The 57,671-nt window shown below is 51.3% G+C and carries 56 protein-coding genes and 1 pseudogene (2 of these 57 only partly in view); all 57 read right to left on the bottom strand.

Translation table 11 applies throughout. The features are described from left to right. On the bottom strand, positions 1-617 hold the 5' end (the start) of the coding sequence (locus tag IRJ17_RS16420) for an ABC transporter ATP-binding protein (RefSeq protein ID WP_242775286.1). Its footprint begins 898 nt before the window's first position; 617 of the gene's 1,515 nt are visible here — the first part of the coding sequence; it begins with the start codon at positions 615-617; its stop codon lies beyond the left edge, outside the window. Between the two features lie 118 nt (positions 618-735). Continuing rightward, complete coding sequence (locus IRJ17_RS16415; protein ID WP_122965243.1) at positions 736-1,782, bottom strand: BMP family lipoprotein; 1,047 nt, start codon at positions 1,780-1,782, stop codon at positions 736-738. 58 nt (positions 1,783-1,840) lie between these two features. Continuing rightward, entirely contained in the window at positions 1,841-2,566 is a 726-nt protein-coding gene (locus IRJ17_RS16410; RefSeq protein ID WP_173596501.1) for a GntR family transcriptional regulator, read from the bottom strand. 234 nt (positions 2,567-2,800) lie between these two features. After that, positions 2,801-5,173: an FtsK/SpoIIIE family DNA translocase gene (locus tag IRJ17_RS16405; protein WP_173596500.1), complete on the bottom strand. Its 2,373-nt coding sequence runs from the start codon at positions 5,171-5,173 to the stop codon at positions 2,801-2,803. 121 nt (positions 5,174-5,294) lie between these two features. Continuing rightward, positions 5,295-5,525 carry a YlzJ-like family protein gene (locus IRJ17_RS16400; RefSeq protein ID WP_063227577.1) on the bottom strand — a complete coding sequence of 77 codons (231 nt, stop codon included), beginning with the start codon at positions 5,523-5,525 and terminating at the stop codon, positions 5,295-5,297. Further along, complete coding sequence (locus IRJ17_RS16395; RefSeq protein ID WP_122965240.1) at positions 5,522-6,352, bottom strand: ClpP family protease; 831 nt, start codon at positions 6,350-6,352, stop codon at positions 5,522-5,524. Before IRJ17_RS16395 ends, IRJ17_RS16400 begins: the two co-directional genes overlap by 4 nt. Positions 6,353-6,474: 122 nt before the next feature. Further along, on the bottom strand, positions 6,475-8,151 hold the full coding sequence (locus tag IRJ17_RS16390) for a ribonuclease J (protein ID WP_122965239.1): 1,677 nt from the start codon (positions 8,149-8,151) through the stop codon (positions 6,475-6,477). A gap of 153 nt (positions 8,152-8,304) precedes the next feature. Further along, positions 8,305-9,171, bottom strand: a complete 867-nt coding sequence (gene dapA / locus IRJ17_RS16385; protein WP_122965238.1) for a 4-hydroxy-tetrahydrodipicolinate synthase — start codon at positions 9,169-9,171, stop codon at positions 8,305-8,307. A 58-nt stretch (positions 9,172-9,229) separates the two neighbouring features. After that, positions 9,230-10,456, bottom strand: a complete 1,227-nt coding sequence (gene dapG / locus IRJ17_RS16380; RefSeq protein WP_122965237.1) for an aspartate kinase — start codon at positions 10,454-10,456, stop codon at positions 9,230-9,232. Between the two features lie 11 nt (positions 10,457-10,467). Beyond that, entirely contained in the window at positions 10,468-11,508 is a 1,041-nt protein-coding gene (locus IRJ17_RS16375) for an aspartate-semialdehyde dehydrogenase (RefSeq protein ID WP_063227582.1), read from the bottom strand. A gap of 58 nt (positions 11,509-11,566) precedes the next feature. Beyond that, positions 11,567-12,163 carry a dipicolinate synthase subunit B gene (locus IRJ17_RS16370; protein ID WP_063227583.1) on the bottom strand — a complete coding sequence of 199 codons (597 nt, stop codon included), beginning with the start codon at positions 12,161-12,163 and terminating at the stop codon, positions 11,567-11,569. Continuing rightward, the gene (dpsA, locus tag IRJ17_RS16365; protein WP_122965236.1) at positions 12,160-13,062 is read right to left on the bottom strand and encodes a dipicolinate synthase subunit DpsA; all 903 of its coding nucleotides are present in this window, start codon (positions 13,060-13,062) and stop codon (positions 12,160-12,162) included. The genes IRJ17_RS16370 and dpsA overlap by 4 nt, the downstream gene beginning before the upstream one ends. A 137-nt stretch (positions 13,063-13,199) precedes the next feature. After that, on the bottom strand, positions 13,200-13,460 hold the full coding sequence (locus IRJ17_RS16360; RefSeq protein WP_122965235.1) for a YlmC/YmxH family sporulation protein: 261 nt from the start codon (positions 13,458-13,460) through the stop codon (positions 13,200-13,202). Between the two features lie 89 nt (positions 13,461-13,549). Next, the gene (locus tag IRJ17_RS16355) at positions 13,550-14,803 is read right to left on the bottom strand and encodes a M16 family metallopeptidase (protein ID WP_242771113.1); all 1,254 of its coding nucleotides are present in this window, start codon (positions 14,801-14,803) and stop codon (positions 13,550-13,552) included. A gap of 115 nt (positions 14,804-14,918) precedes the next feature. Continuing rightward, the gene (locus IRJ17_RS16350; RefSeq protein WP_242771111.1) at positions 14,919-15,890 is read right to left on the bottom strand and encodes a polysaccharide deacetylase family protein; all 972 of its coding nucleotides are present in this window, start codon (positions 15,888-15,890) and stop codon (positions 14,919-14,921) included. Positions 15,891-16,033: 143 nt separating this feature from the next. Then, positions 16,034-18,178, bottom strand: coding sequence for a polyribonucleotide nucleotidyltransferase (gene pnp, locus IRJ17_RS16345; RefSeq protein ID WP_122965232.1), 2,145 nt, complete (start codon positions 18,176-18,178; stop codon positions 16,034-16,036). A gap of 261 nt (positions 18,179-18,439) precedes the next feature. Beyond that, the gene (gene rpsO / locus IRJ17_RS16340; RefSeq protein WP_063227708.1) at positions 18,440-18,709 is read right to left on the bottom strand and encodes a 30S ribosomal protein S15; all 270 of its coding nucleotides are present in this window, start codon (positions 18,707-18,709) and stop codon (positions 18,440-18,442) included. Positions 18,710-18,843: 134 nt separating this feature from the next. Next, on the bottom strand, positions 18,844-19,785 hold the full coding sequence (locus IRJ17_RS16335; protein WP_063227589.1) for a bifunctional riboflavin kinase/FAD synthetase: 942 nt from the start codon (positions 19,783-19,785) through the stop codon (positions 18,844-18,846). Between the two features lie 3 nt (positions 19,786-19,788). Beyond that, complete coding sequence (gene truB, locus IRJ17_RS16330) at positions 19,789-20,715, bottom strand: tRNA pseudouridine(55) synthase TruB (RefSeq protein WP_122965231.1); 927 nt, start codon at positions 20,713-20,715, stop codon at positions 19,789-19,791. Then, entirely contained in the window at positions 20,708-20,953 is a 246-nt protein-coding gene (locus IRJ17_RS28305) for a DHH family phosphoesterase (protein WP_423751917.1), read from the bottom strand. Before IRJ17_RS28305 ends, truB begins: the two co-directional genes overlap by 8 nt. 269 nt (positions 20,954-21,222) lie before the next feature. Further along, positions 21,223-21,648: pseudogene (locus tag IRJ17_RS28300) on the bottom strand (DHH family phosphoesterase); the annotation flags it as partial. After that, positions 21,638-22,003, bottom strand: coding sequence for a 30S ribosome-binding factor RbfA (gene rbfA / locus IRJ17_RS16320; RefSeq protein WP_063227592.1), 366 nt, complete (start codon positions 22,001-22,003; stop codon positions 21,638-21,640). The pseudogene IRJ17_RS28300 and the gene rbfA, both read right to left, overlap by 11 nt. Positions 22,004-22,027: 24 nt before the next feature. After that, on the bottom strand, positions 22,028-22,309 hold the full coding sequence (locus IRJ17_RS16315) for a DUF503 domain-containing protein (protein WP_173596495.1): 282 nt from the start codon (positions 22,307-22,309) through the stop codon (positions 22,028-22,030). After that, entirely contained in the window at positions 22,309-24,888 is a 2,580-nt protein-coding gene (gene infB, locus IRJ17_RS16310; protein WP_173598871.1) for a translation initiation factor IF-2, read from the bottom strand. Before infB ends, IRJ17_RS16315 begins: the two co-directional genes overlap by 1 nt. A 21-nt stretch (positions 24,889-24,909) precedes the next feature. Further along, complete coding sequence (locus IRJ17_RS16305; protein WP_122965227.1) at positions 24,910-25,209, bottom strand: YlxQ family RNA-binding protein; 300 nt, start codon at positions 25,207-25,209, stop codon at positions 24,910-24,912. Next, positions 25,206-25,496: an RNase P modulator RnpM gene (gene rnpM, locus IRJ17_RS16300; protein WP_005834172.1), complete on the bottom strand. Its 291-nt coding sequence runs from the start codon at positions 25,494-25,496 to the stop codon at positions 25,206-25,208. The genes IRJ17_RS16305 and rnpM overlap by 4 nt, the downstream gene beginning before the upstream one ends. A 2-nt stretch (positions 25,497-25,498) precedes the next feature. After that, positions 25,499-26,590 (bottom strand): transcription termination factor NusA, encoded by a 1,092-nt coding sequence (gene nusA, locus IRJ17_RS16295; protein ID WP_063227596.1) that lies wholly within the window; start codon positions 26,588-26,590, stop codon positions 25,499-25,501. A 46-nt stretch (positions 26,591-26,636) separates the two neighbouring features. Beyond that, the gene (rimP, locus tag IRJ17_RS16290; RefSeq protein WP_063227597.1) at positions 26,637-27,095 is read right to left on the bottom strand and encodes a ribosome maturation factor RimP; all 459 of its coding nucleotides are present in this window, start codon (positions 27,093-27,095) and stop codon (positions 26,637-26,639) included. Positions 27,096-27,259: 164 nt separating this feature from the next. Then, positions 27,260-31,564, bottom strand: coding sequence for a PolC-type DNA polymerase III (locus tag IRJ17_RS16285; protein WP_122965225.1), 4,305 nt, complete (start codon positions 31,562-31,564; stop codon positions 27,260-27,262). Positions 31,565-31,663: 99 nt separating this feature from the next. Then, the gene (locus tag IRJ17_RS16280) at positions 31,664-33,412 is read right to left on the bottom strand and encodes a proline--tRNA ligase (protein ID WP_242775283.1); all 1,749 of its coding nucleotides are present in this window, start codon (positions 33,410-33,412) and stop codon (positions 31,664-31,666) included. 43 nt (positions 33,413-33,455) lie between these two features. Then, positions 33,456-34,538, bottom strand: a complete 1,083-nt coding sequence (gene ispG, locus IRJ17_RS16275; protein WP_122965223.1) for a flavodoxin-dependent (E)-4-hydroxy-3-methylbut-2-enyl-diphosphate synthase — start codon at positions 34,536-34,538, stop codon at positions 33,456-33,458. Positions 34,539-34,588: 50 nt separating this feature from the next. Continuing rightward, entirely contained in the window at positions 34,589-35,860 is a 1,272-nt protein-coding gene (gene rseP, locus IRJ17_RS16270) for an RIP metalloprotease RseP (protein WP_242771109.1), read from the bottom strand. 41 nt (positions 35,861-35,901) lie between these two features. After that, complete coding sequence (locus IRJ17_RS16265) at positions 35,902-37,050, bottom strand: 1-deoxy-D-xylulose-5-phosphate reductoisomerase (RefSeq protein ID WP_242775280.1); 1,149 nt, start codon at positions 37,048-37,050, stop codon at positions 35,902-35,904. A gap of 39 nt (positions 37,051-37,089) precedes the next feature. After that, the gene (locus IRJ17_RS16260; RefSeq protein ID WP_122965222.1) at positions 37,090-37,875 is read right to left on the bottom strand and encodes a phosphatidate cytidylyltransferase; all 786 of its coding nucleotides are present in this window, start codon (positions 37,873-37,875) and stop codon (positions 37,090-37,092) included. A gap of 17 nt (positions 37,876-37,892) precedes the next feature. Next, entirely contained in the window at positions 37,893-38,663 is a 771-nt protein-coding gene (locus IRJ17_RS16255) for an undecaprenyl pyrophosphate synthase (RefSeq protein ID WP_122965221.1), read from the bottom strand. Between the two features lie 68 nt (positions 38,664-38,731). After that, on the bottom strand, positions 38,732-39,289 hold the full coding sequence (gene frr, locus IRJ17_RS16250; RefSeq protein ID WP_122965220.1) for a ribosome recycling factor: 558 nt from the start codon (positions 39,287-39,289) through the stop codon (positions 38,732-38,734). Between the two features lie 3 nt (positions 39,290-39,292). Beyond that, on the bottom strand, positions 39,293-40,015 hold the full coding sequence (gene pyrH, locus IRJ17_RS16245; RefSeq protein WP_063227712.1) for a UMP kinase: 723 nt from the start codon (positions 40,013-40,015) through the stop codon (positions 39,293-39,295). Positions 40,016-40,172: 157 nt separating this feature from the next. Continuing rightward, on the bottom strand, positions 40,173-41,060 hold the full coding sequence (gene tsf, locus IRJ17_RS16240; protein WP_122965219.1) for a translation elongation factor Ts: 888 nt from the start codon (positions 41,058-41,060) through the stop codon (positions 40,173-40,175). 132 nt (positions 41,061-41,192) lie between these two features. Continuing rightward, positions 41,193-41,903 (bottom strand): 30S ribosomal protein S2, encoded by a 711-nt coding sequence (gene rpsB / locus IRJ17_RS16235; protein ID WP_063227604.1) that lies wholly within the window; start codon positions 41,901-41,903, stop codon positions 41,193-41,195. A gap of 195 nt (positions 41,904-42,098) precedes the next feature. Continuing rightward, entirely contained in the window at positions 42,099-42,746 is a 648-nt protein-coding gene (locus IRJ17_RS16230; protein WP_173598874.1) for a DNA polymerase III subunit gamma/tau, read from the bottom strand. Continuing rightward, complete coding sequence (locus IRJ17_RS16225) at positions 42,739-43,260, bottom strand: DUF6115 domain-containing protein (protein WP_173598875.1); 522 nt, start codon at positions 43,258-43,260, stop codon at positions 42,739-42,741. The genes IRJ17_RS16230 and IRJ17_RS16225 overlap by 8 nt, the downstream gene beginning before the upstream one ends. Before the next feature lie 41 nt (positions 43,261-43,301). Next, positions 43,302-43,643, bottom strand: coding sequence for a hypothetical protein (locus tag IRJ17_RS16220; RefSeq protein WP_122965216.1), 342 nt, complete (start codon positions 43,641-43,643; stop codon positions 43,302-43,304). Between the two features lie 43 nt (positions 43,644-43,686). After that, on the bottom strand, positions 43,687-45,102 hold the full coding sequence (locus IRJ17_RS16215; protein WP_122965215.1) for a FapA family protein: 1,416 nt from the start codon (positions 45,100-45,102) through the stop codon (positions 43,687-43,689). A gap of 36 nt (positions 45,103-45,138) precedes the next feature. Continuing rightward, positions 45,139-45,927: a FliA/WhiG family RNA polymerase sigma factor gene (locus tag IRJ17_RS16210; RefSeq protein ID WP_063227608.1), complete on the bottom strand. Its 789-nt coding sequence runs from the start codon at positions 45,925-45,927 to the stop codon at positions 45,139-45,141. Between the two features lie 16 nt (positions 45,928-45,943). Continuing rightward, positions 45,944-46,333 (bottom strand): hypothetical protein, encoded by a 390-nt coding sequence (locus IRJ17_RS16205; RefSeq protein WP_122965214.1) that lies wholly within the window; start codon positions 46,331-46,333, stop codon positions 45,944-45,946. Positions 46,334-46,335: 2 nt separating this feature from the next. After that, positions 46,336-46,821, bottom strand: a complete 486-nt coding sequence (locus tag IRJ17_RS16200) for a chemotaxis protein CheD (RefSeq protein ID WP_063227610.1) — start codon at positions 46,819-46,821, stop codon at positions 46,336-46,338. After that, a complete protein-coding gene (locus tag IRJ17_RS16195) occupies positions 46,808-47,434 on the bottom strand; it encodes a chemotaxis protein CheC (protein WP_122965213.1) in 627 nt (208 codons plus the stop codon). The genes IRJ17_RS16200 and IRJ17_RS16195 overlap by 14 nt, the downstream gene beginning before the upstream one ends. Positions 47,435-47,439: 5 nt before the next feature. After that, positions 47,440-47,916: a chemotaxis protein CheW gene (locus IRJ17_RS16190; protein WP_063227612.1), complete on the bottom strand. Its 477-nt coding sequence runs from the start codon at positions 47,914-47,916 to the stop codon at positions 47,440-47,442. A gap of 16 nt (positions 47,917-47,932) precedes the next feature. After that, positions 47,933-49,975 carry a chemotaxis protein CheA gene (locus IRJ17_RS16185; protein ID WP_122965212.1) on the bottom strand — a complete coding sequence of 681 codons (2,043 nt, stop codon included), beginning with the start codon at positions 49,973-49,975 and terminating at the stop codon, positions 47,933-47,935. A gap of 20 nt (positions 49,976-49,995) precedes the next feature. After that, on the bottom strand, positions 49,996-51,108 hold the full coding sequence (locus IRJ17_RS16180; protein WP_122965211.1) for a protein-glutamate methylesterase/protein-glutamine glutaminase: 1,113 nt from the start codon (positions 51,106-51,108) through the stop codon (positions 49,996-49,998). A 31-nt stretch (positions 51,109-51,139) separates the two neighbouring features. After that, a complete protein-coding gene (locus IRJ17_RS16175; RefSeq protein ID WP_122965210.1) occupies positions 51,140-52,006 on the bottom strand; it encodes a MinD/ParA family protein in 867 nt (288 codons plus the stop codon). Between the two features lie 4 nt (positions 52,007-52,010). Beyond that, positions 52,011-53,360, bottom strand: a complete 1,350-nt coding sequence (flhF, locus tag IRJ17_RS16170; RefSeq protein ID WP_242771106.1) for a flagellar biosynthesis GTPase FlhF — start codon at positions 53,358-53,360, stop codon at positions 52,011-52,013. Beyond that, a complete protein-coding gene (gene flhA / locus IRJ17_RS16165; RefSeq protein WP_122965208.1) occupies positions 53,357-55,399 on the bottom strand; it encodes a flagellar biosynthesis protein FlhA in 2,043 nt (680 codons plus the stop codon). Before flhA ends, flhF begins: the two co-directional genes overlap by 4 nt. Before the next feature lie 19 nt (positions 55,400-55,418). Further along, positions 55,419-56,516 carry a flagellar biosynthesis protein FlhB gene (gene flhB / locus IRJ17_RS16160; protein WP_173596490.1) on the bottom strand — a complete coding sequence of 366 codons (1,098 nt, stop codon included), beginning with the start codon at positions 56,514-56,516 and terminating at the stop codon, positions 55,419-55,421. Continuing rightward, the gene (gene fliR / locus IRJ17_RS16155; protein WP_122965206.1) at positions 56,513-57,295 is read right to left on the bottom strand and encodes a flagellar biosynthetic protein FliR; all 783 of its coding nucleotides are present in this window, start codon (positions 57,293-57,295) and stop codon (positions 56,513-56,515) included. The genes flhB and fliR overlap by 4 nt, the downstream gene beginning before the upstream one ends. A 3-nt stretch (positions 57,296-57,298) precedes the next feature. Then, positions 57,299-57,568, bottom strand: a complete 270-nt coding sequence (gene fliQ, locus IRJ17_RS16150; protein WP_063227620.1) for a flagellar biosynthesis protein FliQ — start codon at positions 57,566-57,568, stop codon at positions 57,299-57,301. 30 nt (positions 57,569-57,598) lie between these two features. Continuing rightward, a protein-coding gene (gene fliP / locus IRJ17_RS16145; protein WP_122965205.1) for a flagellar type III secretion system pore protein FliP crosses the window boundary here: on the bottom strand, positions 57,599-57,671 show its 3' portion. Its footprint extends 689 nt past the window's final position; only the last 73 of its 762 coding nucleotides appear in the window; its start codon lies beyond the right edge, outside the window — the gene reads right to left on this strand; the stop codon is at positions 57,599-57,601.

The raw sequence follows: 57,671 nt of genomic DNA, 5'->3' as shown, positions 1-57,671 counted from the left end.
ATGGTGCAGGCATTACATACCGCCATAATCTCTTTCAGCTTGTGGGTAATCAAAATAATGGTCTTGCCCTCTTTGACCAAGTTATGCATGATTTCAATGAGTTCATGAATTTCTTGAGGGGTCAGAACAGCAGTCGGCTCGTCGAAAATCAGGATGTCGGCCCCGCGATAAAGCGTTTTCAAGATCTCTACGCGTTGTTGCATACCTACGGAGATATCCTGAATCTTTGCTCTAGGATCAACCTTTAGTCCGTATTGATTCGAAAGCTTTTCCACCGCTTTTTCCGCGCTCTGGATATCTATTTGCAACCCGTTTTTCGGTTCGTTTCCCAATACAATGTTTTCTGTTACCGTAAACGTCTCCACAAGCATAAAGTGCTGGTGTACCATCCCGATGCCAAGTTCGTTGGCAACGTTCGGACTTGTAATTTTCACTGCTTTTTCGTTGATGAGGATTTCGCCCTCATCCGGTTGATACAGGCCAAACAAAATGTTCATTAACGTCGACTTGCCTGCGCCATTCTCGCCGAGAAGCGCATGAATTTCGCCTTGCTTGACAGAAAGCGTGATGTTATCGTTTGCCACAATCCCTGGGAACCGCTTGGTAATCCCTCGCATCTCAACTACTTTTTTTACCGAACTCAACCATGCTCACCCCATTTTTTTGGGTTAATGTGAAGGTAAAGAACAAGGCCAGTTCCTCGAACCAGCCTTGTCCCTTTGCCGCTTCATCGTTTTACTTGTCTGGCACTTGGATTTCGCCTTTAACGATTTTTTGCTTGTACTCATCAACCAGCTTCAGTACGTCTTCTGGAACGTTCTTCGTGGATGTGGAAGCCAAGCCTACACCGTCTTCAGCAAGACCGAGCCATTTGATTTTACCGCCCTCGAATTTACCTTCGGACAGGTCTTTGGATACACGATATACAGCTTCGTCAACGCGTTTTACCATGGAAGTGAGAGTGATCTCATCGCCGAAAGTCAGGGATTGGTCTTTGTCTACACCGATTACCCAAACGTTTTCGCCTTTAGCTTTGCGGTCTTTTGCTTCGTTAAATACGCCATCACCTGTACCGCCGGAAGCGTGGAAGATGATGTCAGCGCCTTGACCGTACATTTGGGAAGCAGTGGATTTGCCAAGGTCAGGCTTGTCAAATGCACCTGTGTATACTTTGATTACTTTTACGCTAGGATCAGCAGCTTTCACACCTGCTTCGAAACCAACTTCGAAGCGTTTGATAACTGGAATTTCAACGCCGCCCACGAAACCAACTGTTTTCGTTTTGGACATTTTCGCTGCAACTACCCCAGCGAGGAAAGAACCTTCGTGCTCTTTGAAGAGTACGGATTCTACGTTTGGCGCGTCTACTTCAGCATCGATGATCGCCAGTTTTGCATCTTTGTTTTCGTCAGCAACTTTTTTCAGGTGGTCGCCCATCAGGAAACCGATACCCCAAGTCAGATCCCATTTGTCTTTTACAAATTGAGTCAGGTTAGGTACATACTCAGCATCACTTGTAGATTGCAGGTAGTTAACGCTGTCTTTCGGCAGATTCATGTCGGCTTGGAATTTTTGCAGACCTTCCCAAGCACTTTGGTTGAAGGAGTTGTCGTTTACGCCGCCAACGTCAGTAACCATACCAATTTTGACAGCTGTTTTGGCACCGCCTTCAGCGCCTCCAGTTTGACCTTGAGGTTGTGCTTCTGGTTTGCTTCCGCATCCGGCAAGAACCAGCGACAGGCTGAGTGTTGCCACAGAAAGCACGGATAGAACTTTCTTCATCTGAGATTACCCCCTGTTTTTAGTTGATGAAAATTGTTGAGTGAGGTTTCCCTCACGGTTACAACCGTCTCCGCACGACGTGAAAGTGAATTTTGTCAGCTCTGAAGTAGTTATGGGAGTATAAAACAGGCTTTTCACTTTCGTCGTAATGAATCTGCTTGAGCAAGAGCAGCGGTGTGGATTTGTCGCAATGCAGCAGATTGGAAACCTTTTCATTGTAGCCCATGGGTACAATGTGAGCCACCGCATAAGCGATCCGCACCCCAGTAGCGCTCTCCAGCCATTTGAAAATGGACTCTCCGCCAGCCGTATAGCCTTCTGGCACCAAGCGCGCGGGAATACGGTCTATGCAATAGACCACAGGTTCGCCGTCAGCTGTCCGAATGCGTTCTACCATCAGCACGCCTTCGCCTGGATTCAAGGCCAAGCTCTTACGCTCGTCTTCCCCAGATTCGCCAAAGGATGTCTTCAGGATCATTGTTCCTGCCGTGTACCCTTGACGCTCAATTGCATCCGTCACACTAAAGAGTTCCCCAATTCCCCCTGAAAAAACAGGTTTTGAATTGATAAAAGTACCGACTCCGTGCCTACGAATGACAATTTTCTCTTCTTCCAGAAGACGAAGCGCCTCGCGAAGTGTTGCCCTGCTTACACCTAACTGTTTGGATAGTTCGGCTTCGGACGGGAGGCGTTCACCAGCACGCAGCTGTCCGCTTTCAATATCGCTCTTGATTTTATCCATAACCAAGAGGAAAAGTGATCGAACGTTTCCTTTAATGCTCATCGTCAATTCACTCCTGTTGTCCTTCGAGCCATCCCAACAGGTAGGACGTCAGACCTCTGATTCTCATGAGACGTGATAGCAACAATTTCCCTCAATCTGTTAAAAATTTTACATGAGGGGCGTGTATCATGCAAGTCAAATCTTTTTGAACAACGGGTGGAAACGAAAAAAAATATCCCTCTCGCCAGCGGAAAAAAGACTTTGCTGGCTATGTTTTTCCAGCAAAGTCCATCCCTAGGATATATTGGATTCGATAGAAGGACGCGGAACGCGAACCTCTCGCGGTTTGGAGCCTTCATACGGCCCTACGATCCCTTGCGCTTCCATCATGTCGATCAACCGTGCGGCTCTCGTATAACCGACCCGCAAACGGCGCTGCAACAGCGATGCGGAAGCAGTCTGTGCTTCGGACACGATTTGTACAGCCTGATCGTACAGCTCGTCATCCACGACAGCCTGCTGTTCCTCTTGCACTTCGCCAGGAATCATTTCTTCGTTGTAGCGAACTTCCTGCTGCTCTTTGACAAAGCGGACGACTTCCTCCACCTCTTTGTCCGATACAAAAGCGCCCTGAACGCGAATCGGCTTAGATGCTCCCATCGGCAACGACAGCATATCTCCTCGGCCGAGCAGCTTCTCGGCTCCTCCCATATCCAAAATCGTGCGGGAGTCCGCCATGGAAGACACGCCGAAGGCAATGCGGGAAGGGATGTTCGCCTTGATGACACCCGTGATGACATCGACAGACGGGCGCTGTGTGGCAATGATCAAGTGAATCCCCGATGCACGCGCCATCTGTGCCAAGCGGCAGATGGCGTCCTCCACTTCACCAGGAGCTACCATCATCAGGTCGGCAAGCTCGTCGACGATGACGACGATGTACGGCAAAGGTGTGCCTTGCACCTGGGCGTTGTACATTTCGATGTTGCGGCTGCCCGTTTTCGCAAACAAGTTGTAGCGCCGCTCCATTTCGGCCACCACTTTTTTCAGGGCGACAGACGCCCGTTTCGGGTCGGTCACTACCGGAGCCAGCAAATGCGGGATTCCGTTGTAAATGTTCAGCTCGACCATTTTCGGGTCGACCATCATCAGCTTGACTTCGTCCGGTCTTGCCTTGAACAAAATGCTCATGATCAAGCCGTTGATGCAGACAGACTTCCCGCTTCCCGTGGCTCCGGCCACAAGCAAGTGCGGCATTTTCGTCAGGTCAGCGACAATCGGCTCGCCAGAAATATCACGGCCCAAAGCTACGGTGAGCTTGCCAGGCGCATCCTGGTATTGCGGCGCTTCCAGCACTTCTCTCAGCGATACGACCGCTACCTCGGAGTTCGGTACCTCAATCCCGATTGCCGACTTCCCTGGAATTGGAGCCTCGATACGAATGTCTTTGGCAGCCAGAGCCAAGGCCAAATCGTCTGTCAAACTGACAATTCTGCTCACTTTTACCCCGGTAGCAGGCTGAACCTCGTACCGGGTGACTGCTGGCCCGCGGTGCACTTCGGAAACCGTCGCGCTGACGCCGAAGCTTTTTAGCGTCTGCACAAGCTTGGCCGCATTCGAGGTGTGATCGACGTCTTTGGCTGTACCTGCTTGGCGCGGTCTGGCGAGCATCTGCAAGCTCGGCAGCTCATAAGGTGCGGCTGGCTGTTCTTCTGCTGTCTCCAGCGTCCCGAAAATCTCTTCGTCTCCCTCCAGGGCAAACGTAATTTCCTGTGTCGCTTGCGCTGTGGCAGTCTTCGCCGGACGTGCTGCTGCGGCTGGCTCTACAGTCTCTTCATCCTCCAGAGCAATCCGGTCGGCAAAGTCGCGAATCACCGGGATGACGAGCTGTTCATTTGCCTGCTCATCGTGCGCCGTCCTGATCTCTCTAACAGGTAGCGGAGTCGCATCCTGATCGGCGGTCTCTGCCAGCTTTTGCTTGCGTTGTTCGTCGGCTTCCTTCGTCGCTTGTTTTCTGCGCTCGCTCTCTTCCTGCAAAAGCTGCACGGAGTCTTTGACGGTCTCCTTTGCTTTTCCGTAAAAAAGCGCCATTTTGTCGCGGAGAAACATCACAATGTTCACATAAGACAGATTGAACAGAAACATGAGGCCGACGAGGAACAAGAAGACGATAATCAAGCCCGTCCCGATCGTCCCGACCAGACCGTTCGTGACGGCAAAGAACAGAGCGCCTACCATGCCTCCGCCTACTCCGGTTGTGGATACTTTTTGACTGTGATCCAGCCAGACCCGGTCCCAGGTCACACGGATGATGCTCTGCTCCGCGAACTTGCCGTCTGCCGTGATCTGCTTGTACAAAATCATGTGGTCCCACGTCAAAATCGCCACCATGATCAGCACGATGCCAAGCACGCGATACGTCAAGCGCGGTGCCTGGCGGGTAAACATCATGAACACAGCCATGACAATCATCAGCACCGGGAGCAAGAAATCCCAGGAGCCCGCAATAAAGCGGAACAGAAAAGCCAGAACGTTTTTGCCCAGCCACCCGCTTTCGAGCAGTCCGATCAAGGACAGCACAATAATGAGCAGTCCCAGCAGCTCTATTTTGACAACCGAGGCCAATGCCGCTTGCGACCGCTCTTTTTTTCTTCTACTCAATGGCACGCCTCCTTCTTGTGCTTTTTCCAGATATGTACAAAATGGTAAAAAGGCAGCCGTATTTTGTTCGGCTGCTGTTCGTACACAATTAGTATAACACAGGAAATTCATAGAAATACAGGACTTCTTAGACGAGCCATTCGGGGCGAAATTGAACTTTTTGTCCAGGGGCATAGTGCGGTTTCAAATAATCTTGCGGGTCTGGACTGATCAAACGGACAATTCTTCCTTCATACGGTCCGGTGCGCTCTACCAGCATCGTCGCGTGACCGTTCGTAATTTCTTCCAGCTCCTGCTTTTCGACCTGCTCCATATTGGCAAATACCGTTTCCGTCGGGATAATCGAGTACAAAATCATTGGAGAACGCGCTCCTCCCCGCTGCGTGCTTTCTCGATCAGCTCATTCAGCTTTTTCAACGCCTTGCCCAAGCCTCCGACCTCATCGATCAAGCCGTACTTGACGGCATCGACACCGATGACGTTTGTTCCGATGTCGCGGGTCAACTCGCCTGTGCGCGTCATCAACTCGCGAAACTTTTCTTCGGAGATGTTGGAGTGGCGAGCGATAAAGCTGACGACGCGATCCTGCATTTTGTCCAGGTATTCAAACGTTTGCGGCACGCCGATCACAAGGCCAGTCAAGCGGATCGGATGAATCGTCATCGTGGCTGTCTCCGCGATAAAAGAATACGAGCCGGCAACTGCAATCGGCACGCCAATGCTGTGTCCGCCGCCAAGAACGAGCGTCACGACCGGCTTGGACATCGACGACACCATCTCGGCGATCGCCAGCCCTGCTTCAACGTCTCCCCCGACCGTGTTCAAAATGACGAGTACGCCTTCGATTTTGTTGTTCTGCTCGGCTGCCACGAGCTGCGGAATGAGGTGTTCGTACTTGGTCGTCTTGTTTTGCGGAGGCAGCTGAATATGCCCTTCTACTTGCCCGATAATGGTCATACAATAAATATTGCTTTCCAGTTGCGGAACATTCGTTTGCCCCAGCTGGGTGATGGAGTCCAAGAGCTTTTTCTTCGGATCTTCCTGCGCAGGCGCTTCAGGCGGAGCAACGGCAGGCTCCTGCTCTTCCGGAGGTGAGCTTTGTGGCGCTGGGCCTTTGTTATTGTTCAGTGCTGTGCTTGCAAATGGGGGCTTATTTAAAAATTGGTTGTATGGTTGCTTCGACATGGATGATACTCCCTCCCTTTCCTCTGTAGTATGGATAGCAGGTGGGAAAATCATGCGCCCGGGCAAGCCAAAAAAAGCCAGGAACCCCTGTGGTTACAGAGGATTCCTGACTCTTTGCTTGCTTACACTTCCATGATAATCGGCAAGATCATCGGACGGCGACGAGTTTGTTCGTACAGGTAACGTCCCAACGATTCTTTTACATTGTTTTTGAGGGATGACCATTCATTTACGTTTTCTTCCATGCACTTGACAAGTGTTTGGGTCACTATGCGATTCGCTTCATCCAGCAATTCCTCGGATTCACGCACATAGACGAAACCGCGAGAGATGATGTCTGGACCAGAAAGAATCGTGCCATTTTGTTTGCTGAGTGTAACGACAACTACCAGTATGCCATCTTGTGACAGTAATTTGCGATCTCTAAGTACGATGTTTCCTACATCGCCGACACCGAGGCCGTCGATCAGGACATTGCCCGCGTGGACTTTCGGGCCGTAACGCGCCCGTCCACCGGAGATTTCCACCGTGTCGCCGTTATCCAGCAAAAAGATGTTCTCCTCCGGGATGCCAACCTGTTCAGCGAGGAGCGAGTGCGTTTTGAGCATCCGGTATTCGCCGTGAACAGGAATAAAGTACTTAGGCTTCATTAAATTCAACATCAGGCGCAACTCTTCCTGGCTGCCATGACCGGAGACGTGGACGGTTCCGTTTGGTCCATGGCCGCCATAAATGACGTCAGCGCCAATTCTCGAAAGCTGGTCAATCGTGCGTGCAACATACTTTTCATTCCCCGGAATCGGGGTCGCTGCGATGATGACCGTATCTCCTGGAAGGATGTCAATTTTCCGATGGGCGGATCGGGCCATGCGTGTGAGCGCAGACATTGGCTCTCCTTGGCTTCCAGTAGATAAAATAACGACTTGCTCAGCAGGCAGCTTGTTGATTTCGTCGCTCTCGACAATCAAGCCGTCCGGAACGAACAAATAACCCAGCTCTCTGCTGATATTCATGACATTTTGCATGCTTCGGCCAACAACCGTCAGCTTGCGGTTGAACTGCACCGCTGCATCCACGACCTGCTGAATGCGGTGAACGTTGGATGCGAAGGTAGAAACGACGATGCGTCCCGTCGCCTTGCTGAAAACATCCTTGATCGCGATGCCAACAGAGCGCTCCGATCCGGTAAATCCTGGACGTTCTGCATTGGTACTGTCCGACAACAGGCACAGCACTCCACGATCGCCAATCATCGCCATTTTGGCCAAGTCGGCTGCCTGGTTATTGATTGGTGTTTGATCGAACTTGAAGTCCCCGGTGTGGACGACGTAGCCTTCCGGTGTGTCCAGGCATACTCCCACGCAATCCGGGATACTGTGATTCACCCGGAAAAAGGTCGCTTTCATTTTCCCGAGGACAACCTCTGAATCACTGTTGATCAATACTCGTTTCGTTTCGTTTAGAATACCCGCTTCTTTCAATTTTGCATCAATCAGACCGAGGGTAAGTTTTGTCGCATAAACCGGGACTTTCAAATGCTTCAGCACGTAGCTGAGGCCGCCGATGTGGTCTTCGTGTCCATGCGTAATAATAATACCCCGAACTTTATCACGGTTCTCTTCCAAGTAGGTGATATCCGGAATCACCATGTCAATTCCCAGCATTTCCTCTTCCGGGAATTTCAATCCGGCATCAATCACTACGATGTCGTCCCCGCTTTGTACCACGTACATATTCTTCCCAATTTCGCCGACTCCGCCCAGGGCGAAAATGAGAACAGAGTGATTCGACTTTGCCAAACGTGTAACCTCCTATATTTAGTTGTCATGTCCACTCAAAAAAACCGCCCCAAATCACTTGTTTTCATTATACCCGAAGTGAAAACCTGAACACAAGGAAAAAGAGCCATCCCGTTTATGGAATGGCTCTTGGTCTTCTTGTTATTGGGCTTCTTAGGCGAACAAGGAGTGGACAAACGCTTTTTCCTGTTCGTTCAGCTCGACCAATGGCAGACGAACTCCACCAGTGGCTACCCCGAGCTTTTCCAGAGCGACTTTTGTCGGCCCAGGACTTGGATAAGCGAACAGTCCGTCGAACACAGGCACGAGCTTGCGATGAATGCTCGCCGCTTCCGCATGGTTGCCCTGGAAAAAAGCGTCCATCATCTCCGTCATTTGCCGGCCGACAACGTGACTGGCTACACTGACAATCCCCACTCCGCCAATGGACAAAATCGGCAAAGTCAGTCCGTCATCACCGCTGTACAGCTCAAAGCCTTCCGGAGCATGCTCGATAATTTGCGCCATTTGGCTCAAATTGCCGGATGCTTCTTTGATGCAGACCACATTGGGCAGCTGGGCCAAGCGCAAGGTCGTCTCCGCAGTCATATTCACGACAGAACGGCCCGGCACGTTGTACAGCATGACCGGAAGCTCTGTGGACTCTGCCAGCGCTTTGAAATGAGCGTACAGGCCCTCCTGAGACGGCTTGCTGTAGTAAGGAGCAACGACCATCACGGCATCTACGCCAATCGATTGAACAGCCTCGGTGAACTCGATGCTCGCTGCGGTGTCATTGCTGCCTGTTCCAGCGATAATATGGCACTTCCCTTTTGCATAAGCGACTGCGTGGCGAAACAGCTCCAGCTTCTCCGCACGGGAGAGCGTCGGCGATTCGCCAGTTGTGCCGCTCAGCACGATCCCTGTCGTTCCATTTGCGATCAGGTGATCGATCAGGCGTTCCGTTTTATCGAAATCGATCTGTAATTGTTCATTAAAAGGCGTTACCATCGCGGTAACAAGCCGACCAAAACGTGCCACTAGCTTTCCAACTCCTCTTGTTGTGATCAGTAGGCATCAAAAATGAAGATAAGATCGCTCACATATGGTGGGCATGGAGATTGAACTGCTGATGCAAGGCGCGTACGGCCCGCACCATATCCATCTCATGCACCAAAACCCAGATGGTCGTATGGGAGTCAGCTGACTGAAGAATCTGGATGTCTTCCTGCGTCAATGCCTCTACGATTTGTGCCATGACGCCCGGCACTCCCGTCATTCCTGCCCCGATTACCGACACTTTCGCGCAATGCGGCAAGAGCTGCGGCTCATATCCCATGTCCGTCAGCAGCTCGGCTGCTTTGGCTCCCATCTCATCGTGAACCGTGTAAGCAACCCCTAACGGATTCACGTTGATGAAATCGACACTGATATTATTGGTTGCCATGGTTTTGAAAACTTGCAGCTGTGTATCGTAGTACCCTTCCTTGTTGGCTACCTTGATCTGCGTAATATTCGGCACGTGGGCGATCCCCATGACGACTCTGTCCTGAACCGAGTAGCCTTTTTTGCCGATCTCCAGCATGGTCGTCACAAGTGTACCAGGGTCGTCCGAAAACGTAGAGCGGACACGAATCGGCACGTTGGCCTGCATCGCGATTTCTACCGCTCGTGGATGGATGACTTTTGCTCCGAGGTGAGCCATGTTGCAAATTTCCGTGTAAGTCACCATTTCCAGCGGCTGCGCTTCTTCGACGATCCGCGGGTCCGCTGTCATGATGCCTTCCACATCGGTAAAAATGTCCACCATTTCCGCTTGCAGGGCAACGCCGAGCGCTGTTGCTGTCGTGTCGCTGCCGCCGCGGCCGAGCGTCGTAATTTCCCAATCGACCGTCCTTCCCTGAAACCCGGGAACGATCACCACTTGACCCGCTTGCAAGTCTTGCAAAATGCGGCTCGGGTCAATGGTCGTAATTTGCGCGTTGGTAAAATCGTCGCTGGTCACGATGTTGGCCTGACCGCCTGTCAAAATCGTCGCTTTGATTCCACGCGCGTTCAACATGCTGCACATGACTGTAGCGGAGATGATTTCCCCCGTATGCATCAGCATATCCATTTCACGACGAGGCAGTTGGTTCCCATTGGAGCGAACCAACTGCAAAAGAGTATCGGTTGCATATGGGTCACCCTTGCGCCCCATGGCCGATACGACAACGACGAGGGCATAGCCTTCGTCGATCGCCTTTTCTATATGGTAGATTGCCCGCATCCGGCAATCTTCCGTCGTCAAGGAAGAACCACCGAACTTCTGGACGAGAATCTTCACAAACCTCTCCCCTATGCTCTTGCTTTGATGAGTTCTTCAGCGATTTGTACTGTATTCCATGCTGCACCTTTGAGAAGGTTGTCAGATACGATCCACATATGCAGTCCTCGAGGGTGATGGAGATCACGACGCAAGCGGCCGACAAAAATATCCAGCTTGCCAGTAGCATCCGTAGCCAGAGGATACTGCTGTTCTTGCGGCGCGTCTACCACCACTACGCCAGGGGCGTTTTCCAAGAGTGCTTTTACTTCGTTCAGGTCGTAATCCTGTTTCAATTCGACGTATACCGACTCACTGTGTCCGTAAACGACCGGAATGCGTACGCATGTGGCAGAAACCAGCACCGTGTCATCACCGAAGATTTTTTTGGTTTCATTCACCATTTTCATCTCTTCGTAAGTAAAACCGTTGTCGGTAAACACATCAATTTGCGGAATCGCGTTAAAGGCAATTTGATGGTGAACAGGCAGCTTGCCAACAGGCAGAACCTGACATTGTGCCTCTTTGCCGTCAAGCACGTCGCGGCTCTGTTCGTGCAACTCATTGATTGCCGATTGGCCTGCGCCAGAAACTGCCTGGTAAGTAGAAACGATAATGCGGTCTATTCCAAAACGATCATACAAGGGTTTCAGAGCGGCTACCATCTGAATGGTGGAGCAGTTCGGATTCGCAATGATTCCATTATGGGCGAGAGCGGCATCCATGTTTACTTCAGGCACCACCAGAGGAACATCCGGGTCCATCCGGAACGCGCTGGTATTGTCAATGACGACAGCACCGTGGCGCACTGCATGATGAGCCAGTTCCTTGCTCACGGAGCCACCCGCGCTAAACAAGGCAAAATCGATTCCCGCAAAGCTATCAGGAGTTGCTTCTTCCAGGACAACTTCTTGTCCCTTGAACGTGACCGTCTTGCCGGCAGAACGTCCAGAAGCAAGCAGCTTGAGCTGTTTAATGGGGAAGTTGCGCTCTTCCAGCAAGCGAATCATTTGTTGTCCGACTGCGCCAGTCGCACCGACTACTGCTACATTGTAAGTCAGTTGGTTAGCCATCTCTTACTCTCCTCCTAATCGCAAAAAAGCAGGTAAATTGTTTTTTCTGTCGTTTTGTTTAGTAGTTGAACCTTTCGATGAGCAAGGGTTGCAATTGCCTACCTTCCAATGCTGCCTCGCATGTTTCCAGTAACAGATCCATGCGGGCTACGAGCGAGTTTGGCTTTTTATCCGGAGCATCCTGCCCGAATGGCACGAAATAGATATTCTTCGCCGCCAACAGCTTGGCAATATTGGCAGCATTTAATCCCAAACCATCGTTCGTGGAGATTGCGATGACAAGCGGTCGCAAATTGCGCATGGTCGCTTTGGCCGCCATGAGGACGGCGCTGTCGGTAATCGCGTTTGCCAGGCGGCTGGTCGAGCTGCCTGTGCATGGTGCAATCAACATAACGTCCAACAATTTTGAAGGGCCCAAAGGTTCTGCCTGGGGAATCGTTGAAATCAGTTCCTCCCCTGTCAAATCCTTGATTTGCTGCTGCCAGCTTTGCGAGGTGCCAAAACGCGTATCCGTCGTCATGATTGTATTCGAAACAATCGGGATGACTCTTGCTCCAGCATCCACAAATCGCTTGATCTGCGGCATCGTCTCTTCAAACGTGCAATGCGATCCAGACAATCCGAAACCAATGGTCTTCCCCTGCAGACTGCTCATGATGATGACTCCCCCCTGGTTTTCCTCTGCTCCGCAATGAGACGAGACAAAGTCTGGGCCAAAATCTGCCCTGCGGTTTTCGGTGCAACGATTCCAGGCAATCCGGGAGCGAGAAGCGCTTTAATGCCTCTTCTTTCGGCGTATCGAAAATCTGTCCCTCCCGGTTTGGAGGCAAGATCGAGAATAAACGCCGACTGCGGCATTTGAGCGATTACCTCTGCCGTGAGTAGTAGCTGCGGGATGGTATTAAAAATGAAATCAGCATTCGTGACTTGTTGCTTTAGCTCACTGATCGGGAAGGGAGTCAATCCCATCTCATAGATGCGTGCCAAGTGTTCCTGACGCCTAGCCCCCACTCTTACACGGGCTCCCAGTGCATGCAGGGCCCGGGCCATAGACAAACCTGTTCGTCCCAATCCCAAAACAATTGACGAAGATCCATGAATCGTGATATCCGTATTTTGAATCGCCATCATCAGCGCTCCCTCCACAGTAGGGATGGAGTTGTATATGGCTACGTCATCTCGATCCAGCAGTTCCACAAGCGGAACTTGCTTGGATGCCAACAGTTTTTTCAGGTAAGGTTTAGCCATTCCCGTATATACCACACAATGCTTAGGCAAGCTCTCCACGTGTTGATCCAGAAGCTGCATTTGTTTGGAGCAAAAAATGCTTTCCACAAAGCCTTGGTCATCGGTTCCTACGATGGGCAGGATGAGGGCGTCCACGTCTTTCAACACATCGCATGTTAATGGTCTCTTCGTTGCCCCTGTAAAATTGCTTTCCAGGTTGTCGAAGCCAACTAACGTGACACTGGCGTCCAGCTGAATGCATCGCTTGATGACTTCCAGCTGGCGAGCGTCTCCGCCAATGAAGGCAACATGTATGCCCGTTAGCATGCTGCGTTCCCCTTTCCACACATTTTACTGCATTAAATGATCGGAACGCAAAGGTTTTCCTTTTGAAAAAGTTGTCGGAAGTCCGTGCGCTCTACCCCCATCCTATTCGGCTTGCGCTACTTCGGTGACAGCAGAGCCTACTTTTGCGAAGCCTGTGTCTCTTCTTGTCCGAGCGAGACGATGACCATGTCCGGACCGATTTTCACGATGGAGCTCCACGGGATCACCAGGTCTTCGCGTTTTTTGCCGAAGCCAAAAAAGCTGCTGCCTGGCAAAATGATCGACTGAATCGCGCCGTTTTCCGGCTGGATGACGAGGTCGGAGTCGCTGATCACCCCCATTTTTTCCCCGTTGTCCAAGCCGATGATTTCTTTGCCGCCCAGTTCGCTAAGCCGCATTGGCCAAGCCCCCCTTTGTCCTTGTTTGCGTTACTGTTGATATACGCAAAAAAATCCGGGCTATGCCGGATTTTTCGCAAAGGGAAAAGCTATAGCAAAATGTCGTTTTTCACGTTGGCAGGGTATCCCTCAAGCGGGCTTACCATCGCCATCGCCAGCTTCGAGCGGAACAGCTCCTGCGCGACAGCCAGGACAGATTCGTGCGAGACGCGGTCGATTTTGGCGATGATCTCGTCCAGATTGAGGTGGCGTTCCAGGAGCAGCTCGTTTTTGCCAAGGCGGCTCATCCGGCTGTTGGTGCTTTCCAGGCTGAGCATCAGGCTGCCTTTCAGCTGCTCTTTTCCTTTGTTCAGCTCTTTGTCGGAGATGCCGCGGTCAGCCACATCGCGCAGGACGTTTGTCACGATATCGAACACTTGACCCACGTGCTCAGGCGCTGTGCCCGTATACACAGTGAAAGTTCCCGCTTCCTTGTAGGAAGAATGGTACGAATAGACCGAGTATGCCAATCCCCGCTCTTCGCGAATTTCCTGGAAGAGACGCGAGCTCATGCTGCCTCCCAATACGTTGTTCAGCAAAATGAGCGAGTACACATCCGGGTGACCGACTTTAAACCCTGGCAGGGACAGGCACAAGTGCGCCTGCTCAGTCGCTTTGTTGTGGGCGATCACATTCGCAGCAAACTCGGGTTCTGACAGAGGCGCCAGCTTGCCTTGGCGCGAAAAGCCGCTGAAGCGCTTCTTGATCTCTTCAATGAGGTTGTCATCAAAGTTCCCTGCTACCGTCACCACTGTATTGGATGGAAGGTAGTGGGCGTCGATGTAGCTCAGCAAATCGTCGCGTTTCAGACTGCGCAGAACGTCTTCCGTACCCAAAATCGAGTAGCCGAGCGGGTGGTTGCTGTAAGTGGCTCTAGCAATCAAATCGTGGACGAGATCGTCAGGCGTATCCTCGTACATGCTGATTTCTTCAATGACGACATTTTTTTCTTTTTCCAGTTCCTCTGCGTCGAAGACAGAGTGGAAATACATATCGGAAAGCACGTCTAACGCGATCGGTGCGTGCTGGTCGAGCACTCGCGCATAATAGCAGGTGTACTCTTTCGATGTGAATGCGTTTACGTTTCCGCCGATCTCATCAAAAGTCTCCGCGATTTCTTTCGCAGACCGGGTACTTGTACCTTTAAAAAACATATGCTCAAGAAAATGGGAAATCCCGTTGTTTTTCTCCTGTTCATATTTCGAACCGGTCCCCACCCAGATGCCCAAAGCAACAGAGCGAACGGACGGAATTTTTTCCGTCACAATTCGAAGACCGTTTTCACATGTATGACGTTGTATCACGCAAATCCTCCTCGGTTGATCATCTCTCTATCCGCAACTTCCGGGAAATGGCTGTAAACACGTCTAACTATAGCAAACTTCTTTTGTCTCCACAATAAATGAGCTTGTTTTCCCATCACGGGAGTCGGCGGCTGGACAAAACTTCCGAGACGGTGACGGGCTGAAGCCCCTTTTTCTTGGCGATTGTCAGCAACTGGTCGAGACTCGCCTGTGACGCGGCTGTCGGGTGCATCAGCACCAATGTTCCGTTGCTCATCAAACCGCTGATCTTTTTAATCACGAGGCTGGGAGAAGGCTTTTTCCAGTCTACCGTATCCGCCGTCCACATAATCGTCTTCATCTGGTACGAGGAGTGGGCAATTTGAACCACCTGCTTGTTGAATGCACCGGAAGGAGGGGCGAACAAAATGGGCTTGATCCCCAGCGTCTTGGTGATGATCTCCTGTGTCCGACTGATCTCTTGATGGATGCGCTGCGTGCCCAGGGTGCTCATGTCAGGGTGCGAGTAGGCATGGTTGCCAATCTCGTGTCCGCGCGCTGCAATTTTTTTCGCCTCTTCCGGATAGCGTTTGACCCACGAGCCATCCAGAAAAAACGTCGTCTTCACTTGATGCTTATCCAACGTATCCAGCATGGAGTCCAAATATTCGTTGCCCCAGGCCACATTTATCATGAAGGAGATCGTCGGCTTTTTCGGATTTCCGCGATAGATCGGCTGTGCTCCAAGCTGGTCAAGTGAAATCGCGGGAGGTACTTCTTTATATACCAACATTTCCGGTCCTGCTACTCCCGTTGCCAACATTTTCTCGACGGAAGCGTCCACATCGACGATTCGCCCGTTGTAGCCGGGAATGGCTTTCCATGTCGGATCAATGACCGCGTCGATCGGCGCTTCATCCCGCTCGGCTTTCCACTTCTCCACCTGGGCGCGCAACCGTTCTTTTTCATCCAAAATTTTTTCCGCCGTTACGGTCTGTTCCTTTTTCACAAAGCTGATATATTCGTGAATTGGCTGGTATTGCAGCAGCATGATCATTCCGACTGCGACAAAGACCGTAACCCAAAGCCTGCTCTTTCTTTCCGCCATCGTGGAGCCAGCCCTCCTTATGTACGTACAAGTCTCTCTTTGTCCAATGTATGAGCATACCGAGTGACTTAGACATTTTTGGCCAAAAGAAAAAAGCTTCCGTACACGAATTTCTTCGAGTGACGAAGCCTTTTGTTTGTTGATTATTCTGCTTGGGTCGGAGCATTTTCGGCCTGAGCCGCAGCTTGCTCTTTGAGTACAGCTTTGCGGGACAGATTGATGCGACCTTGATCGTCAATCTCTGTCACCTTCACTTGCACCTTGTCGCCAACAGCAACTACGTCTTCCGTCTTGGCTACGCGTTCTTCTGCCAATTGGGAGATGTGGCACAAGCCTTCTTTGCCTGCAAACAGTTCGATGAACGCTCCGTACTTCTCTACGCGCTTGACGGTTCCCAGATAAATCTGGCCGACAGCAACCTCGCGAACCAGGTCCTCGATGATTTGTTTCGCACGCAGATTCGCTTCGTGATTAATCGAAGCGATGAAGACTCGTCCATCTTGCTCGATGTCGATTTTCACGCCGGTTTCTTCGATAATCTTGTTGATGACGCGACCTTGTGGGCCGATGACATCGCGGATTTTCTCCGGATTGATCGACATGGTCAATATCTTAGGCGCATAAGGAGACAGCTCTTCACGCGGTTTGGAAATGGTGCTCATCATATGCTTCAGGATGTGCAAACGACCTTCACGCGCTTGCTCCAAAGCTTGCTCCAAGATTTCGCGGTTGATCCCGGAAATTTTGATATCCATCTGGATCGCGGTTACACCCGCTTCGGTGCCAGCCACTTTGAAGTCCATATCGCCCAAGTGGTCTTCCATGCCTTGGATGTCTGTCAAGATCGAGAAAGACTGTTCGTCCTTGCTCATGATCAAGCCCATTGCGATACCTGCTACAGGCGCTTTGATCGGCACCCCTGCATCCATCAGAGCCAATACGCTCGCGCAAATGGAAGCTTGCGACGTCGAACCGTTGGACTCGATGACTTCGGAAACCAGTCGGATCGTGTACGGGAACTCGTGTTCAGATGGAATGATCGGCTCAATCGCGCGCTCACCCAACGCCCCGTGCCCGATTTCACGACGGCCTGGAGGACGCAGTGGACGAGCTTCACCTACGCTGTATGGCGGGAAGTTGTAATGGTGCATGAATCGCTTCGACTCTTCCAGACCGAGTCCGTCCAGGATTTGCACATCACCCAGCGCCCCAAGCGTGCACACGCTCAAAGCTTGTGTTTGACCACGGGTGAACATCGCGGAACCGTGCGTACGGGACAAGATGCTTGTCTCGCTGGAAAGCGGGCGAATTTCGCCAAGAGCCCGTCCATCCGGACGAACTTTTTCTTCGGTAATGAGGCGGCGAACTTCGTCTTTGACGATGTTGCCCAACACTTCGCCAATCATCTTTTCCTGCTCCGGATAGTTTTCCGGATCTTTGGCAGCGAAATGCTCTTTCGTCTCGTCCTTGATCGCGTCAATCGCGTCGTAACGAGCCTGCTTTTCTTCAATCCGAACCGCTTCTTTCAGACGTGCTTCTGCAAATGCGCGCACAGCCTGATCGATTTCCGGATCGACTTCATGCAGGATGACTTCCATTTTTTCTTTGCCGATTTCTGCCACGATCTGGTTTTGGAACTCAACCAGCTTCTTGATAACCTCGTGACCTGTCATGATTGCTTCGAGCATGACAGACTCCGGCACTTGATTTGCGGCAGCCTCGACCATGTTGATCGCTTTGTGTGTACCTGCGACTACGAGGTGAATATCGCTTTTTTCTGCCTGCTCCACAGTCGGGTTGATGATGAACTCGCCATCAATGCGCCCAACGATGACACCGGCAATCGGACCTTCAAACGGAATTTCGGAAACGCAAAGAGCGGCAGACGTACCGATCATAGCGGCGATTTCCGGTGAGCAGTCCTGATCAACCGACAGAACAGTATTGACAATTTGTACGTCGTTACGGAATCCTTCTGCGAAAAGGGGACGAATTGGGCGGTCAATCAAGCGGCTTGCCAAAATCGCTTTTTCGCTTGGACGACCTTCTCTTTTAATAAAGCCGCCGGGAATTTTTCCGACTGCATAGAGACGTTCCTCATAGTTAACAGTCAACGGGAAAAAATCAAGAGCTTTTGGCTCTTTCGAGACTGTAACTGCAGACAGGATTGCCGTATCGCCGTACCGAACCAGAACCGATCCGTGAGCCTGTTTGGCCATTTTGCCAAATTCCAGGGTCAGCTTGCGGCCTGCCAGTTCAAAATCGTATGTACGGTATTGTTGCTCCATGATGCTAGCAGTCCTCCTTCACGACAATGTGCATATCTACACTTTGTTTTCTACCTGTATGTATTATTTCCTGCCACCATGAAAATTAAATGGTGAGCTTTGGCAGTCATTTTGGATAATAAAAAAAGCTTCTTTTGAAGCCATTTTCATCACGCTTGAATCACTTTATTTGTATCGTTTCAGAGAGCCTGACAACAGATGTGCCAAGCTCCCCTACACGATAGAAAAAGCGGGAAGAACCCGCTTTTTGCAAAACGCTGACTAGCGGCGCAGACCCAGACGGTCTACAACCGAACGATAGCGTTGAACATCTGCTTCACGCAAGTATGTCAACAGGTTACGGCGTTGACCTACCATTTTCAACAGACCACGACGGCTGTGGTGATCTTTTTTGTGCGTACGCAAGTGTCCGTTCAGGTTGTTAATGTTTTCGGTCAAGATAGCGATTTGAACTTCCGGAGAACCGGTGTCGTTGTCATGAGTACGGAACTCTTGAATCAGTTGAGTTTTACGCTCTTGAGACAATGCCATCATGACTCACCTCCTTTTTTTATATCCCGTTAGCCGAGTCTGCCGTCGGTGAGCATCGGACAGCCAAGCTGCGGTTATCTGTACAACGTTTTGAATTATAGCATACCATTTTTGAAAAAGCAAAGAGATTCGTTTTACGAGACTCCGCTCGCAAACTTTTGCTTCGCCGCGTCTACATCCCGGCCAATTTGCGCAATCAGAGCTTCCACACCAGCGAATTTTTGCTCTTCGCGGATATAGAAGAGGAACTCTACTTCTACCTCTTTGTCGTAAATCTCACCAGAGAACTCGAAAATGTGTACTTCTAGCGATTTTTCTTTTTTCTCCAGTTCAAACGTAGGCTTGATTCCCACATTCATGACCCCGTAGTAGCTTTTCGCATCGACTGTAAACCGCACTCCGTACACGCCGTTTTTGCCGATCAAATACGGAGCGTTGACCCGAACGTTTGCTGTAGGGAAGCCGATTGTGCGCCCGCGCTTGTCGCCGTGCACGACTTTGCCGCGAACCTTGTACGGACGGCCAAGCAGGTGACGCACTTGCTCTACGTTGCCGTGGTGGAGATACTCGCGAATGATCGTGCTGCTCACTTTTTCGCCCAAGCGGTTAACCGGGCTGATGATGTCGAGGCCATAGCGGCCTTTGCTCATCTCCTGCAGCGTGTGGGCCGTTCCCATTCCTCTGTATCCAAAAGTGTAATCAAATCCGACCACAACATGCTGGCAAGCGAGCGGGAGCATGCACTCGGTAATGAAGTCCTCCGGGTAAACCGCAGCAAACCCGATATCGAACTTCATGACATACGTCGTGTCTACCCCCATCTTCTCGAATTGTTCCAGTTTGTCCGACAGAGGAGTCAGGTAGCTCGTATAGCCGCTCTGCCCAAGAACCTCGCGCGGATGAGGGTCAAAAGTCAGAACGGTACTTTCCCATCCGTTCGCTTTTGCTGTATCAATCGCCTTTTGAATGACTCGGCGATGTCCAATATGTACACCATCGAAGTAGCCAAGTGCAATTGCGCACGGCTTCGCTTGCAATTCATTCGGTAGTGGATAGGTCAGGGAGATCGTTTTCACGGTTTACACCTCGGCTGGAAAGACTTTTTCTGCTTTGGCGAAAAGACCTTTGTCCCCACGGCACACGCGATGAATGCCAAGCAGCTCTTCCCCTGCAAACAGGCAGATCAAGCTGCCAACCTCGGCCGTTACACCCGGCAGTGCAGTCGCCAGTCCGTTGCGTACCGCGCGGGTTCGCTCCGGCTTGACCTGATAAGACGGCAAAAATGAAATCGCCTGTGGGATGGAGACAAGATAACGGGAGAGATCCTCCCCATTGGCAGCCCGCTCCTCCAGTTCCTGAAGAGGAATCGCCTCCCCTTCCATGAACGGACCGCTCTTGATTCGCCGAAGCAGCTTCATATGGGCAGGATACCCCAGAGAGCGTCCGAGGTCAACACATAAGGTGCGCATGTATGTACCTTTCGAGCACGTGCAGGAGAAAGAGATGTCGACATAGTCTTGGTCTGTCTTGATCTCGTGAAGCGTCAACTCGTAAAGCGTAACTTTGCGCGCCTGTCTCTCAATCACAGTGCCTTCTCGCGCCAAGTCGTAAAGACGCTTTCCGTTTACTTTGACGGCTGAAAACATCGGCGGCACTTGTTCGATTTCACCCAAAAAGGAGGCAAACAAGCTTTCGATGCGCTCCTGCGTAATGGACGCAGCGTCTACTTGCGCCTGTTCCAGCAGCTCTCCCGAAGCGTCCTCCGTCGTAGTCGCGGAGCCGAGGCGCATGACCACCGAATAGCGCTTGGGCAGTTCTTGCAAATACTCCACCAGCCGGGTAGCGTTCCCGACACATATCGGGAGCACTCCGGTCACATCCGGATCGAGTGTTCCCGTATGCCCGACTTTTTTTGTACCATACAGCCGACGGATACGCGCCACGCAGTCGTGGGAGGTCATACCCGCCGGCTTGTCGATTACCAGCACGCCATGGTTGCTACTCATCGTGTTTCACTCCTAATGCTGGTTCCAATACGTCCCATACCTTTTGCTTCGCTTCTGCAATCGTTCCCTTGACCGTGCAGCCGGATGCTTTGGCATGCCCTCCGCCGCCAAGCTGCTTGGCGATGGCAGACACGTCGACGCGATCGCGGGCGCGCATACTCACCTTGACGACTCCCGGCTCTGCCTCGACAAAAGAAACGCCTACCTCGACGCCCTCGATATTGCGGCAGTAGTTCACCAGACCACCCGCATCCTCGCGTTGGGCATTTGCTTCCGAAAAATCGCCGACAGATACGGCAATGAGACAGCTTCTCGCCGCTTTGACATGGGCAGGCAGCGCTCCGCAACCTCGCCCGGCTTCACGCCATAGCTGAGCAAGCGTGCGGCAATTTCCATGACGCGCGGCGTCGTGTTGGAATAGCGAAAACCGCCTGTGTCCGTCAAAAGCCCTGTGTAGATGCACAGAGCGAGTTCTTCGTTAAAAGCAATCCCCGCCTGCTCTGCCACATCGAACAAAATCTCCGCCGTAGCTGCCGCTTCCGGACGAACGAGATTGACGGTTCCGAAATCGTCATTTGTCGGATGATGATCAATATTCAACAAAGCGGCTCCAGAAGCAAATAAAGACCGTACATCGCCCATCCGTGACTCATCGGCACAGTCTACGGCGATTACGGCCTCAAATGTTTCAGCAAGCGGTTGTTTGCGAAGGTCCCGCAAGCGGTCAAAACGCGGCAAAAAGTTGAACTTGAGCGGCGTTTCCCCTTCGTTTACCACCACGTATTCTTTTCCCAGCTGCTCTAGCATGAGCACGACTCCCAGTGCGGAGCCGGTAGCATCGCCATCTGGACTGATATGGGAAAGAACCAGGAAGCGGTTATGCTCCCGCAAAAAACGGGCCGCTTCCTCTACTGTTGCTTGATTACGATTCATCCTGTTTCTCTCCTTCTGTGGAGATTTCCCGCAGGATCGACTCAATTTTGGTACCGTAGTCAATCGACTCGTCCAGCTTGAAGACGAAATCAGGGATATGGCGCAGCTTCACGCGTTTGCCAATTTCGGTACGCAGGTAGCCTTTTGCTTTTGTCAGTCCTGCCAGAGAGGCTTTGCGCTCTTCCTCAGACCCAAAAATGCTGACGAATACTTTGGCAAGCTGAAGATCGCTGCTTACTTCTACATCCGTTACTGTGACAAAGCCGACGCGAGGATCTTTCAATCCACGCTGCAAAACGAGGCTCAGTTCTTTTTTGATTTCTTCACCGACGCGGCTAATCCGTGTTTTGTTCATTTACTCTCACCTCCGCTGGCTGTCCTATTCGTAGTATTCCGTATCGACCCGAATCAACTCGGCATCGGGATGGTTTTCCACAAATCGCACCACAGCCTGCATTTCTTGTTGTAAAAATGACATTTCATTAGCAACGGCAGCGATACCCAACACGGTACGCTGCCACTGCTCGTAATAAGCCACCTCAGCTGCGGAGACATTGAAACGGCTTCGCAGCTTGGCAATCAGACTTTTGACGATGGCCCGTTTTTCTTTCAAGTTTTGGCAAGCGGGCAGAAACAGTTCGATCTGCACCCCTGCTATCATTATTGCTTCACTTCAACCATGACGAAAGCTTCGACAACGTCGCCAACTTTCAGGTCTTGGAAGCGTTCCAAGGTCAGACCGCACTCGTAACCTGCGTTTACGTCTTTAGCGTCATCCTTGAAGCGTTTCAAGGTGTCCAGCTTGCCTTCGTAAATGACGATGCCTTCGCGAATCAGACGGGCACCTGCATCACGGCTCAGCTTGCCTTCGGTTACATAGCAACCAGCGATGTTTCCGACTTTGGATACTTTGAATACTTCGCGGATTTCTGCCTGACCGATGATGTTTTCTTTGTAAACAGGGTCCAGCATGCCTTTCAGGGCTTGCTCGATCTCTTCGATGACGGTGTAGATAACGCGGTGCAGGCGAATGTCGATCTTCTCTTGTTCAGCCATGCTGCGAGCGTTTGGCTCAGGACGCACGTTGAAACCGATGATGATGGCATTCGATGCGTTCGCCAAGGTTACGTCGGACTCGGTAATCGCTCCGACACCAGTGTGAATGATCTTCACGCGGGTACCGTTGACGTCGATCTTTTCCAGGGAGCCGCGCAGAGCTTCTACAGAACCTTGCACGTCGCCTTTTACGATCAGGTTCAGCTCTTTGATATCGCCTTCCTGAATGTGTTGGAACAGATCGTCCAGCGATACGCGAGAGCTTTCGCGGCGCTCGGATTCGCGCTGTTTGACTGCGCGGGCTTCCCCGATCGCACGAGCTTTTTTCTCGTCTTCAAATACGCGGAACTGGTCGCCAGCTTGCGGCACATCGTTCAAACCTGTGATTTCCACTGGCGTAGATGGGCCTGCTTCTTTCAGACGACGGCCTTTGTCGTTCACCATCGCACGAACACGGCCATAAGCAGAACCGACTACGATCGGATCGCCGACACGCAGTGTTCCTTGCTGTACCAGGATGGTCGCTACAGGACCGCGGCCTTTGTCCAGCTCGGCTTCTACTACGGTACCACGCGCGCGCTTGTCAGGGTTTGCTTTCAGCTCCTGAACTTCTGCGACGAGCAAAATGTACTCCAGCAATTCTTCGATACCTGTACGCTGTTTGGCAGACAGAGGAGAGAAAATGGTTTCGCCGCCCCATTCTTCTGCAACCAGTTCATACTCGGTCAGTTCTTGCTTGATCCGGTCGATGTTGGCTTCCGGTTTGTCGACCTTGTTCACAGCTACGATGATCGGAACGTTCGCTGCTTTCGCATGGCTGATCGCTTCAATGGTTTGTGGCATAACACCGTCATCGGCTGCAACCACGAGAATCGTGATGTCCGTAATTTGCGCACCGCGCGCACGCATCGTTGTGAACGCCGCGTGACCAGGCGTATCGAGGAACGTGATCTTCTTGCCTTTGATCTCTACCTGGTAAGCACCGATGTGCTGGGTGATACCGCCTGCTTCGCCTGCTACTACGTTGGTAGAGCGGATGGCGTCGAGCAAAGTCGTTTTTCCGTGGTCAACGTGACCCATGATGGTAACAACCGGAGGACGCTCCAAAAGGGTTTCTGGCGCATCTACTTCTTCCAGCGTTTCGAAGTTTGTCTCGTCGATGATGATTTTTTCTTCCACTTCTACGCCGTAGTCAGCGCAGATCAACTCAATCGCTTCGCGTTCCAAATATTGGTTGATCGTTGCCATGATCCCCAAATTAAACAACTTTTTGATGATTTCCGCCGGTTCTCTGCGCAGTTTCACAGCCAACTCGTTCACTGTCAAGGAATCGGTAAAAGTGATTTTTGTTGGTGGTTCAATCACAGGGCGCTGCGCTTTTTGGGCACCGCGCTGGTTGTGATTGCCGCCACGACGGTTGTTTTGGTTGTTGCGGTTATTGCCGCCACGGAAAGGCTGGCTCTTTTTATTGTCTTCAAACGTCTTTTGCGTTTGCGGCGCTTTTTTGATTTTCTCGCGCTTTTCCATACCGACGTTGGATGGGAGTTTTACTTTGTCTTCAAACTCATCACCTGTGCGCGTCTCGGTTTGGCTGGTCGCAGCAGCCTGTTGCGGAGGACGCTGTTGGTTTTGCGGTCTTTGCTGTTGGTTCTGTGGTCTTTGTTGGCCTTGGCCTTGTGGTCGTTGTTGGTTTTGCGGTTTGCGGTCACTCGGTTTCGCAGGTTGACTTCTCATATGGTTTGGTCTTCTCTCCTGATTCTTCCCCTGATTTTTTCCATGTTGAGGACTTTGCTGATCGGGCTGTTTTCCACTTGCTGTGGTGTTGACTGGACGATTGTTGCTGGTAGCAAAACCGCCGCGATCGTTTTGTCTATCGCTTTTGGCAGCTTGTGACTGCTGACCTTGCCCCGGCTGTTGCTGGGATGGGGTCTGCTGTCCTCTGGATTCGTTGGGGCGTCGTTGTTCGTCCATTGGCTTTGGTCTTGCATCACTTGGCGTATTGCGTCCTTCCGGCTTGGAACCGGCGCGCAATTTGGCCATGTGATCCTCGATCCGCTTAATCGTCCCTTCTTCCATGATACTCATATGATTTGCTACTTCTATGTTCAATCGCTTTAGCAAATTGAGGATTTCCTTACTGCTCATGTTGTGCTGTTTGGCATATTCATACACACGTGTCTTCAAATAAACTTCACCCTTTCTAAGTTAGGTGAGCAGACGCTGAATGCTTTCAGCCAACTTCCCATCGGTCACCGCCACGGTAACGCGCCCATCTTTTCCGATTGCGTGTCCCAATGAATGTCGGTCGCCTGTGGTTATACATGAGACCCCGTAATAGGAACATTTATCCTTGACTTTTTTGGCGGTATTGTCTGATGCATCTGATGCGAGCAAAACCAGACGAGCCTGGCCATTGCGGATAGACGTAATGACCAATTCCTCTCCTGTCACGATTTTTCTCGCGCGCATCGCAATTCCGAGCAGCTGAGCTGCCTTCGGGATCATCGTCCCATCATCTCCAGCCACTTCTCGCGAAAAGCGTCGTACTTTTCTTCCGAGATGGACATGTTGAGGGCACGTTCCAGCACTTTTTTCCATTTTCCCGATGCGAACGCATCCGGCTTCAGACAGCTTTCCTGCCGACACACATAGGTACCGCGTCCTGCCGCCTTTCCCGTCAGATCGATGACGATCTCTTCAGCCGGCGTTCGGACCACGCGGATCAATTCCTTTTTCGGAAACATTCCTTGGCAAACAATGCATTTACGCAAAGGGATCTTTTTTTGCTTCATGACTATTCGTTGTCGACTCCTTCATCGCCCTCTACTTCTTTCGGGTAGACGATGCCTTCTTGATCTGCCTGGGATTCGCTCTTGATGTCGATCTTCCAGCCAGTCAGCTTGGCAGCGAGACGAGCGTTTTGTCCACGTTTACCGATCGCAAGCGACAATTGGTAATCCGGCACGATGACACGGGTTACTTTTTCCGCGAGGTTGACTTCAACGTGAAGCACTTTCGCCGGGCTGAGCGCGTTGGCTACGTACTCGGCCGGATCTTCAGACCAGCGGACGATGTCGATTTTCTCGCCCTTCAGCTCGGTGACGATCGTCTGTACGCGCATGCCTTTTGGACCAACACATGCCCCTACAGGATCTACATCCGGGTTGATGGAATGAACAGCGATTTTGGAACGGTCGCCTGCTTCGCGAGCAACGGACTTGATTTCAACCACACCATCGTAAATCTCTGGCACTTCCAATTCAAAGAGGCGCTTCAAAAGTCCCGGATGAGTACGGGAAACGACGATTTGCGGACCCTTGGTGGTTTTTTCTACTTTAATGATGTATGCCTTCACGCGATCTTGCGACTTGAAATCTTCGGACGGCATTTTCTCGGTGATCGGCATAACAGCTTCCGCTTTGCCAAGATCGATGTAATAATTGCGGGCGTCCATGCGTTGGACAACCCCTGTAACGATATCGTCTTCGCGCTCGATAAACTCGCTGTAAATGAGGCCGCGCTCCGCTTCGCGAATGCGCTGTGTCACCACTTGCTTCGCGGTTTGTGCAGCAATTCGTCCGAAGTCACGAGGCGTAACCTCGATTTCCACGATATCTTCCAGTCTAAAATTCGGATCGATTTCTTGGGCAGCTTCCTGGGAAATCTCCAGGCGCGGGTCAAAAACTTCTTCCACCACTTCTTTGCGTGCATACACGCGAACCATACCTGAATGACGATTTACATCCACCCGTACATTTTGGGCCGAGTTGAAGTTACGTTTGTATCCAGAGATAAGAGCCGCTTCGATGGCCTCGATCAGCACGTCTTTGGTGATGCCTTTCTCTCTCTCAATGGCTTCTAGAGCCTCGATAAAATCGCCGTTCATGACTTTCGTTGCCTCCTCCTTTACTTACCCACCGACCACCAGCAATCTAGAAAACGATTGCCATTCGTGCCGTGTCAATTTGCTCTTGGGAAATCACGTACGTTTTTTTCGCTTCTTTAACAGTCAGTTTGCCGTCCTCGTACGATATCAGTTCGCCCTCGAACTGGCTTGCTCCTTCTATCGGCTCTTTGGTTGTAATGTGCACATGCCTGCCGACAGCTTTGGTAAAATCCTTATCCTTGCGCAACGGACGCTCAGCACCCGGCGAAGATACTTCCAAAAAATATGCAGTCGGAATCGGATCTACTTCGTCAAGTTTTTGACTCAGCTTCTCGCTGACAAGGCTGCAGTCATCGATGTCGATGTTGCCAGTTTCATTGTCGATAAACACGCGCAGAAACCAGTTGCTGCCTTCCTTTTTGTACTCGATGTCAACCAGTTCCAAACCCAATTCGTCAACAATGGGCGTGACCAGTTCGGTGACGATGCCCGTTACCTTGCTCAAGCAAGTACCTCCTTTACGTTTGAACCATGAGGTGTAACCAGAAAGAAAGAGTGGGTTTCCCCACTCTCGATCTGCCATGCGTATAAAACCAGTATTTCCAAAAAAATTATAGCATAACAGCCCTTCGCTGACAACCTTTGGATACGCGGGCCCGCTAGGCCGGACTAGAACAGCGACAGCTGGTTCGATTCCGGCAGTCCTTTCAGAGCGCCTTGTTCCTCCAGATACTCCAAAATCGTCTTGGAGATGCGGGAACGGGACAGCAGGTCTTCCTTCGACAAAAACTCTCCTTGTTCTCTCGCCTCCACGATGCTGATCGCAGCGTTCGTGCCCAAGCCTGGCAAAGCGTTGAACGGAGCAATCAGCGAGTCGCCTTTGATCAGGAAGCGTGTCGCGTCCGATTCATACAGGTCGACGTTGGCAAACCGGAAGCCGCGCTCCACCATCTCCAGCGCCATCTCCAGCACGGTCAACAGCGCTTTCTCTTTCGGCTGCGCGTCGTGGCCCTTGCCTTCGATTTCGTCGATTTTTTGCCGGATGGCAGCGGAGCCTTTGACCATCAACGGGATATCGAAGTCATCTGCCCGCACGGTGAAGTAAGTCGCGTAAAATTCAAGCGGACGATGCACCTTGAAGTAGGCAATCCGCACAGCCATCATCACGTAAGCCGTGGCATGGGCTTTCGGGAACATGTACTTGATGCGCTGGCAAGACTGGATGTACCAATCCGGTACGTTGTTTTTGCGCATTTCTTCCTGATCCTCTTCCGGCACGCCTTTCCCTTTCCGCACAGACTCCATGATTTTGAATGCGCGGGACGGTTCCAAACCTTTATAGATCAAATAAACCATGATGTCGTCACGGCAACCGATAACTTCAGGCAGTTTGCATATGCCGTTGCGGATCAAATCCTGGGCGTTGTTCAACCATACATCCGTACCGTGAGACAACCCGGAAATCTGGACAAGCTCGGCGAATGTCGTCGGCTTCGTATCCTCAAGCATCTGGCGAACGAACTTGGTTCCAAACTCGGGGATTCCAAGCGTCCCCATATTCGTCCCAATCTGCTCCGGTGTCACACCCAATGCTTCTGTCGAGCTGAAAATGGACATCGTCTTCTTGTCGTCGAGCGGGATCGTTTTCGGGTCCATGCCTGTCAAGTCTTGCAGCATGCGAATGACGGTCGGGTCGTCGTGTCCGAGAATATCGAGTTTCAGCAAGTTGTCATGGATCGAGTGGAAGTCGAAATGAGTCGTGCGCCACTCGGATTCATTATCATCTGCCGGGAACTGGATCGGACAAAAATCTTCAATTTCCATGTAGTCAGGAACAACAATAATTCCGCCCGGGTGCTGCCCAGTCGTCCGTTTGACGCCCGTGCATCCGTTCACAATCCGGGATATCTCTGCATTGCGCAAAGTCATGCCCCGCTCATCAGCGTACTTCCTCACATAGCCGTACGCTGTCTTCTCCGCGACAGTACCGATCGTTCCTGCGCGATATACGTAGTCTGCGCCGAAAAGCTCCTGCGTGTATTTATGGGCTCGCGGCTGATAGTCACCCGAGAAGTTCAAGTCAATATCGGGAACTTTGTCTCCCTTGAAGCCAAGGAACGTCTCGAACGGAATGTCCTGTCCGTCTTTTGCAAAGCTGGTTCCGCACTGCGGGCACTCTTTGTCAGGCAAGTCGAAACCGGAAGCGATGGAACCGTCCGTAATAAATTCGCTATGCTTGCAATTCGGGCAGCGATAGTGCGGCGGCAGCGGATTTACCTCGGTAATTTCCGACATCGTCGCCACGAAGGACGAGCCGACCGATCCACGCGATCCGACCAGGTAACCATCCTGAAGCGACTTGGTCACCAGACGCTGCGAAATCAAGTAAATAACCCCGAAGCCGTGCGTGATGATACTGTTCAGTTCCTTTTCCAGACGCTTTTCCACCAGCTCCGGCAATGGATCGCCGTAGAGCAGCTTCGCCTTGTTGTAGCACATTTCCCGCAGTTCATCATCTGCTCCCTCGATAATCGGGGTGTACAGCTTGTCTGGAATCGGGCTGACGTCCTCGATCATGTCGGCTATGGCATTGGTGTTCGTCACGACGATTTCTTTGGCCAGCTCTTCGCCGAGGTAGGAAAAGGACTCCAGCATTTCATCTGTCGTGTGCAAATACAAAGGCGGTTGATTCCCCGCTGTCGGATCGCCTTTTGACAACAGGAACACATCGCGGAAAATTTCATCCTGTGGATTGAGAAAATGAACGTCGCCTGTCGCAGCGACCAGCTTGCCCATCTCTTTTCCCATGTCCACGATCATTTTGTGATAGTTTTTCATCGTCTCCAGCGAAGGAATCTCTTCATTGCGGAGCAGCGGCGAGTAATGAGCGATAGGCTGAATCTCCAGGAAATCGTAAAAAGCAGCGACTTCCTTCAATTCTTCGGGCGACTTCCCGCGCAAAATCGACTGCATCAGCTCTCCGTCTTTGCACGCCGTCCCGATCAGCAAGCCTTCGCGGTATTTGCTCAGCTGGCTGCGCTGGATGCGAGGCCAACGGAAGAACGTCTCCACGTGGGAGCGGCTGACGAGCTTGTACAAGTTTTTGAGACCTTCCTTGTTTTTCACCAAAATCGTGGCATGGAAAGGACGTCCGCTCTTGTAATCGGCTTCTTCGTTGCTTTTTTCGTTCAGCTCGGCGAGTGACTTGATCTGCGCTTCCTTGATATCTTTAAGCATTTGCTGGAAGACGTGTGCGAGTGCGACTGTATCGTCCAACGCCCGGTGAGCGTTGATCAGCTCGACATTAAACTTCTTGGCGAGTGAACCGAGACGATAGTTGCGCATGCCTTTGTACATCATCCGCGCCAGGGGCAATGTGTCCAAAAACGGGTTGTTCCACGGCTCCATCCCGATGCGCTTGGCACACGCGTTAATAAACGCCTTGTCAAACTCGGCGTTATGCGCAACCAGCACAGCGTCGCCGGTAAAATCCTTGAACTTGCGAAGCACGACGTCGAGCGTGTCTTGACCGCGCAGCATCTCGTTCGTAATCCCCGTGATCTCCGTCGTCTTTGGCCCGATCTCCAGTTGCGGATCGATCAGCTCTGTCCATTGATCGACAATTTCCGACCCTTTCATTTTTACCGCAGCGATCTCGATAATCGTGTGCTCGGCAGCATTCAGCCCCGTCGTCTCCGTATCGAACACGACGTATTCTGTCGTCTCGTCGATTGGCAAGTTGTTGTCTGCATTCAAGTTGTAGACGATGTCGATGCCATCTTCCACCACGTAGGCTTCCATGCCGAGAATGCACTTGATGTTGTTTTTCTTCGCGATCGAATACGCCTCCGGGAACGCCTGCACAACCCCGTGGTCGGTAATCGCGATCGCCTTATGACCCCATTTGGCCGCTGTGGAAACAAGCGACTTGACGGAAGCTACTGCGTCTAGCGCGCTCATCGGCGTGTGGCAATGCAGCTCCACCCGCTTTTCTTCCGCCTGGTCGCGGCGAATGACCTGCTCGATCTGGTTCAAGTCATTGGCATTCATCACCAGCTCGCGGATAAAGGTGTCATGCTGAACGCTCCCGCGCACCTTGACCCACATGCCGTCTTTGAGTGCTTCCAGCATCTTGACGTCTTCTTTGTCACGCGAAAACATTTTGACCGTCAATGAATCCGTATAGTCTGACACGTTGAACGTCAGCAAGTGACGGCCGCTGCGCAGCTCTTTTACTTCCACGTTGAACACGGCACCTTGAATCACGATTCGGCGCTCTTCCTCCTGAATCTCGCAGATCGGGATCGGGGCGTCTTTGATCTCGTAGCCCATCATCAATGTCGTGATGGCTTCTGTTTTGTCGGAGCCTTTGCTTTCCTGGGCTGCCGCCGTCATGACGACTTCAACCAGTGCCCGCTCTTCTTCATTCCGCTGCTCGACAAAAGCCTGGTACGCTTCATCGCTCTCCTCACCATGAAAAGAAAACCGCATGGAAGTATCCGTCGCTTTTTGGAAAGCGGCAAGCAATTCGTTGTCAGCGCGCTTTCGCTTGGCTACTTCGACTGTCATCTCGGTCGGCAAGTACACTTTTACTTCTTGCTGTTCCACCTGTTTTCTCGCGGTACGCAACGTTGCAGCCAAGGAATTGAGCGTCGGCTCCAGTCCCCCGACGAGCAAGTCCCAATACTGCTCCACGACAAAATCAAGCGCAGGCTTCTGCCTGTAGCAAAACCTGGCATCGACTTTCGCCAGATGGGAGAAGGACTGCGTCAATCGCTTCGTGAAAGCTGCATAAGCTTCGACGGGCAAAAGCTTGGGCAAGGTAAAATGGAAAACCCACTCTTTGTTTTGTTTGTACAGCTCCAGCTTGTCGATCTGCCCGTCAAGAAAATAGCGGTTGACCCATTCTTCAGGTACTTCCATTTGCTTGAGTAACAGAGAGAAACGCTGTTTTTGCTCTTGTATACGGTCCACGGTATTCCACCCTCCCAAAAACAAGAAAAAGAGGTACTCCCATTGTGACTAGGGGAGTACCCCGTAAAATTCGACAAAATCTTCCTTCAATCCTGCAAGCTACTCGATGCCAAACAGGGCGGCTCCCGTATGATCCACGCGAGCAAGCATCGCTTTCACTTCGGATACGAGGTCTTCCAGCTTCACGTTTACGGTTTCTCCATTTTTGCGGACGCGTACTTCGATCGTGCCTTCCTGCGCCGCTTTGTCCGATACGGTAATGCGCAGCGGCAGTCCGATCAGGTCTGCATCCTTGAACTTCACGCCAGCACGCTCAGGGCGGTCATCGAACAATACTTCCACGCCTGCTTTTTGCAGGGCTTCCGTAACTTGTTCGCTGATTTGGCGCTGCTCCTCTACTTTAACATTGACCGGGATCACATGTACATGGAAAGGCGCGACAGCTACCGGCCAAATAATCCCATTCTCATCGTTGTTTTGCTCGATGACCGCTGCAATCGTCCGCGATACGCCGATACCGTAGCAACCCATGATCATCGGCTGGCTGCGGCCGTTCTCATCCAGGAAGGTAGCGCCCATAGCCGTAGAGTATTTCGTTCCGAGCTTGAACACGTGTCCAACCTCTACGCCGCGCGCAAACTTGATCGCGCCACCAGTACGCGGGCATTCATCGCCTTCTGTGATGTTGCGCAAATCAGCATAGCGGGAAACGGCAAAATCGCGGCCTGGGACGACGTGCACCAGATGGTAGTCCGTCTCGTTGGCGCCGACGATGCCATCGTGCACGTCCTGCACAAAGTTGTCCGCAACGATTTCCACTTTTTCGGCATCGATACCGACAGGGCCGACAAATCCGGCAGGTACTCCCGTCACGGAAACGATGTCCGCTTCTGTCGCCAATCCAACGAAGGTTGCATCGTACATGTTTTTCAGCTTCACTTCATTCAGCTCATGATCGCCGCGAACGAGCACCATCACCAGCTTGTCGTCTACGCGGTAGATGAGGCTCTTGATGATTTGCTTCGCTTCGACTTGCAAAGCTTGTACGAGTTGATCAATCGTTTTGCTGCCTGGCGTGTGCACTTTTTCTTTTGCTGCCGCTTCTGCAGCTGGTTTTGTTGCTGGCTTGTACACGACTTCTGCTTTTTCCAGGTTGGCGGCAAAGTCGCCTTCTTCGGAATAAGCAATCGTATCTTCCCCGATGTCGCACAGTGCCATGAACTCATACGTGCCTTTTCCGCCGATCGCGCCTGCATCCGCTTCTACTGCACGGAAATTCAGGCCAACGCGGGTGAAAATGTTCGTATAGGCGTCGTACATCGCCTGGAAGTTGCGATCCAGTCCTTCTTGGGTCGTATCAAAGGAATACGCATCTTTCATGATAAACTCGCGGCAACGAATCAAACCGAAGCGCGGACGCACTTCATCGCGGAACTTCGTCTGAATTTGATACAGGTTGATCGGGAGTTTTTTGTAAGAGTTAATCTCGTCACGAACCAGACTGGTAATGACTTCTTCATGCGTCGGTCCGAGCGCAAAGGAGCGGTCGTGGCGATCGCGCAGACGTACGAGTTCCGGCCCGTACACGTCCCAACGGCCTGTCTGATGCCACAGCTCAGCCGGCTGCATCGCTGGCATCAACAGCTCCTGGGCGCCTGCGTTGTTCATCTCTTCACGCACAATGGCCTGGATTTTATGCAGGGTCCGAAGCGCCAGTGGCAGGTATGTATAAATACCGGAAGCCAGTTGGCGGGCCATACCGGCGCGGAGAAGCAGCTTATGGCTGGCAATCTCCGCATCCGCAGGCACTTCCCGCAAGGTAGGAATCAACATTTGACTTTGCTTCAACACGTGCGTGTCCTCCTTATGCCTCGTCAGCAATCAACAATGATCAGCCTACTTCAGTCGGCTTTTTCTCGTTGACCATTTCGTTAATTTCTTTCATCAACTCTTCGAACAATTCGTCTTCTTTCACTTTGCGAACAATTCTACCATTGCGGAAAATCAGACCTTCACCGTTTCCGCCCGCAACGCCGACATCCGCTTCGCGCGCTTCCCCCGGCCCGTTTACAGCACATCCCATGACGGCTACTTTCAACGGAACTTTCAAAGTAGAAATCGCATCCTCGACCTTTGTAGCCAAGCCGATCAGATCGATCGCACAACGGCCGCAAGACGGGCAGGCAATCACGACAGGATCGTTGTTCACGATATCGAGGCTGCGCAAAATCTGCTTGGCAACCTTGATTTCTTCTACCGGATCAGCCGTCAAGGATACGCGGATCGTGTCGCCGATTCCCATCGACAGAACTGTACCGATGCCGACGGAAGACTTGACCGTGCCGGAGAACTGTGTTCCTGCTTCTGTCACCCCAACGTGCAGCGGATAGTTGCGTTTTTGCGCCATCAGCGAATACGTCTGGATCATCGTCGGCACATCGGACGACTTCAAGGAAATGACGATATTGTCGTAGTTCAGGTCTTCCAAAATTTCCACGTGGTCAAGCGCACTTTCAACAATCGCTTCTGGCGAAGGATATCCGTACTTCTCCAGCAGTCGTCTCTCGACCGAACCGGAGTTTACCCCGATGCGGATCGGAACGTTCCGTTCGCGGCAAGCCTCCACAACGCGCTTTGTTCTTTCAATGGACCCGATATTTCCCGGATTGATCCGGATTTTGTCGATGCCGCTTTCCAGCGCAGTCAACGCCAGCCTATAGTCAAAATGGATGTCGGCAACAAGCGGCAGCGGGGAACGCTCCTTGATTTTTTTGATGGCGAGCGCTGCGTCTTGATTGATGACGGCTAGGCGGACAATTTGGCAACCAGCATCGTGAAGTCTTTGAATCTCGGCCAGTGTTTTTTCTACATCACGCGTGTCTGCTGTCGTCATCGATTGAATTACTACGCTTTTTTGGCCACCGATTTGCACGCCTCCCACAAAAACCGGTTTCGTCTCCTCGCGCTTGTACATTTTGCACCATCCTTTAAATTTGTCTGTATTCTACTCATCATGATAGTACGTTATTGGAAGAACAACCGTTGCAGATCGTTCCAGGTTACAACAAGAATCAGCAACATCAAGAAAGCAAAGCCCAGAAAATGAACCATTCCTTCTTTATGCGGATCAACCGGACGTCCACGCAGCGCTTCTACCGCGAGGAAGGCGAGTCTTCCTCCGTCCAGTGCCGGAAGCGGCAACAGATTGAACAGTCCGAGGTTGATGGAGAGCACGGCTGCCCATTTCATCAAAATGGCCATGCCTTGCTGAGCAAACTCTCCGGTCATCTTGAAGATGCCTACTGGCCCGCTCAGGTCGTTAAGCCCGACTGAACCCGTAAAGAGCATCCCTAAACTTTTCAAAATCATCGCCGTGAACTCGTAAGTCGAGGACGCGCCGTACTTCAACACTTCTCCCGGGGCGTACGTCAACGGATTCGTCACCATGATTTTGCCCACGTTATTTTCGTCTTTTCCGACCTTGACCAAAACCGAGTTGCGCTGTCCATTGCGCTCGTACTCAAACTTCATTTCCTTGCCCGGCGATGTACTGATAATCTGGACGATTTCTTTCCAGGAAGCCACAGGCTGTCCCTGAATCGAAATAATTTTGTCTCCTTGCATCAAGCCAGCTTCAGCCGCTGGTCCATTTGCCCTGACTTCGCCCAGGTACGGGATGTCTTTCGGCACGCCGTACAGCAGACCGATAGCGATGAACAACAGAAACGCCAGCAAGAAGTTGGCAAAAGGCCCGGCGAAAATCGCCCAGAAGCGCTGCGAGATCGTCTTTCCTTTAAACTGTCTGTTCAATGGCGCGATCTGCACCTCTTGTCCATCCTTGACCAACTGCGCCTGCGGATGAATGGAAAACTGGCGCTCATCTCCTGCCACATCCACTACGATATACAAATCGTTTTCCAAGTCAAAACGAACCACTGTCCCCGTGATCGCACGAGGGGAAGCAGTACCCGGTCCGTCCAGCAAAATATGGGTTACCTTTCCTAACGCATCCCGCTCCAAACTTACTTCCATGTGCGGTTTCAACATATCCATTTCGGGGTCTTCGCCCGCCATGCGGACCATACCTCCAATGGGGAGGAGGCGAAGCGTGTATTCCGTTTCTCCCCGCTTCACGCGAAAGATTTTCGGCCCCATTCCCAGCGCAAATTCGCGGCACAGAATCCCGGCTCTTTTAGCCAAGAGAAAGTGCCCCAGCTCATGCACGAAAACGAGCGCACCAAAAACGACGACAATCGCGAGAATTGATTCAACGGAATCCATGTTGGGAAAAGGCAAGTGAACAGCCACCTTTCGTTGGAGTGTCTAGATCCAGTCTCTTAAACGGACGCAAGCGCATGAGCGCGCGCCCACTGATCAGCCGCAAAAATCTCGTCCAGCTCGGGATTATGTACTCCCTCATGGGCCTCACACGTCTGTCTGACAACCTTTTCGATGTCGAGGAACGCAATGGCGCCTTTCAGGAAAAGGTCGACAGCGACTTCATTGGCTGCATTCAGGACAGCGGTATGCGTACCGCCCGCTCTCCCGCATTCATACGCCAATTGTAGCAGAGGATAGCGTTCAAAATCCATGGCAGCAAAATGAAGCGAGCCGATTTTGACCAGATCAAGAGATTCTGTACTCAAATTTTTTCTGCCGGGATACCCCATGGCGTACTGGATTGGCACCTTCATGTCAGGTGTGCCCAACTGCGCCATAACGGCCCGGTCTTTGTATTCTACCATAGAGTGAACGATACTTTCATAATGCAGCACACAGTCAATGTGCTCGTACGGCATATCAAACAGCCAATGGGCCTCGATTACTTCGAAGCCTTTGTTCATCATGGTAGCCGAATCAATGGTGATTTTTGCGCCCATACTCCAGTTCGGGTGCGCCAGTGCTTGCTCTACCGTCACCTGTTGCAGCTCCTCTCGGCTCAAATGGCGGAACGAGCCTCCGGAAGCAGTCAAGATGATACGGGCTACATCTTCTGCTCTTTCTCCTTGCAGACATTGAAAGACAGCAGAGTGCTCGCTGTCGACAGGGATGATGGAAACCCCTTTTTCTTTCGCCCGCTTCATCACAACGGGACCTGCGCTAACCAGCGTTTCCTTGTTTGCTAGTCCAATCGTCTTGCCCGCTTCGATAGCGGCAAGAGTAGGAGCCACGCCTACGCTGCCGACCACCGCTGTCATGACAAAGCTGGCGGCATCGTGGCAGGCAACCAGTTCAAGCCCCGCTGATCCGAAAACAATCTCGGGTTTATGTCCGCTTCCCAACTGTTCGCGAAGCTGGACAGCCGCTTGCTCGCTCCCCACCGAAACAAGCTCAGGCCGAAACTTTTCGACCTGCTTGGCAAACAGCTCCACATTCGTCCCTGCTGCCATTGCGACGACAGCAAAATCTTCCGGGTGCTGTTCAACCACTTCCAAGGTGCTTGTTCCAATCGAGCCAGTCGAACCCAAGAGCGCTATTTTTTTCACTGATTTCACCCTCTATATCTCTTCTATATGCACCAGGTTTCAGACGATACCTAGTAGATGCAAAACCGGAAAGACAAGCAGAAAACTGTCAAAGCGATCCAGCACGCCACCGTGTCCGGGAATGAGCTGTCCTGAATCTTTTACCTGAAAATGACGTTTGAATGCCGATTCTACCAGGTCGCCCATTTGTCCAATGATGCCGGCAACCAGGGCAATCGTTAGTGCCTTGTCAAATGCTATGCTGCCGAAGCAAGCATTGATGACGATCACGATCAGAACGGCCGCTGCCAGCCCGCCAAGCGCGCCCTCGACCGTTTTGTTCGGACTGATCTCGGGCCAGAGCTTTCGCTTTCCGATTGCTTTCCCGACAAAATAGGCCCCCGAATCTGTGGACCAGATCGCAGCAATCACAAGCGCAGTGAGCATCAATCCGTCTGGAAGATTGCGGGCTGCGGCCATGTATGTAAAACCGAAGCCTATGTATAACGCCCCCACCAGTGTAAGGGCGACGTGTTCAATGTGAAACTGATTTTTCCGCAGAACGGAGTAAATCAACAAAAGCAAAAGGACAGGCAGCATCAGATCCGGCATGCTGATGCGAAGCCAGTCAGAAAACGCGAGCGATGGCCACAGCAAACTGGCCATGAGCACGTATCCGAGTATCCCTGCCACATTGAATGGCTGAATGCCAGCCATCCGCATAAATTCAAAATGGCCTATGACGGCCAGTAATAACACCAAAAGTGAGTACCAGGCTCCACCTTGGTAGATAAAAAACAGAAATGCCGCTCCACCAATCAAGCCTGTTATGATTCGTTGCTTCAACTGATTCCACCTCTCGGCTATACCGCCCCGTAGCGACGAGCTCGGCCTTGGTATTCCACAATCGCTTGATAAAAGTGTTCACGGGTAAAATCAGGCCAGAGCACATCCGTAAACCACAATTCTGTGTAAGCCAATTGCCAAAGCATAAAATTACTCAAGCGAATTTCTCCACTGGTGCGGATCAAAAGATCAGGGTCTGGAATATCGCTTGTATACAGATAGCGGGAAATCGCCTCTTCATCCAGGTCTTGTGGATCGAGTTCGCCCGCTTTTACTTTCGAAGCCAATACGGAAACAGCTTTGACGATTTCGTCGCGGCCACCGTAATTCATGGCAAAGCACAATTGAAGCCCTTGATTGTTTTGCGTACGTGCTTCTGCTTCCAAGAGAGCATCTAGTGTATGCGACGGCAGCTCGTCTTTGCTGCCGAGCATGCGGATACGCACGTCCCGTTCGATCAATTCATCCAATTCTGTCGACAAAAATTCCTGCGGAAGCTTCATGAGAAAATCCACTTCGTCCCGCGGTCGCTTCCAGTTTTCAGTAGAAAAAGCGTACATGGTCATGTAGCGCACGCCGATCTCGTCAGCAGCTTTTACGACTTCCTTGACCGTTTTCATGCCTGCTCGATGCCCGGCGACCCGGGGTAAATTGCGCATTTTGGCCCAACGACCGTTGCCGTCCATAATCACCGCAACATGCTGCGGGATTTTCCCGGAACGATCCAACTCGGCTGGTACCGTTTGTTTTTCCTTGCGGCTCCATTTGCGCGCCAGATGTTCTAACATAAAGTGTTCCCCCGTAATGAGAGATATAGACGTGCATCCCCCTCAAATGAGGGGGATCGCCCTAAAATTTATACTTCCAAGATGTCTTTTTCTTTGTCTTTTACGATCTTGTCGACTTCAGCGATGAACTTATCTGTCGTTTTTTGGATCGTTTCTTGATGACGATGGGATTCATCCTCGGAAATGGTCGCAGCCTTTTCCAGCTTTTTGATGTCATCGTTCGCATCACGACGGATGTTGCGGATGGCAACTTTCGCTTCTTCTCCGCCTTTTCCAGCAAGCTTCACCAATTCTTTGCGGCGTTCTTCTGTAAGCGGAGGAATGATCAGGCGAATGATTACCCCGTCGTTGGATGGAGAAATGCCCAAATCGGACTGTTGCAGCGCGCGGTCAATTTCTTTCAGCGCTGTTTTGTCCCAAGGCTGGATGGTCAGCATGCGCGGCTCCGGAACGCTGATGTTAGCCAATTGGCTGATTGGCGTTGGCGAACCGTAGTAGTCAACCATGACGCGGTCCAGCATCGCAGGGTTAGCACGGCCAGCGCGGAGGCTGGACAAGTCTTTTTTCAAAGCGAGGATCGCTTTGCTCATACGATCTTCCATGTCTTTTAGCACTGTTTGTGGCATCGTTTATTCCCCCTTCACTAGAGTACCGATTTTATCGCCCATTACTGCCCGACGAATATTACCTTCTTCGGAAATGTTAAATACGATGAGTGGGATGCTGTTATCCATGCACAAGCTCGATGCGGTCGAATCCATCACTCCCAATCCTTTGTTGAGGACCTCCAGGAATGTCAGCTTATCGTACTTCTCTGCATTTGGGTCCAGGCTTGGGTCAGCGGAGTAGACCCCATCGACCTTGTTTTTCGCCATCAAAATGACCTCTGCTTCGATTTCAGCAGCGCGCAGGGCAGCCGTTGTATCTGTAGAAAAGTAAGGATTACCCGTTCCCGCAGCGAAAATGACCACGCGCATTTTCTCCAGATGGCGAATGGCGCGTCGGCGTATGTATGGCTCGGCTACCTGTCTCATCTCAATCGAGGTTTGAACACGAGTCGGGACGTTCACTTTTTCCAACCCATCCTGCAAGGCGAGTGAGTTCATAATCGTGGCCAACATCCCCATATAGTCGGCAGTAGCCCGATCCATTCCTTTTGAGCTTCCGGAAAGTCCGCGCCAGATGTTACCTCCTCCGACGACTACGGCGACTTGTACTCCCAATTCTACGATTTCCTTGATCTGGTTCGCTACGGAGAGAATCACCTTCGGGTCGATTCCGTACCCGAGGTCTCCCGCCAGTGCTTCCCCACTCAACTTTAACACAACCCGTTTATAGGCAGGAAGTGGCATGTGAAACGGCCTCCATTCATGAATCATTCTCTGTGCGCCTCCTGCATTCCTTCTGCAAGCTGCGGCACACATTGCTTTTTACGTGCAGGAGAGTTTCACATGAAGTGAAACTCTCGCTTTGAAAATAGGGAACACGAAGGTGTTCCCTATACCTTTATTACTGCTTATTCACTTGAGCCATTACTTCAGCTGCGAAGTCTTCTTGTTTCTTCTCGATACCTTCGCCTACTTGGAAGCGAGCGAAGCCTTTCAAGGTAGCTCCTGCTTCTTTCAACAGAGCAGCTACTTTCTTGTCTGGATCTTTTACGAATGGTTGCTCAACCAGTACGTATTCTTCGAAGAATTTGGAGAGGCGGCCTTCCACCATTTTCTCAACGATGTTAGCAGGCTTGCCTTCAGCCAGCGCTTGGTTTTTCAGAACTTCGCGCTCGCGTTCGATCTCGTCTTGGGAAACTTCTTCGCGATTAGCGAAACGTGGGTTGGACGCTGCTGCGTGCATGCCCAGGTCTTTAGCCAGCGCTTCGTCTTGTGTACCTTCCAAAGTTACCAGAACGCCGATTCGTCCACCCATGTGCAGGTAAGTACCGAATACGCCGCTATCGGATTTCTCGGACAGAGCGAAACGACGGAAGGAGATGTTTTCTCCGATAGTCGCGATTTTTTCGTTGATGACGTGAGCCAAAGACTCGCCAGCACCTTTGAACGGTTGCTCCAGAGCTGCTTCAACGGATGCAGGGCGTTGGGATACAACGTGTTCTGCAATGTCTTTCACGAGTGCTTGGAACTCAGGGTTTTTCGCTACGAAGTCTGTTTCGCAGTTTACTTCTACAACTGCTGCTACGTTACCAGCAACTGCTGTAGCTGTCAAACCTTCTGCTGCGATACGGCCGGATTTTTTCGCCGCTTTCGCGATACCGCGCTCACGGAGCAAGTCAATTGCTTTTTCCATGTCTCCTGCTGTTTCTTCCAGTGCGCGTTTGCAATCCATCATACCTGCGCCTGTACGCTCGCGCAGTTCTTTAACCGCTTGTGCACTAATTGCCATTGAGTGAAACCTCCTTGGAAAGTTACGATCCTAGTATAGGGGAAATGCAAGTCAACTGTTACAAATGCTTGCTAAGAAAAAAAGGGTGGCCGGGGGCTCTGACACCCTCAGTCCACCCTTTTACACACTTGCTTACGCAGTTGTTGTGGCTTGTTGCTCTGTGCCTTGGTTGCCTTCCAGCAGAGCGTCTGCCATTTTTGCAGTGAGCAGTTTAACAGCGCGAATTGCGTCGTCGTTACCTGGGATCACGTAGTCGATCTCATCTGGATCGCAGTTAGTATCTACGATAGCAACGATTGGGATACCCAATTTGCGAGCTTCTGCTACAGCGATGCGCTCTTTACGAGGATCGATGACAAACAGTGCGTCTGGCAATTTATCCATGTGAGCGATACCGCCGAGGAATTTCTCCAGGCGATCCATTTCTTTGCGCAGTACGATAACTTCTTTCTTAGGCAATACTGCGAAAGTGCCATCGTTTTCCATACGTTTCAGCTCAGCAAGGCGAGCAGTACGTTTTTTGATGGTAGTGAAGTTAGTCAAGGTACCACCCAACCAACGTTGGTTGATGAAGTAGTGACCTGTGCGCTCAGCTTCTTCTTTTACGGATTCTTGTGCTTGTTTCTTCGTACCAACGAAGAGCACTTTTCCGCCGTCTTGAGCGAGTTCACGCACGAAGTTGTACGCTTCCTCTACTTTTTTAACGGTTTTTTGCAGGTCGATAATGTAGATTCCGTTACGTTCGGTGAAGATATAGCGAGCCATTTTCGGGTTCCAACGGCGAGTTTGGTGACCGAAGTGTACACCAGCCTCGAGCAATTGTTTCATCGAAATTACTGCCATATTTCACACCTCCTTCAAAAATGGTTTTTGTGATGCCTACCTCCGCCTCACCGCATGTTCCAAGCAATTCTGCCAGTGGCAGCACCGTTGCCGGAATTGGTGGACGTGCGATTTCAACACCGTAAATGAATATATCATATGGGTCTTTCAATTGCAACAAACGAATCCCATTATTTTTGCAAAAAAAATACCGCCCTATTTTTTCGGCGGCGTAGTAATCAGCTTGACGATCTCTTCCTCAGAAGCGGGCAGGGAAACCTGATACGTCCCTACGCGAATCCGATTCAGCTTGTCCATCGTACGCAGCTGGTCGACAAAATGATTGTTTGCAGGCAAAATACCTTCCTTGACGAGCGTAGCTGCAACACCCTCTGCCGTCGCCTTGTATGGCACGGTAAAGGAAGCGGTCTTTTTCACGACGGGAGTCTCGACCGCAGGTGCTTGTGGCGTCTCTGTCTGTGCCGGAGCTGCAACAGACTGTACCTTGCTCTCAGCGGCTGACGACGTCTCCTGGACGCTATTCACGCTTGGCGGTATCACTTCATTAACTCCAGGAGTTTGGGGCTTGGCAGCCGCAGGTGTCTTCGTCTGCTCGACGTTTGGTGCCGCCGGAGCTTTTGGCGCGTTTGGAGCAGGCTGCACGTTCACTTTCTTTTCTTCCTGCCACTGCTTGTATTCTTCAGGCGTAAGCACGACCATTTGCAGCTCGGTGGCAGCCTGCTTGATTTCAGCCTCGGTTAGCGCAGGACTGGGCGCCCCGCTTTTCGGAGCCATCAGCCCGAGAGCCGAAGCAGCCACGATCAAGCCCGCGCCGAATCCAAATAACAATTCGCGTTTACGCATCGGCAAAACCTCGCTCGTTTCTTTGCGCCAATGAGAAAATCAGGTCGATTTCTCCCCGGCCCGCCCCCAGCCGTTTCGCAATCTCGTCTGGAGCGAGCCCTTCCTTGCTTAGCTCAAAGACGCGCCGATAGCGTTCCCGCAAGGCAAGCATGTCGACTTGCTCCTCTACAGGCTCTGCGCTTTTGACTGGCGGATCCTCTACAGCAGCGGCGGTTTCGCGAACGACTACTCTTTCATCCAACTGTTGTTCCAGTTGCTCCACGCGCTTTTGCAAAAATTCGATTTCACGAAGCAAATCAGCCCTTGTTTCTTGCCATTCGGCAGAAAGAAGGGCGGTCTCCTGCTTGAACTGCTTGTTCAAGCGTTGCAGGTTTTTTTCAATATCTGCCTTGTCAGTTGATCGTGATGTCTGGATGGCGGCAGTATGATCAGCAGGCGACTTTCTTTGGATGAACAAAGCAAGCAGCATGGTGATGATTCCTGCGCCAATCAGGATGATGTACACTTGATCCATGTTGGCCACCTTTACTTCTGGCTTGTCAATTTCTGTTCCTTTTATAAGGAAATATCAATGAAGCGTCCGCGCATCGGATCTCTCATGGAGACCGAGGAAGGGGCATTTTGGTCTTTTGCTGCGGCATTCTTCTGTCCTGCGGAAGAGCTGTCACCTGACTCATCATGCTCTCGCTGTTGCCCCTGCTCCCTATCGCGAATCTGATTTTTTTGCGTTTCATCAATATCCGTCGCACGATGGCGCATGTGCGCGTCCAGTTCTTTGCGCTGATCGATCATCGATTGCGTTTCATGCATGGACCGTTGCATCTGGTGCTCTTGGATTCGGCCGACTTCCAAGGTGCGTGGCAATGCCACCTGCAATTCCACTGCTTTCAAGCTCATGCAGCCCAGCCCCTTCCTCGCCTCTCGAAATCACATTCGGCTATTAGATGAGTGTTGCTGTACTGATCTCCCCATCGAGAACGATAAATCGCGTACGTGCATACTCGTGTTTGATAAAATGCACAAGCTTGCCGAATGTCATTTTGATCCCGGGGTACATGACGTGGTACGCTTCGACTGCCGCAGGGCCTTCCCCTTTCAGCTCGCTCTCCAAATCTTTTCTGCGCGCTTCCAGCTGCTTGCACTCTTTTTCGAGAACAAGCCGCGTGTTGGTCAGCTTGATTTGCATGATTCTTTTCTCGGTGGTAAGCTCCTTGCCTGTTTGCAAAATTTGATTGAGCACACCCAGGCCTTGATCCGTTTTGCGTAAATTTTCATACACATTTTGCAAATCTTTCTGGATGTTCGAAAGTTCCTGACGCAGTTCTGGCTTCACGCCTACTTCCAAGAGTGTAGGTGTAGCACTGGTGTTGCCGAAAACTCTCGCAGCAATTTTCTCTCCCGCTTGCAGGACGCCCCCGATGATAATTCCTTTCGGGCCTTTGCAAATAATTTGCTTCCCTGCACGCACATTGGAAAACATGATGCTTTGAGACACAATCACCTGATTGCCAGCGGTGACGTTCGCGTTTTGAATAAAGGATGTACGAATGTCCTTGCCGGCAACAATCGCCCCTTTATCTTGGGCAACAATGCCACTTTTGATCTCGATAGAGCCCTCCGCGTACAACTCGGCGCCTTCCACGCTTCCCAGTACACGGATGTCACCAGACGCCTTCACCCGAAAACCGTTTAGTACGTTCCCGCGAATGACCACCGTTCCCACAAAATCGATGTTGCCTACACCAAAATCGACATCCCCTTTTACTTCAAAGACGGGAAAAACATTCAGCTTGTCGTGGTCGGTAAAGGAAACCTGTCCATCAATAGCGGCGTAAAGCATCGTGCGCTCCTGATTGTGCACGACATTTTTGCCTGGCTTGAGATTGATTTCCTTGCCTGCTTTGGGAGCGATGGGCTCTCCGGTAACTGCTGTCCCTGGAGTTCCAGAGCTAGCTGGAGTCTTGCGGGCCAAAAGCTGTCCTTTGGCGACATTCGGAATACTGGTTATGTTGTAATAATCGACGCGGCCGTCTTCCAGCTCTTTCGGCCCTTCATTGTCTGAAACAGTCGCCAAGTACGGGTACTCGATGATGGCGTCTGCGCCTGGGACTGGAGCCACTCCGCGTGCAATGGTAACCTTGGCATTGGCATACTTCGCCGGAAAAGTACATAGCCCCTGCACGACGTCTTCCAAAATGCCAGCCTTCACTTTTTGCTGTTGCAATGCGTTGTAAATATCCGATTCCACGACGACAATGTTGTCGATGTCTTCTTCATCTACGCGCAAAATGATATCTGCTTCTAATTTGTCTGCGGATAACTTGACCTCTAGTCTATAATTCCCGATCCCTTCCATACATTCTACCCCTCTCAAGCTTGGGTAAATTTCTGTTTACAGTAATTGCGACTTCCATCTTGACAATGCGGAACGAAGTCGGAAAAGCGCCTTTGAATGAAGCTGGGAAATGCGTGAAGGCGACAAGCTCATGATCTCAGCAATTTCCGACAGCGTCAGCTCCTCGAAATAAAACAGGGAGACGACGAGTCTTTCTTTTTCAGGAAGCTTGTCAATCACACCGACCAACACTTCTTTCAGGCTGCTGACTTCTGCTACCGATTCCGGGCGAGGAGTCAGCTCGTCCACGATGTAGGAATGTCTTGCGGTTTTTTGCTCGTCCTCTTCCCCTACTGCCTCGTCAATGGAGACCATGCTAGCCAAAGAGGTTTCCAAAAACACCTGCTGCAGATCTTTTTCGCTTATTCCGAGATATTCGGACACTTCCTGATCGGTTGGCATTCGCAGCATCTGCTGTTCCAAAGTGGTGTACGCTTCTTCGATTTTTTTGGCTTTGTCTCGAACGGTGCGAGGAATCCAGTCATTTTCGCGCAGGCCATCAATCATGGCTCCACGAATGCGCCACATGGCATACGTCTCGAATTGCAGTCCCCGCGTATGATCGAATTTGGCCAAAGCATCCAACAGCCCAAATCGTCCGTAGCTAATCAAGTCGTCCTTGTCCACATTCGCTGGCAAATTGATCGCCAGACGATTCGCCACTTTGTCCACCAGCGGCAAAAATTTAGTGATCAGGTCAACTTCCGCCTCGCGACTGCCCTCTTGCTTCCACATGACCCATTTATCGAACTCTTTTGCTTTTTCTTGACTGGTTAGCCGTGCCACGAATAGTCACCAACCTTTACTCATCTGTTAAGCGCCTAACGACCTCTGCAACGGTGGCTGGGTCCTCTGACGGATGGATCGTTTCCAGCTTGGTGAAGGACAGCGGAGAAAATGCTTCTGCTGCCGCTTGCTCTCCCGTTTGACCTGGCGGATTCGCCTCATCCCCGCCATCGGCCAGAGGAGCATTCAACTCCTCTTGGCCGCCTGCTTCTGCAGACTGGGCTGGTGTTTGCGTGACGAGCGCCAGCACAAAGCGAATCGGGAAAGCGGCAAGGAAGAATATCACCAGAGCAATGCCGGCTCGCTCCAAGGAGACCAACCAGACATTACTCGCAAGCGCCGTGCACAATGTAATGACAAAAGCGAGCAACCCCATGCCTGTATTTATCCAAATGGTTCCCAACATTCTTATACTTCCTTCACACCTTGATTTACCGTACGGATTTGAAGAACTCCATTTGTGGCATCCATCTCTATCGTCCGACCGCAGTTTCCCCCTGTATCTTCTGCCACGATTTTAATGTGTGCGTCCTTCAAAGCCTGCTTGCAAGCCTCGACGTTTCTCGGCCCAATCCGCATCGTATCACTGTTTCCCAAGAAAGCGAACATTTGTGCTCCACCCGCGATTTTGGCAACGATGTTTCGGGTTTGCGCCCCTGCCTTTTCCATCAGATTGATCAGATGGGGAATAGCTGTATCTGCGTACTTTCCAATCGTCAGTTCTCCGCTTTTGGCCAGCGAAGACTCTGGAAGCATAACATGTGCCATTCCTGCAATTTTATGGGTCTGGTCGTAGAGGACAACCCCTACGCAAGAACCTAGACCAGTAGTTCGTAATTTACTCGGCGGCTTTGCCACACCGAGGTCGGCCATACCTATCTTAATAATCTCCATCGAACGGAACCCCTAATGAACGAAATAGAATAGGAAGCGATTCAGGATCAGGTATAAGGAAAAAATTCCCTTTGACTTTCTCGTTGCCTTCAAAAAATGCTGTGTCAATCGTGAGGGCAAAGTCACCCGCTTGACCCAACGCTATCAGTCCGTAGCTAAGAATAGCTCCAGCCATATCCACAGCGAGTGCAGGCACGGAAGGCTGCAAATTAAGCTGTGTAAAATCCGCCAGCGAGGAGAGATAGGAACCTGTCAAAATATTGCCGATCTCGTGAAGCGCAGAAATCTCTAGCTCTTCCCATTCATAGACATCCTTGCTGATTCCCGTAATTTGTTCAAGCAGGTATCTCGCGGAATCCAGATCGAGAATGAAGAACATGTTTCCCGGACAATCGCCTTCCACACGAAAAAATACGGCAAGGACAACTGCTTCGGCTCCGCCGACACAATCTGCCACTTTGTCAAACGGGATGATGTTGACCTGGGGCACTTTCATGTCGATCTCTTTTTGCATCAGCTTGGAGAGCGCCGTTGCAGCATGTCCTGCACCGATATTCCCGATTTCCCGCAGCACGTCAAATTGGAAATCTCCAAACTTTGTGAAATAGGCCATCTTTCTTACCCCTCAATTGAGTCCAGCTGTTTAATTTCCTCTGTGCTCAATACTTTATCGAGATTCAACAAAATCAAAAGCCGCTTGTCCAGTTTTGCTACTCCTCGCAAGTAAGCCGCTTCCACGCCGCCTACAACCTCAGGCGGCGGCTCGATCGCGTTGACCGGAATATCGATAACGTCGTTGGCTGCATCGACGATCAGCCCGACTTCCAGCTCGCCTACCGCTACGATGATGATGCGCGTCGATTCGGAATAGAGGCTTTCTTCCAATCCGAAGCGATTGCGCAGGTCGATGATCGGCGTCACCACTCCACGCAGGTTGATTACGCCTTTGACAAATGGAGGCGTGCGTGGAACGCGAGTGATGTGCTCCAATTTTTCGATGGATTTCACCTGGTTGACTTCTACTCCGTACTCTTCATCTTTCAAACGGAACACAATCACTTTGACTTCGCTTACGATTTCTTTTTGATCGAGCATGTGACTGCCCCTCCCTCTACTTAATCAGTGCATTGCAATCAATGATGAGTGCGACCTGTCCGTCACCCAGGATCGTAGCGCCTGAGATCGCGAAGACGTTGACCATGTACTTGCCAAGCGATTTGAGGACGATCTCTTGTTGCCCGATGAAGGAGTCAACGACCAGTCCGGCCATCTTCTCGCCTTTGCGCACAATGACAACCGCCACTTCATCTTCTTTATCCGCTCCGTTGTCCGGCACTTGGAAAATGTCTTGCAACGAAACGAGTGGAACGACACGTCCCCGGAAGTCGATTACTTTTTGACGGTGGGCCATCATGATCTGATCTTTCTTGAACACGGCTGTTTCAATAATAGAGGAAAGCGGCACCGCATATTTCTCGTCTTTGACTTGTACGAGCATGGCGGAAATAATCGAGAGCGTCAGCGGCAACTGAATCAGGAAGGTCGTGCCTTGTCCGCGAACGGATTCAACACCTACGCTTCCGCCAAGCGATTCGATTTTCGATTTGACGACATCCAGACCGACACCGCGGCCAGAAATATCCGAAACCACTTCAGCGGTACTGAAGCCTGCTGCGAACAGCAGTTCATGAATCTGCTTGTCCGACATGCTGTCAGCGTTCGCCGGATTGACGATGCCGCGCTCAAGCGCTTTTTTCAGCACCTTTTCCTTGTTGATGCCTGCGCCGTCGTCTTTGACTTCGATAAAGACGTGGTTGCCGCTGTGGAACGCACGCAGTACGATAGTTCCTTCCTCCGGCTTCCCTGCTTTTTTCCGATCGGCAGGCGATTCGATTCCGTGGTCGAGCGAGTTGCGCAGCAAGTGGTTGAGCGGGTCGCCGATTTCATCGATAACGGTGCGATCCAGCTCGGTTTCCGCCCCGATGATTTCCAGATTCACTTTTTTATGTAGATCTTTTTGCAAATCGCGAATCATACGCGGGAAGCGGTTAAACACTTGCTCGACCGGAACCATGCGCATGGTCAGAATGATGTTTTGCAAATCGCCGCTGATGCGACTCATATGCTCCACAGTCTCTTGCAGCTCGCTTTTTCCGATCTCGCGTGCAAGCTGTTCCAGACGACCACGATCGATGACCAGCTCACTGAACAGGTTCATCAAAATGTCCAGGCGATCAATGTCGACGCGAATTGTTTTTCCGCCAGCCGTCGCTTTCTTCGCAGCAGCTGTCTGGGCGTTGTCTGCCGGCTTTTTCTCTACAGGCGCGGCAACTTCTGTGACTACCGGAGCCGGTGGCGCTTCACTTTTCAATTGAATCGGTTCAATGACAACATCCTGGATTTCCGAAATGTTGAGAATTGTGCTGCGCACTTTTTCGACCGACTGCATGGTGACGTAGGCGATCTCAAAAGACTGCTCGAAACGCTCGTTCTCGATATCCTCTACCGATGGCTTCGTCTTGATCACTTCACCCATGGATTCAAGCTGGTCGAACACCATGTAGGAGCGCGCCGCTTTCAGCAGGCAGTTCTCATTGAGCGTCACCGTGATCCACATCAGGTTGTTGCCCAGCTCCTTGGACTGCTTGAGCACCATCAGAGCGTAATCGTCCAGCTCGTGATCCTCGGCTGGCGTTCCTTCCTCTTCGGCAGCTTCCACTGCTTCTGCCTCGGCTACCGCTGTCGCCGCCGCTACTTCCTGGTCAGCCGTATAGTCGCCAGCCACAATCGCTCTCAGTTTTTTCACCGGAGCGGATACGTCAGCGGAACCATCTCCGCCCTCCGTAATGTCGATTACCATGCTCTCAATCAAATCCACGCTATGAAAGATCACATCCATAATGTCACTGGTAATCGTCAGTTTTTGGTTGCGGATCAGATCGAGCACATTTTCCGCTTCGTGCGTCAGGCTGGCCATGTCTTCAAAACCCATGGTCGCCGACATTCCCTTCAACGTGTGCGCCGAACGAAAAATCTCCTTCACGTGCCCAATGTTTCCCGGATCACTTTCCAGCAGCAACAAGTTGGCGTTGATTGCTTGCAGGTGTTCTTTTGATTCCTCAATAAACATGTCCAAATACTGATTCATATCCATCGGTGATCCACCTCCCAAAATCAGTGCAAGAGCTTGCACAACAGCTCTGGAATTTTTTCTAATGGGGCCACATGATCTGCCAGTCCTGCCTGGATCGCCGCTCGTGGCATCCCGAATACGACACAACTCGACTCGTCTTCGATAATACTGGTAACAGGTCCAAACTCCTTCATTTGCTTCAGACCTTTGGTCCCATCATTTCCCATGCCTGTCATGATAATTGCCCATTTGTCTACATTTGTCAATCGACTCACAGATTCAAAAAGGACATCTACGGAAGGACGATGGCCTCCTCGTGGCTCTTGCTGGTGCAGGAGCGCTTGCAGCTTTCCACTCACCTGCTGTACCTCAAAGTGATATCCGCCCGGTGCAATATAGGCAGTGCCCGGCTCCAGCCATTCCCCGTCGGTTACCTCTGTCACCCGAATCTGGCACAGAGAGTCGAGCCTTTGCGCCAGCGACTTCGTAAACCCGGCCGGCATGTGCTGGACAATCGCGATCGGTGCAGGGAACCCGGCCGGAATTGCCGTCAGCACATTTTGCAGCGCTTTCGGTCCGCCTGTCGATGTTCCCAGTACGACCAACCTTGCTTTCCCGTTGTTTTGGATGCGAGGCAAAGCATTGATCACCGGCTGCGCAGGGCGCAACGGAGCGGGGGCAGGAATTGGACTTTGGCGCGTTGGTTCCGGCGCGGCAGGTCGACTCGGTCTGAGCGTCCTGCGCATGCGGCCTTTTACAGCAGCTGCCGCTTTGACTCTTTCGATCAGCCGATCCGCCACTTTGTGGATATCGAGTGAGATCGGTCCGGAAGGTTTGGTAATAAAGTCAAATGCTCCAAGCTCCAGAGCCTGAATCGTCGCCTCAGCTCCCTCGCGTGTCAGGCTGCTCAGCATGACCACTGGAACCGGACAGTCAACCATGAGCTTTTCCAACGCTTCCAAGCCGTTCATCACTGGCATCTCGATGTCCAGGGTGAGGACATCCGGACTGAGTTGCTTGCATTTCTCCACGCATTCGAGTCCGTTCTTTGCTCGATCAATCACTTCAATTTCAGGATCACCTGATAAAATGTCGCTAATAACTTTACGCATGAATGCAGAATCATCTGTGACCAGAACTCGAATTTTGCTCAATCGAATGTCACTCCCTTCCTACCTATGTGTCTCAACGTATGAAGTGTTTCAGCCTCGCAAGAAAGCCTTTCAGTCCATTTGTTTTCGCATCCTGTCCGGTCGGGCTGTCCAAGTATCGGTCAACCAGGTTCCGAATGCTCTTTGCGGCTTGCGATTGCGGATATGTAAGTAGAAAAGGACGCTGCTGCTTGACAGCTTTTGATACGTGCGGGTCGTCTGAAACATATCCGAGCGACTGGATGTCCATATCCAGAAAACGTTTGGCTACCATCGCAAGCTTGTCCGCTGTCATTCTGCCTTCTCTTTCCGAGGAAGCCCGGTTAATGACCAGACGAATCACAATCGCAGGGTTTCGCGCGTGAAGCATCTTAATGACGGCATAGGCATCCGTAATCGCTGGCGGTTCTGGCGTCGTCACCAGAATGACTTCGTCAGACGAGAGCATGAAGCGCAACGATTCTTTGGAAAAGCCTGCTCCCGTATCAAAAATGATCGTATCCGCATAGCCCTGCAACGGCTCAAGCCTTGTAAACAGGCGATCTAGCTTGGCTTCGTCCAGCTGCATGATCTGGGTGAAGCCCGAACCTCCGGCAATAAATTCCAGTCCGCCTGGCCCATGCTCGATGATCTCCCACACATCCGTGTCCGGCTCAAGCAAGTGAAACAAGTGCTTTTTCGGGGTAATCCCCATCAATACATCGAGGTTGGCAAGCCCGAGATCGACGTCGAACAATACGGCTTTATGGCCCCGTTCGAGCAATCCAAGTCCAAAATTCAAACTGAAATTGGATTTGCCGACCCCGCCTTTTCCACTCGTTACGGTCACCAACCGCGTCGTTTTTTCTTTCGCACCTGACTGCTGCATGCGCATCCGAAGTTGTTCTGCTTGGTCTCTCATCCAGTCAATCTCCCATAATCATCGTTGCTACCAGCTCTGGTGTAGCCACTACGATATCATCTGGGACGTTTTGTCCCGTCGTGAAGTAGGAGAGTGCAAGCTTGCTCTCGTGACAAATGTTCAAAACGGAACCGTAGCTGTTTGTCTCATCTGCCTTGGTAAAAATGACTTGCTTGTCAGGCACCTCTGCAAAGTTTTCCACGATCGTCTTCATATCGTTGTACTTCGAGCTGAGGCTCAGCACGAGGTAATTCATGCTGTTCTTCCCATGCTCCACCAGTTCCCGGATGCCTTGCACGTACTCATCGTTGCGGAAGTTACGGCCTGCGGTGTCGACAAAAATCAGGTCGCAGTCGCTTAAACGCTCCATGGCCGGAACCATTTCCTTCGGGGAAAACACCACTTCGAGCGGCACATTCAAGATGTTCGCGTACGTCTTCAGTTGTTCCACCGCAGCCATCCGGTACGTGTCCGCGGTGATAAAGCCGATTTTGCGCTTTTCCTTCAACATGCTGCTCGCTGCCAGTTTGGCGATCGTCGTTGTTTTGCCAACGCCTGTAGGGCCAAAAAAGAAAGCGTACTGCACATCCCTGCGAATCCCTGATGTTTTTGGCGCATACGAGGCAACGATGGAAGAAATGATGCTTCGCGCCTCGCCAAAAGCCGTCTCCTGATCCCACGTTTCCTCAGGCTTCTTCGCTTCCAGCAGCTTGCGGATGATTTCCGCGGTAACCTCTTCCCCTACTTCCTGGCTCACCAGCCGGCTGCGCACTTCTTGAACAGCAGGCGGGAGCTGTTGGCTCAGGTCATTGACCAAAAGCTTTTGGAACATTTGCCGCATATCGCGCACTTCATTGGCAAGGGCGTCATTTGCCGCTTTGTTTCCGGCAGCACCTGTTGATTCCAGTGATACATGGGGCACTTGCGCCGGAATTTCCGCCTGTTGCACCGATGGCTGTTCTCTCGCTTCCGTTCGAGGAGCTACCATCGGTGGAGCTGCTTTCGAAGCAGCTTCTGCTCTTTGCTCATTGGGCAAAGTCGCGGTCTTCTCGGCAGGCTCCTTCGCCAGATTCGCCTTCCGGTAAGCCTGTTGAGCCGTGTAGGTGCCGGCCTGTCCTTTGGAGGAGAAAACGTCCTTCGACCGATGTTCATCCGCGACCAAGGTGTTCCCGCGCTCGGGCACCTTTTCATCGACGGCAGCGATCACTTCGATTTTTTGTTTGCCAAACATACCGAACAATCCGCCCGTCTTGATCGATTTGGAGTTCAGGATGACTGCGTCTATCCCCAGATCGAGTCTGATTTTTTCCATCGCTTCTGGCATCGAATCGACAATGTAACGTTTTACTCTCACGAAATGTTCACCATCCCTACGCTTTGCACTTCAACATGTGGCTCAAGCTCGCTGTATGACAATACAGGAACGTCGGGCATCATTCGATCAACCAGCTGACGCAGATACATGCGGATCGCCGGAGAACAAAGGAGAATCGGCTGTTGACCGGAGTTGATCATTTTGCTCACTTCTGCCGACATACCCTGAAAGATTCGTTGCGATGTATCAGGGTCCATCGCCAGATAACTTCCTTGCTCCGACTGCTCCACCCGCTCGGAGATTGCTTTTTCCAGACCAGCGCCTGCTGTCACTACCCGCAAAGGCTGCCCTGGCTCTGTAAACTGTAACGTAATCTGCCTGGACATCGCCTGTCTCACGTACTCGGTGAGCACATCCGGGTCTTTGGTAAACAAGGCATGATCCGCCAAAGCTTCGAGAATGACTTGAAGATTGCGCACGGACACTTTCTCCCGCAAAAGCTTCTGGAGCACCTTCTGCACATCGCCAATCGACAGCAGTCCCGGAATGAGCTCATCCACCAGAACTGGCGCCACTTCTCGAACGTTGTCGATAAGCGCTCGCGTTTCTTGGCGGCCAAGTAGCTCATGCGCATGGCGCTTGACGATTTCGGTAAGGTGTGTCGCCACCACAGACGGCGGATCGACTACCGTGTAGCCAGAAAGCTCTGCAATCTCCTTATTTTCTTCTGTTACCCATAATGCGGGCAATCCAAACGCAGGTTCTACTGTTTCGATCCCGACAATGGAATCATCTTCTATTCCCGGACTCATGGCAAGGTAGTGATCGAGTAAAATTTCCCCTTTTGCCACCTGGTTGCCCTTGATCTTGATCATGTATTCATTTGGCCGCAACTGAATGTTGTCGCGAATGCGGATGACGGGAACGACAATCCCCATCTCCAACGCAATCTGCCTGCGGATCATGATCACGCGATCCAGCAAGTCTCCCCCCTGTTTCACATCTGCCAGCGGAATCAGACCGTAGCCGAACTCGAACTCGATCGGGTCGACTTGCAACAGGTTGACCACGCTTTCCGGGCTGCGCACTTCTTCGATTTGTTGCTCCTCCACCTTGTCCGCCGATTCCTGAATCTCGATTTTTTGCTTTTTGTCCATGCGCCATGCGGCAAATCCCATAATCCCCGACACGGGCAAAACTGGCAGAAGACCGATTGGCGTGAAAAGGCCGAGCAAGAGCATGCAGCCTCCCACGATGTACAACAGACGCGGGAAGGAGAACATTTGCCGAGCGATGTCCTCTCCCAGACCTTCTCCGGAAGTAGAGCGAGTGACAATAATACCTGCAGCAGTCGAGATAAGCAAGGCAGGAATCTGGCTGACCAGCGCGTCCCCGACCGACATGGTAGTGAAACGGGAAGCGGATTCCTGGAAGCTGAAGCCATGCACGAGCATCCCGATAATAAAGCCGCCGATGATGTTTACAATAAAAATGATAATTCCCGCGATTGCATCCCCTTTTACGAATTTACTCGCACCATCCATGGCCCCGTAAAAGTCTGCTTCGTTTTCGATCTTTTTTCTCCGCACTCGCGCTTCTGCTTCCGTAATCATCCCGGCATTCAAATCTGCGTCGATACTCATTTGCTTACCTGGCATCGCATCTAGCGTAAAACGTGCAGCTACCTCTGCGACACGCTCTGAACCTTTTGTAATGACGATGAACTGAATGATGATCAGAATCAGAAACACGACAAATCCGACGACCTGGTTGCCTCCGACAACAAAGCTTCCGAAGGTTTCAATGACTTGCCCGCCTTCCCCGTGCGACAAGATGTTCCGTGTAGTGGATACGTTCAGGGCGAGACGAAACAACGTCGTAATCAGCAGAACTGTCGGAAAGATGGAAAACTCCAGTGTTTCTTTTGTGTACATCGACACAAGCAAGATCGTCAACGCAAGGGAGATGTTCAATATCAGCAACAGATCAAGCAGCCCAGAAGGGAGTGGGATTACCATCATGACAACAATGCTTATTACAAATAAAATCGTACCTACTTCCTTGATTCGAAATCCCACTGTTCATCCTCCTTCCTCGTTATTTCACTTTCCCTTGCAGCTTGTAGACGTACGCGAGAACTTCCGCGACCGCTTTAAACATCTCTTCGGGAATTTGTTGTCCAATTTCAACTTGACTATAGAGAGCCCGGGCCAGGGGCTTGTTTTCCATCGTAACAATCCGGTGCTTCTTGGCCACTTCTCTGATTTTCAGCGCCATGTAATCCTGGCCTTTGGCCAATACAGTAGGCGCGCTCATTGCACTGGCATCGTAGCGGATTGCGACGGCAAAGTGGGTCGGGTTCGTGATGATCACGTCTGCCTTGGGCAGTTCCTGCATCATCCGGCGAAGCGCCATGCTCCTTTGCCTTTCACGAATTTTCCCTTTGATTAACGGGTCCCCTTCCGCCTGCTTGTGCTCGTCTTTAATATCCTGTTTGGACATCCGCAAATTCTTTTCATGTTCATATTTCTGGTAGGCGTAATCCATAATCGCCAGGATGAACAGCAGCAAACCGATGTAAATCCCGAGCTTGGCTACTTCGTTTGCCGTAAACGACAGGACGCTCCCCAGTGAGAGCAAAGAAAGCTGGGTTACTTGTTCCTTTGAATTCCACAAAATAACATAGGCTACGTACATACAAGCACTGATTTTTAACAGCGACTTCAGAAGCTCAACGACTGATCGCATGGAAAAAATGCGTTTGGCTCCTTTGATCGGGTCCAACTTCTCCAGTTTCATCTGGAGCGGCTCTGTACTGATCATCCATCCCACCTGCATGTAGTTGACAGCAAAGGCAAGCAAAAAAGACAGCCCCAGGACAGGTCCCACAATTTTTATCGCCTCGAAGGTCATTGTCATGACGATCACTTTGAGATTCTCTTCGTTCAACTGCCAGCTCGTGAAAGTAATCAGCGCTTCACGCATGAGGTTCTGAAACGTACCGAGCATGGATGAACCGAGCATCATCAGCAAAAAAAAGAATCCTGTTAGCGCGATGGAGGGCGACAGATCCTGGCTTTTGGCCACCTGCCCCTTTTTTCGTGCATCTTCTTTTTTCTTGGGAGTCGCCTTCTCCGTTTTTTCTCCGCTAAAAAATTGCAGGTCTACGGGTAAAAGGAACCTCTTCTGCGTCATGGTGATCCTCCGAGCGATTTCATCATTTCCGCGAGTGCCCGGAACATGTGGTCGAACAATCCGCTTAGCGTCAATAAAAAGGCGGGCATGACGACAATCAGGAGCAGGAAGCCTGCAAGCAGTTTGATGGGCAATCCGACAACAAAGATATTAAACTGCGGGACGGATTTGGCGATAATACCAAGAGAGAGGTCTACGAGAAACAGTGCGACCACGATGGGTGCCGCCATCATAAAGGCGCTCAGAAACATGTTCTGAAACACTTTTACCGCCGTCATCATCACAGCCTCGCTGCCAAAAGCAGCCCACATCTTATCAACCGGGATTACCTGATAGCTGCTCATGATGCCGCGCAGCAGCATGTGATGTCCGTTGATACTGAAAAAATACAAGACAGCGAGCATGTTTTTGAAGTTACCCGTAATCGGGACATACGCGCCTGTTTTCGGGTCGATCACGTTTGCCATGGCCAGACCCATCTGCATGTCCATCAGTCCTCCGGCAACTTGGATGGCGATGAACATCAACTCACAAATGTAACCGAGTATGACGCCAATCAGCGCTTCCTTCATCACATACAGTACAAACGTCAGGTCCAGAGGAATTTGTCCTTGTACAGGCAACGTTTGAAAGCTGATCAGGGCAACGATGAATGCCAAGCCAATTTTAAAGTGGGCTGGCACACCCTTGATCGAGAAAAAGGGAGCTGCGACGAAAAAGGCACTCATCCTGACAAACACGAGCAAGAAAACGGGCAAATATACGAGATAAAGATTCATAAGCTATCCGACAAAACGATGAAGGTTGCCAAAAATCCCCATCGTAAAATCAAGCATGACGCGCAGCATCCACGGTCCCACTGCCAAGATGGTAATGAACACGGCAACAATTTTAGGGATGAATGCAAGGGTCTGCTCCTGGATTTGTGTCGTTGCCTGAAAAACACTGACCATCAATCCGACCAGCAAGGCAATCCCGAGTGCGGGTGCGGATATCAGCAGGATGGTATAAACAGCGTTTTGGGCAATTTGCATTAATAATTCCTGTGTCATGTCTACCCTCCTGGTCCCTTCGGAATGCCGCTAAAAACTGGTCAAGAGCGACTTCACAACTAAATACCAGCCGTCCACCATAATGAATAGCAAAATTTTGAAC

Origin of the sequence: Brevibacillus parabrevis, from assembly GCF_022701015.1 — a bacterium.
In the GTDB taxonomy this organism is placed as follows: Bacteria; Bacillota; Bacilli; order Brevibacillales; family Brevibacillaceae; genus Brevibacillus; species Brevibacillus parabrevis.
The sequence above is the reverse complement of the archived record's forward strand: the minus strand, read 5'-3'. Positions and strand labels throughout refer to the sequence as shown.

What these genes read in the sequence shown, in the direction of transcription:
- IRJ17_RS16415 (WP_122965243.1), bottom strand. Translation starts at nt 1,782, where the DNA reads ATGAAGAAAGTTCTATCCGTGCTTTCTGTGGCAACACTCAGCCTGTCG.
- IRJ17_RS16410 (WP_173596501.1), bottom strand. Translation starts at nt 2,566, where the DNA reads ATGAGCATTAAAGGAAACGTTCGATCACTTTTCCTCTTGGTTATGGAT.
- IRJ17_RS16400 (WP_063227577.1), bottom strand. Translation starts at nt 5,525, where the DNA reads ATGATTTTGTACTCGATTATCCCGACGGAAACGGTATTTGCCAATATG.
- IRJ17_RS16395 (WP_122965240.1), bottom strand. Translation starts at nt 6,352, where the DNA reads ATGTCGAAGCAACCATACAACCAATTTTTAAATAAGCCCCCATTTGCA.
- IRJ17_RS16375 (WP_063227582.1), bottom strand. Translation starts at nt 11,508, where the DNA reads ATGGCTAACCAACTGACTTACAATGTAGCAGTAGTCGGTGCGACTGGC.
- IRJ17_RS16370 (WP_063227583.1), bottom strand. Translation starts at nt 12,163, where the DNA reads ATGAGCAGTCTGCAGGGGAAGACCATTGGTTTCGGATTGTCTGGATCG.
- dpsA (WP_122965236.1), bottom strand. Translation starts at nt 13,062, where the DNA reads ATGCTAACGGGCATACATGTTGCCTTCATTGGCGGAGACGCTCGCCAG.
- IRJ17_RS16360 (WP_122965235.1), bottom strand. Translation starts at nt 13,460, where the DNA reads ATGCGGCTTAGCGAACTGGGCGGCAAAGAAATCATCGGCTTGGACAAC.
- IRJ17_RS16350 (WP_242771111.1), bottom strand. Translation starts at nt 15,890, where the DNA reads ATGGCGGAAAGAAAGAGCAGGCTTTGGGTTACGGTCTTTGTCGCAGTC.
- pnp (WP_122965232.1), bottom strand. Translation starts at nt 18,178, where the DNA reads ATGGAGCAACAATACCGTACATACGATTTTGAACTGGCAGGCCGCAAG.
- rpsO (WP_063227708.1), bottom strand. Translation starts at nt 18,709, where the DNA reads ATGGCATTGTCTCAAGAGCGTAAAACTCAACTGATTCAAGAGTTCCGT.
- truB (WP_122965231.1), bottom strand. Translation starts at nt 20,715, where the DNA reads ATGAGTAGCAACCATGGCGTGCTGGTAATCGACAAGCCGGCGGGTATG.
- rbfA (WP_063227592.1), bottom strand. Translation starts at nt 22,003, where the DNA reads ATGAACAAAACACGGATTAGCCGCGTCGGTGAAGAAATCAAAAAAGAA.
- IRJ17_RS16315 (WP_173596495.1), bottom strand. Translation starts at nt 22,309, where the DNA reads ATGATAGCAGGGGTGCAGATCGAACTGTTTCTGCCCGCTTGCCAAAAC.
- IRJ17_RS16305 (WP_122965227.1), bottom strand. Translation starts at nt 25,209, where the DNA reads ATGATCCCGAAGGCAGCTCAGCTGCTCGGAATTGCGATGCGCGCGAGA.
- rnpM (WP_005834172.1), bottom strand. Translation starts at nt 25,496, where the DNA reads ATGAAGCAAAAAAAGATCCCTTTGCGTAAATGCATTGTTTGCCAAGGA.
- nusA (WP_063227596.1), bottom strand. Translation starts at nt 26,590, where the DNA reads ATGAACGGCGATTTTATCGAGGCTCTAGAAGCCATTGAGAGAGAGAAA.
- ispG (WP_122965223.1), bottom strand. Translation starts at nt 34,538, where the DNA reads ATGTACAAGCGCGAGGAGACGAAACCGGTTTTTGTGGGAGGCGTGCAA.
- IRJ17_RS16255 (WP_122965221.1), bottom strand. Translation starts at nt 38,663, where the DNA reads ATGTTAGAACATCTGGCGCGCAAATGGAGCCGCAAGGAAAAACAAACG.
- frr (WP_122965220.1), bottom strand. Translation starts at nt 39,289, where the DNA reads ATGCCACAAACAGTGCTAAAAGACATGGAAGATCGTATGAGCAAAGCG.
- pyrH (WP_063227712.1), bottom strand. Translation starts at nt 40,015, where the DNA reads ATGCCACTTCCTGCCTATAAACGGGTTGTGTTAAAGTTGAGTGGGGAA.
- tsf (WP_122965219.1), bottom strand. Translation starts at nt 41,060, where the DNA reads ATGGCAATTAGTGCACAAGCGGTTAAAGAACTGCGCGAGCGTACAGGC.
- rpsB (WP_063227604.1), bottom strand. Translation starts at nt 41,903, where the DNA reads ATGGCAGTAATTTCGATGAAACAATTGCTCGAGGCTGGTGTACACTTC.
- IRJ17_RS16230 (WP_173598874.1), bottom strand. Translation starts at nt 42,746, where the DNA reads ATGCGTAAACGCGAATTGTTATTTGGATTCGGCGCGGGCTTGATCGTG.
- IRJ17_RS16225 (WP_173598875.1), bottom strand. Translation starts at nt 43,260, where the DNA reads ATGGATCAAGTGTACATCATCCTGATTGGCGCAGGAATCATCACCATG.
- IRJ17_RS16220 (WP_122965216.1), bottom strand. Translation starts at nt 43,643, where the DNA reads ATGAGCTTGAAAGCAGTGGAATTGCAGGTGGCATTGCCACGCACCTTG.
- IRJ17_RS16215 (WP_122965215.1), bottom strand. Translation starts at nt 45,102, where the DNA reads ATGGAAGGGATCGGGAATTATAGACTAGAGGTCAAGTTATCCGCAGAC.
- IRJ17_RS16205 (WP_122965214.1), bottom strand. Translation starts at nt 46,333, where the DNA reads ATGTTGGGAACCATTTGGATAAATACAGGCATGGGGTTGCTCGCTTTT.
- IRJ17_RS16200 (WP_063227610.1), bottom strand. Translation starts at nt 46,821, where the DNA reads ATGGAGATTATTAAGATAGGTATGGCCGACCTCGGTGTGGCAAAGCCG.
- IRJ17_RS16195 (WP_122965213.1), bottom strand. Translation starts at nt 47,434, where the DNA reads ATGGCCTATTTCACAAAGTTTGGAGATTTCCAATTTGACGTGCTGCGG.
- IRJ17_RS16190 (WP_063227612.1), bottom strand. Translation starts at nt 47,916, where the DNA reads ATGCTCGATCAAAAAGAAATCGTAAGCGAAGTCAAAGTGATTGTGTTC.
- IRJ17_RS16185 (WP_122965212.1), bottom strand. Translation starts at nt 49,975, where the DNA reads ATGGATATGAATCAGTATTTGGACATGTTTATTGAGGAATCAAAAGAA.
- IRJ17_RS16175 (WP_122965210.1), bottom strand. Translation starts at nt 52,006, where the DNA reads ATGAGAGACCAAGCAGAACAACTTCGGATGCGCATGCAGCAGTCAGGT.
- flhB (WP_173596490.1), bottom strand. Translation starts at nt 56,516, where the DNA reads ATGACGCAGAAGAGGTTCCTTTTACCCGTAGACCTGCAATTTTTTAGC.
- fliR (WP_122965206.1), bottom strand. Translation starts at nt 57,295, where the DNA reads ATGAATCTTTATCTCGTATATTTGCCCGTTTTCTTGCTCGTGTTTGTC.
- fliQ (WP_063227620.1), bottom strand. Translation starts at nt 57,568, where the DNA reads ATGACACAGGAATTATTAATGCAAATTGCCCAAAACGCTGTTTATACC.